48 protein-coding genes and 1 tRNA gene (1 of these 49 cut by a window edge) are annotated in these 57,671 nt (G+C 68.7%); 36 read left to right on the top strand and 13 right to left on the bottom strand.

What is annotated here, in order from left to right:
- On the bottom strand, positions 1–152 hold the start of the coding sequence (gene aspS / locus AC07VM_RS10975; RefSeq protein ID WP_494911181.1) for an aspartate--tRNA ligase. Its footprint begins 1,630 nt before the window's first position; the window shows 152 of its 1,782 coding nt (coding positions 1–152); the start codon lies at positions 150–152; its stop codon lies off the left edge, out of view.
- A gap of 131 nt (positions 153–283) precedes the next feature.
- Between aspS and AC07VM_RS10970 the strand changes: the two genes are divergently transcribed.
- Complete coding sequence (locus tag AC07VM_RS10970; RefSeq protein ID WP_267417413.1) at positions 284–667, top strand: DUF5684 domain-containing protein; 384 nt, start codon at positions 284–286, stop codon at positions 665–667.
- Position 668: 1 nt separating this feature from the next.
- Positions 669–1,298 (top strand): histidine phosphatase family protein, encoded by a 630-nt coding sequence (locus AC07VM_RS10965; protein ID WP_494911180.1) that lies wholly within the window; start codon positions 669–671, stop codon positions 1,296–1,298.
- Between the two features lie 99 nt (positions 1,299–1,397).
- Here AC07VM_RS10965 and AC07VM_RS10960 read toward each other — a convergent pair whose 3' ends face one another.
- The gene (locus AC07VM_RS10960; RefSeq protein ID WP_494911178.1) at positions 1,398–2,291 is read right to left on the bottom strand and encodes an NAD(P)/FAD-dependent oxidoreductase; all 894 of its coding nucleotides are present in this window, start codon (positions 2,289–2,291) and stop codon (positions 1,398–1,400) included.
- 527 nt (positions 2,292–2,818) lie between these two features.
- On the opposite strand from AC07VM_RS10960, the gene AC07VM_RS10955 reads away from it, so the two are divergent.
- Together AC07VM_RS10955 and AC07VM_RS10950 are read left to right on the top strand one after the other, a co-directional pair.
- Positions 2,819–3,208, top strand: coding sequence for a MerR family transcriptional regulator (locus AC07VM_RS10955; RefSeq protein ID WP_267417417.1), 390 nt, complete (start codon positions 2,819–2,821; stop codon positions 3,206–3,208).
- A gap of 238 nt (positions 3,209–3,446) precedes the next feature.
- Complete coding sequence (locus tag AC07VM_RS10950) at positions 3,447–3,812, top strand: hypothetical protein (RefSeq protein ID WP_494911176.1); 366 nt, start codon at positions 3,447–3,449, stop codon at positions 3,810–3,812.
- 272 nt (positions 3,813–4,084) lie between these two features.
- Here the strand turns inward: AC07VM_RS10950 and AC07VM_RS10945 are convergent, their stop codons facing one another.
- A complete protein-coding gene (locus AC07VM_RS10945) occupies positions 4,085–4,498 on the bottom strand; it encodes a hypothetical protein (protein ID WP_267417419.1) in 414 nt (137 codons plus the stop codon).
- A 155-nt stretch (positions 4,499–4,653) separates the two neighbouring features.
- Here AC07VM_RS10945 and AC07VM_RS10940 point away from each other — a divergent pair, with 155 nt between their 5' ends.
- From AC07VM_RS10940 to ccsB, 6 genes are all read left to right on the top strand, one after another.
- Positions 4,654–5,805: a S1 family peptidase gene (locus AC07VM_RS10940; RefSeq protein ID WP_494911175.1), complete on the top strand. Its 1,152-nt coding sequence runs from the start codon at positions 4,654–4,656 to the stop codon at positions 5,803–5,805.
- A 547-nt stretch (positions 5,806–6,352) separates the two neighbouring features.
- A complete protein-coding gene (locus AC07VM_RS10935; protein WP_267418516.1) occupies positions 6,353–6,700 on the top strand; it encodes a MerR family transcriptional regulator in 348 nt (115 codons plus the stop codon).
- A gap of 62 nt (positions 6,701–6,762) precedes the next feature.
- Complete coding sequence (locus AC07VM_RS10930) at positions 6,763–7,413, top strand: TlpA family protein disulfide reductase (protein ID WP_494911174.1); 651 nt, start codon at positions 6,763–6,765, stop codon at positions 7,411–7,413.
- Between the two features lie 16 nt (positions 7,414–7,429).
- A complete protein-coding gene (locus tag AC07VM_RS10925; RefSeq protein WP_267417423.1) occupies positions 7,430–8,209 on the top strand; it encodes a cytochrome c biogenesis CcdA family protein in 780 nt (259 codons plus the stop codon).
- 34 nt (positions 8,210–8,243) lie between these two features.
- Positions 8,244–10,022: a cytochrome c biogenesis protein ResB gene (resB, locus tag AC07VM_RS10920; RefSeq protein WP_494911172.1), complete on the top strand. Its 1,779-nt coding sequence runs from the start codon at positions 8,244–8,246 to the stop codon at positions 10,020–10,022.
- A gap of 9 nt (positions 10,023–10,031) precedes the next feature.
- Complete coding sequence (gene ccsB, locus AC07VM_RS10915) at positions 10,032–11,006, top strand: c-type cytochrome biogenesis protein CcsB (protein WP_267417425.1); 975 nt, start codon at positions 10,032–10,034, stop codon at positions 11,004–11,006.
- Positions 11,007–11,213: 207 nt separating this feature from the next.
- Here the strand turns inward: ccsB and AC07VM_RS10910 are convergent, their stop codons facing one another.
- Positions 11,214–13,187 carry a YhgE/Pip domain-containing protein gene (locus AC07VM_RS10910; RefSeq protein ID WP_494911171.1) on the bottom strand — a complete coding sequence of 658 codons (1,974 nt, stop codon included), beginning with the start codon at positions 13,185–13,187 and terminating at the stop codon, positions 11,214–11,216.
- The gene (locus AC07VM_RS10905) at positions 13,184–15,979 is read right to left on the bottom strand and encodes an MMPL family transporter (RefSeq protein WP_494911170.1); all 2,796 of its coding nucleotides are present in this window, start codon (positions 15,977–15,979) and stop codon (positions 13,184–13,186) included. Before AC07VM_RS10905 ends, AC07VM_RS10910 begins: the two co-directional genes overlap by 4 nt.
- A gap of 131 nt (positions 15,980–16,110) precedes the next feature.
- On the opposite strand from AC07VM_RS10905, the gene AC07VM_RS10900 reads away from it, so the two are divergent.
- The gene (locus AC07VM_RS10900; RefSeq protein ID WP_494911169.1) at positions 16,111–16,734 is read left to right on the top strand and encodes a TetR/AcrR family transcriptional regulator; all 624 of its coding nucleotides are present in this window, start codon (positions 16,111–16,113) and stop codon (positions 16,732–16,734) included.
- A gap of 41 nt (positions 16,735–16,775) precedes the next feature.
- Here the strand turns inward: AC07VM_RS10900 and AC07VM_RS10895 are convergent, their stop codons facing one another.
- The 3 genes from AC07VM_RS10895 to AC07VM_RS10885 all read right to left on the bottom strand — a co-directional run bounded on the left by AC07VM_RS10895 (position 16,776) and on the right by AC07VM_RS10885 (position 20,089).
- Complete coding sequence (locus tag AC07VM_RS10895) at positions 16,776–17,759, bottom strand: o-succinylbenzoate synthase (protein ID WP_494911167.1); 984 nt, start codon at positions 17,757–17,759, stop codon at positions 16,776–16,778.
- Between the two features lies 1 nt (position 17,760).
- On the bottom strand, positions 17,761–18,897 hold the full coding sequence (locus tag AC07VM_RS10890; protein WP_494911166.1) for a Fic family protein: 1,137 nt from the start codon (positions 18,895–18,897) through the stop codon (positions 17,761–17,763).
- A gap of 172 nt (positions 18,898–19,069) precedes the next feature.
- Positions 19,070–20,089, bottom strand: a complete 1,020-nt coding sequence (locus tag AC07VM_RS10885) for a GNAT family N-acetyltransferase (protein ID WP_494911165.1) — start codon at positions 20,087–20,089, stop codon at positions 19,070–19,072.
- A gap of 86 nt (positions 20,090–20,175) precedes the next feature.
- Between AC07VM_RS10885 and AC07VM_RS10880 the strand changes: the two genes are divergently transcribed.
- The 11 genes from AC07VM_RS10880 (at position 20,176) to AC07VM_RS10830 (ending at position 29,882) form a co-directional block, all read left to right on the top strand.
- A complete protein-coding gene (locus tag AC07VM_RS10880) occupies positions 20,176–20,508 on the top strand; it encodes a PadR family transcriptional regulator (protein ID WP_494911164.1) in 333 nt (110 codons plus the stop codon).
- 1 nt (position 20,509) lies between these two features.
- Positions 20,510–21,469: a permease prefix domain 1-containing protein gene (locus tag AC07VM_RS10875; RefSeq protein WP_494911163.1), complete on the top strand. Its 960-nt coding sequence runs from the start codon at positions 20,510–20,512 to the stop codon at positions 21,467–21,469.
- Between the two features lie 51 nt (positions 21,470–21,520).
- Positions 21,521–22,441, top strand: coding sequence for a 1,4-dihydroxy-2-naphthoyl-CoA synthase (locus AC07VM_RS10870; RefSeq protein ID WP_494911162.1), 921 nt, complete (start codon positions 21,521–21,523; stop codon positions 22,439–22,441).
- A gap of 31 nt (positions 22,442–22,472) precedes the next feature.
- Positions 22,473–23,627, top strand: a complete 1,155-nt coding sequence (locus AC07VM_RS10865) for an AMP-binding protein (protein WP_494911160.1) — start codon at positions 22,473–22,475, stop codon at positions 23,625–23,627.
- A 23-nt stretch (positions 23,628–23,650) separates the two neighbouring features.
- The gene (locus tag AC07VM_RS10860) at positions 23,651–24,442 is read left to right on the top strand and encodes a class I SAM-dependent methyltransferase (RefSeq protein WP_494911158.1); all 792 of its coding nucleotides are present in this window, start codon (positions 23,651–23,653) and stop codon (positions 24,440–24,442) included.
- A 61-nt stretch (positions 24,443–24,503) separates the two neighbouring features.
- A complete protein-coding gene (locus AC07VM_RS10855) occupies positions 24,504–25,682 on the top strand; it encodes a sensor histidine kinase (protein ID WP_494911157.1) in 1,179 nt (392 codons plus the stop codon).
- The gene (locus AC07VM_RS10850) at positions 25,679–26,314 is read left to right on the top strand and encodes a response regulator (protein ID WP_494911156.1); all 636 of its coding nucleotides are present in this window, start codon (positions 25,679–25,681) and stop codon (positions 26,312–26,314) included. Before AC07VM_RS10855 ends, AC07VM_RS10850 begins: the two co-directional genes overlap by 4 nt.
- A gap of 87 nt (positions 26,315–26,401) precedes the next feature.
- Complete coding sequence (locus AC07VM_RS10845) at positions 26,402–27,163, top strand: ABC transporter ATP-binding protein (protein WP_267417441.1); 762 nt, start codon at positions 26,402–26,404, stop codon at positions 27,161–27,163.
- Entirely contained in the window at positions 27,160–28,620 is a 1,461-nt protein-coding gene (locus AC07VM_RS10840; RefSeq protein ID WP_494911154.1) for an ABC transporter permease, read from the top strand. Before AC07VM_RS10845 ends, AC07VM_RS10840 begins: the two co-directional genes overlap by 4 nt.
- A gap of 18 nt (positions 28,621–28,638) precedes the next feature.
- The gene (locus AC07VM_RS10835) at positions 28,639–29,298 is read left to right on the top strand and encodes a 2-phosphosulfolactate phosphatase (protein ID WP_494911152.1); all 660 of its coding nucleotides are present in this window, start codon (positions 28,639–28,641) and stop codon (positions 29,296–29,298) included.
- An 86-nt stretch (positions 29,299–29,384) separates the two neighbouring features.
- Positions 29,385–29,882, top strand: coding sequence for a DUF3054 domain-containing protein (locus AC07VM_RS10830; protein WP_494911150.1), 498 nt, complete (start codon positions 29,385–29,387; stop codon positions 29,880–29,882).
- A 7-nt stretch (positions 29,883–29,889) separates the two neighbouring features.
- Here the strand turns inward: AC07VM_RS10830 and AC07VM_RS10825 are convergent, their stop codons facing one another.
- The 4 genes from AC07VM_RS10825 to AC07VM_RS10810 all read right to left on the bottom strand — a co-directional run bounded on the left by AC07VM_RS10825 (position 29,890) and on the right by AC07VM_RS10810 (position 33,239).
- Positions 29,890–30,378 carry a SprT-like domain-containing protein gene (locus AC07VM_RS10825; RefSeq protein ID WP_267417445.1) on the bottom strand — a complete coding sequence of 163 codons (489 nt, stop codon included), beginning with the start codon at positions 30,376–30,378 and terminating at the stop codon, positions 29,890–29,892.
- A gap of 46 nt (positions 30,379–30,424) precedes the next feature.
- Entirely contained in the window at positions 30,425–30,952 is a 528-nt protein-coding gene (locus tag AC07VM_RS10820) for a hypothetical protein (protein ID WP_267417446.1), read from the bottom strand.
- 143 nt (positions 30,953–31,095) lie between these two features.
- A complete protein-coding gene (locus AC07VM_RS10815) occupies positions 31,096–31,956 on the bottom strand; it encodes a spermidine synthase (RefSeq protein ID WP_494911148.1) in 861 nt (286 codons plus the stop codon).
- Between the two features lie 29 nt (positions 31,957–31,985).
- A complete protein-coding gene (locus AC07VM_RS10810; RefSeq protein ID WP_494911146.1) occupies positions 31,986–33,239 on the bottom strand; it encodes an LCP family protein in 1,254 nt (417 codons plus the stop codon).
- A 151-nt stretch (positions 33,240–33,390) separates the two neighbouring features.
- On the opposite strand from AC07VM_RS10810, the gene AC07VM_RS10805 reads away from it, so the two are divergent.
- Genes AC07VM_RS10805 through AC07VM_RS10785 form a run of 5 tightly spaced genes read left to right on the top strand, consistent with a single transcriptional unit; the run spans position 33,391 to position 38,873 of the window.
- Positions 33,391–34,677 carry a sugar ABC transporter substrate-binding protein gene (locus AC07VM_RS10805; RefSeq protein WP_267417450.1) on the top strand — a complete coding sequence of 429 codons (1,287 nt, stop codon included), beginning with the start codon at positions 33,391–33,393 and terminating at the stop codon, positions 34,675–34,677.
- Between the two features lie 15 nt (positions 34,678–34,692).
- Entirely contained in the window at positions 34,693–35,667 is a 975-nt protein-coding gene (locus tag AC07VM_RS10800; RefSeq protein WP_494911144.1) for a carbohydrate ABC transporter permease, read from the top strand.
- Positions 35,664–36,497 carry a carbohydrate ABC transporter permease gene (locus AC07VM_RS10795; RefSeq protein WP_017828171.1) on the top strand — a complete coding sequence of 278 codons (834 nt, stop codon included), beginning with the start codon at positions 35,664–35,666 and terminating at the stop codon, positions 36,495–36,497. The genes AC07VM_RS10800 and AC07VM_RS10795 overlap by 4 nt, the downstream gene beginning before the upstream one ends.
- Positions 36,494–37,978 (top strand): glycoside hydrolase family 3 N-terminal domain-containing protein, encoded by a 1,485-nt coding sequence (locus AC07VM_RS10790; RefSeq protein ID WP_494911143.1) that lies wholly within the window; start codon positions 36,494–36,496, stop codon positions 37,976–37,978. The genes AC07VM_RS10795 and AC07VM_RS10790 overlap by 4 nt, the downstream gene beginning before the upstream one ends.
- 28 nt (positions 37,979–38,006) lie before the next feature.
- Positions 38,007–38,873, top strand: a complete 867-nt coding sequence (locus AC07VM_RS10785; protein WP_267417453.1) for a MurR/RpiR family transcriptional regulator — start codon at positions 38,007–38,009, stop codon at positions 38,871–38,873.
- 134 nt (positions 38,874–39,007) lie between these two features.
- Here the strand turns inward: AC07VM_RS10785 and AC07VM_RS10780 are convergent, their stop codons facing one another.
- A complete protein-coding gene (locus AC07VM_RS10780) occupies positions 39,008–39,928 on the bottom strand; it encodes a sugar kinase (RefSeq protein WP_494911141.1) in 921 nt (306 codons plus the stop codon).
- A 164-nt stretch (positions 39,929–40,092) separates the two neighbouring features.
- On the opposite strand from AC07VM_RS10780, the gene AC07VM_RS10775 reads away from it, so the two are divergent.
- The 9 genes from AC07VM_RS10775 to AC07VM_RS10735 all read left to right on the top strand — a co-directional run.
- The gene (locus tag AC07VM_RS10775) at positions 40,093–41,766 is read left to right on the top strand and encodes an ABC transporter substrate-binding protein (protein WP_267417455.1); all 1,674 of its coding nucleotides are present in this window, start codon (positions 40,093–40,095) and stop codon (positions 41,764–41,766) included.
- 143 nt (positions 41,767–41,909) lie between these two features.
- A complete protein-coding gene (locus AC07VM_RS10770; protein ID WP_267417456.1) occupies positions 41,910–42,914 on the top strand; it encodes an ABC transporter permease in 1,005 nt (334 codons plus the stop codon).
- A gap of 34 nt (positions 42,915–42,948) precedes the next feature.
- Positions 42,949–43,914, top strand: a complete 966-nt coding sequence (locus AC07VM_RS10765; protein ID WP_494911139.1) for an ABC transporter permease — start codon at positions 42,949–42,951, stop codon at positions 43,912–43,914.
- On the top strand, positions 43,911–45,650 hold the full coding sequence (locus AC07VM_RS10760) for an ABC transporter ATP-binding protein (protein ID WP_267417459.1): 1,740 nt from the start codon (positions 43,911–43,913) through the stop codon (positions 45,648–45,650). Before AC07VM_RS10765 ends, AC07VM_RS10760 begins: the two co-directional genes overlap by 4 nt.
- Before the next feature lie 298 nt (positions 45,651–45,948).
- Positions 45,949–49,452: a DNA-directed RNA polymerase subunit beta gene (gene rpoB / locus AC07VM_RS10755; protein WP_267417460.1), complete on the top strand. Its 3,504-nt coding sequence runs from the start codon at positions 45,949–45,951 to the stop codon at positions 49,450–49,452.
- Positions 49,453–49,531: 79 nt separating this feature from the next.
- Positions 49,532–53,407 carry a DNA-directed RNA polymerase subunit beta' gene (gene rpoC, locus AC07VM_RS10750; RefSeq protein WP_494911136.1) on the top strand — a complete coding sequence of 1,292 codons (3,876 nt, stop codon included), beginning with the start codon at positions 49,532–49,534 and terminating at the stop codon, positions 53,405–53,407.
- A 274-nt stretch (positions 53,408–53,681) separates the two neighbouring features.
- Entirely contained in the window at positions 53,682–54,611 is a 930-nt protein-coding gene (locus AC07VM_RS10745) for a PfkB family carbohydrate kinase (RefSeq protein WP_494911134.1), read from the top strand.
- Positions 54,612–54,697: 86 nt separating this feature from the next.
- A tRNA-Tyr gene (locus tag AC07VM_RS10740) sits at positions 54,698–54,782 on the top strand.
- Positions 54,783–55,006: 224 nt separating this feature from the next.
- A partial coding sequence (locus AC07VM_RS10735; protein ID WP_494911133.1) for a DUF7507 domain-containing protein occupies positions 55,007–57,671 on the top strand: 2,665 nt, incomplete at its 3' end.

The following is a 57,671-nucleotide window of genomic DNA, read 5'->3' as shown; positions in this document are numbered from 1 at the left end:
CGGATGACGACCTGGGCGATGCCCGAGGCATCCCGCAGATCGATGAAAGCGACTCCTCCGTGGTCACGACGGCGATCGACCCAACCCGAGAGGGTGACGGTCTGACCGATGTGCTCGGCTCGCAGAGAGCCTGCCGAGTGGGTGCGAAGCACGGAGTATTCCTTCTGATCTGGGAAATGGGGAACTCGCCCATTCTACGGGGGCGGTTGACCGGTCATCGGCCCCGTCGGCGGCGCAGGAGTCGCCGGATCAGTAGGATCGCCACGACGAAAGGCAGACCCCCATGAACATCTCCGACGGCAACGGCCTCCCCGATCTCTTCGGGGCGATCTTCTCCGGTACCACCGGCCTGATCGCCCTCGTCTTCTACATCCTCGTCGCGATCGGCCTGTGGAAGGTGTTCACGAAGGCCGGGTACGCCGGCATCTGGGCCATCATCCCGATCGTGAACGTCGTGCTCCTGGTGCGCATCGCCGGCCTGTCGGCCTGGTTCGCGCTGCTGTACCTCATCCCGCTGGCGAACCTGATCCTCGCGATCATCGTCGCGTTCAAGCTCGGCGAGCGCTTCAACAAGGGCGGGGTCTTCTCGTTCTTCCTGCTGTTCCTCTTCCCGTACATCGGGTACCTGATCCTCGGCTTCGGGGACGCGCGCTACAGCAAGGCGTGACATGACGGCGTCTCGGCTGCACCTGGTCCGACACGGCGAGGTGCACAACCCGGCTCGCGTGCTCTACGGTCGGCTGCCCGACTATCACCTGAGCACGGCGGGCCGGGAGATGGCGGCAGCGGCAGCCGATCATGTGGCTTCCCTCGACCGATCGGTCGCCGCGCTGTACGCCTCCCCGCTCGAGCGCGCACAGGAGTCGGCCGAGCCCTTCGCCGAGCGCTTCGACCTGGTGCCCGAGATCGACATCCGCCTGATCGAGCCGACGAACGTGTTCGAGGGCACCCAGATGCGCCGGTCGCTGATGAACCCCCTCAACTGGTGGCATCTGCGCCAGCCGTCGCTGCCGAGCTGGGGCGAGCCGTACTCCTCCATCGCGGAGCGGATGCTGGGCGTGATGGATGAGGCGTGGGATGCCGCCCCCGAGGGCGACGTCGTGATGGTCTCGCATCAGGCGCCGATCTGGATCACGCACCTGCGAGTAGCGGGTCTGCCGCTGCGGCACGACCCCCGTACGCGGCGTTGCGCCCTGTCGAGCGTGACCTCGTTCGAGCGCGTCGGCGACGTCTGGCGCGAGGTCGCCTACGCGGAGCCCGCCGCCACGGGCGGCGCGGTGGACGTCGGCGCCGTCTGACGCCCGCGCAGGCGTCTCGTCTCGCTGCGCTCGCTCGACGACCGGGGGCGGAGACCGGTCGTTGAGCGAGGAGCGCAGCGACGAGACGAAACGGCCCGCTCAGGCGAGCGACTGGATGATCCCGATCGCGGCCAGCTGACCGGCGGCCGCGGCCAGCAGCACCGAGGCCATCGGACCCGGCAGCGTCGCTCGGTGCGCGAGGTCCCCGGCCGCGAAGACGCCGGGGAGAGAGGTGCGGCCGAACTCGTCGATCTCGATGCACCCGGACTCGAGCACACGCAGTCCGAGGTCTGCGGCGAACGGTGCCCGCTGACGCATCGTCCCCGACGCGACGAAGACCCCGGCGACCGCGGCCTCGCCGTCCGCGGTACGCACCCGCACCCCGTCGTCGTCCTTCTCGACGGATGCGACCGGCGCGCCGCTCACGCAGGCGCCCTTCGCCTCGAGCAGCCGCCGATCCTCGTCCGAGAACGGCTCGCTCGTCGGGAACACGGTGATGTCCCCGACGATCCTGCCGAGCAGACCGATGAGGTGCTCGGCCCGCGGGGCGGCGCCGAGGATGCCGATCGACTTCCCGGCGTGCTCGTGCCCGTCGCAGAACGGGCAGCTGAACGCGACGGTTCCCCAGAGGTCCTGCAGTCCGGGAACGGCGGGGAGGTCGTCGACGACGCCGGTGGCGAGGACGACCCGGCGCCCTTCGACAGCTGAGCCGTCGGCGAGGTCCACCCGGAAGGCGTCGTCGGCACCCGAGATGCTCGTCGCTGCGGCGTCGCGGATCTCCACGTCGCCGTAGGCGGCGAGTTCCTGACGGGCGTCCGCGCGGAACTCCGCGGGCGGAGTGCCGTCCGCACCGATCATGTTGTGCATGTGCAGGACGGTGCCGTTGCGGTACTCACCCGAGTCCAGCAGGAGGGTCGAGCGGTGCATGCGCCCGAGGGTCAGGGCGGCCTGCAGCCCTGCCGGTCCTGCGCCGATCACGATCGCGTCGTACATGGTGGTCCTTCCGGTGGGATGTTGCGTTCTCGGCCAGTCTGTGACTTCATGTCAACATGAAGTCAAGCGAGGAGCATCCCTGGTCCGTCGGCGACGTCGCCACCCGCTTCGAGCTGTCATTCGTCACGCGACCTGGGGTTTTGATACCTCCAATCTGCACCGGTCGAAGTGACATGACCCGACGCAACCTAGTTGACCCGCGGAATTCCGCGGTTTCGGTGGTTACCGAGGGAGAGTCTTGTGCCTAAGCCCCCGCGCCCGTCGCCTGCTGATCTGACCGACTCTTGGCCGAACACGCCTTCGTTGGACCCTGCTGGTGAGACCGCCCGCCTCCTGGCCGTCAATCTACGTCGGTCTATCGGCATGGCGAGCGTACGATCCGTCGCTGACGATGCGGGTCTCGATGGGGGGACGATTCGCAACCTCCTGTCCGGTGCGCGTTGGTCGGACGTGCGAACGATTGCGCGGTTGGAGGATGCGTTGGGCGTCGCGCTTTGGCCTGTGTACGCGGAGCGAGGGGGTTTGTGGTGAAACTTCTGAGCATCGGTGACGTCGCGCGGGAGATGTCCTTGCCGACCAATGTCCTCCGTCACTGGGAGACCGTTGGCTTGTTGTCGCCCGGCCGTGACTCCGGCGGTCGGCGGAAGTACGACGAGGACCAGATCGTCCGAATCGCTGTCATCCAGCGCAGCAAGAGTGCCGGCATGACATTGGAGCAGATCGGGGTGATGCTCGACGATGGGGCGAGAGAGCGTCATCAGGTACTCCAGCAACACCTCGACGATATAGACCGGCGCATGGAAGACATGCGACGCTCACGAGAGATGACTGAGCACGCGATGAACTGTCGGTCGCACGATATCGCTACCTGTCCGCGCTTCCGTACTGGCGTCGCAGACGTGATGTCCCGCTTCTAATCTCGACGGCCGATGAGGCGGAGGAGGGGATCCCGTATGCAGCGATCCTCACGATTGCGGACCCGAAGGGGCAGGCTCCGGTGTTCACTCACATGCGCCAGAACCTCAACGCCGTGAACGAGCAAACCGATGACATCAGGACGAGCATCCGCACCCGCGCGACCACGTAGCGCGAGGCTCGGGTCCAGAGGCAATCGAGCGGCGGTTGTGCTCGCTACGCTTCGCGTCGTCGACGTGGATGGTCGTACTCGAAGCGGAGTCCGCCGCCGGTGGTGTGCACGGCATCCGCGTTCGCACGCTCCTCGAACCAGCAGTGTTTGATGATCTCCTCGACGCCGATGCCCGGCACGAGCTTGTCGATGCCGACGACTTCGAGCCCCGCGAAGGTCGTGGCATTGTCCTGCCGGCTGTCGTAGCAGTAGAGCGGCGCCTCGTCGAGGAGGAAGAGGAGAACGGGGCCATGTTCAATGCGGTCATGGTGTCTCGATGCATGCAGTCGATCAAAGGCTCTTACGGTAGACGAAGCGAGAGCTGCACGTTGGTCGATGGTCGCCTTTCTCGCCAGGCCCGGTCAGTCGAAGCCAACCATCACTGGAACGTCTAATATTTACCACCGCGCCTTTCCGGAAGCGCGATGCGCCTCAGGTTCTGCACAATCGGCTTAGACGATATCCGCACCGGGCGGATGCCAACATGAGGGAGCAACGTGGCCACCTATCGAATCGCAGCCAACATGGAGTTCGTTCGGAGCGCGGATCTTGGGTTCGCACTTGACGAGGCCCCGCACCACGCGAGTAAAGGGGGCCGAGTCCTGCCACAATGCGGGCACGTGACCGTGAAGACGCGGGATTTCGCGGTCTCCAGGTGGAAGGAGCGCTACCCGTTGGTCTCGGCGATCTGGTCAACCGAAACAGTGCCTTCTACGCCATCTACGTCGCAACCCTCGACGTTGGTCCCGTAGCCGCCTCCGCCGCGGATGGTGTCGCCTACCTCGATAGTTCCAAACTGATCGTTCTCTACGGAAACGGCGTCAGCGCCAAGAATGGTGCCGTACGGCCATTCGATGAGCCAATTGCCAGCGGTGGAGGCCAGGACGAAGCAGCCGTCTCGGAGTTCTACGACACCGTCCACTTCCGCTTCTCGTAGGGCCGAAGGAGCAGAATCCGGAACAAGCACGACTGGGTTCTCGTCGTCGGGCGTATTGCCAGCCCTGTCTGCCGCTGTTGCGCAAGAACTCAGACTGAGGGCGACCAGAACAATTGCGACGAGAGTGGGGAGGATCTTCCTCATGTGCTGATGATTGCATACATATGGGTGAGCCCCTAGGCTCTGGGCACCTTGTACATAGGCGTCAGGAGAATCAATGAAAGATTTCAAAGTACAGATCCATAGCCCTGGGTGCATGCGTTGCACTTGTGGCGGCGGCGGTCGGTGTCGCACCGGCGATGGCAGACGAGACGGCCGGTGGTGAAGACGCCACGGTGGTCGTTGGAGGCTCTTCAGCGGCGTCGGCATCGCGGTTGCTGCCGGAGGATGCGAAGGCGCTCGCCGAGGACCTGAAGATCAGCGAAGAGGCTGCTCAACGTCAGTTTGCCGGCCAGCAAGAGTTCCTCGAGGCGCTGACGAAAGCGATAGAGAGTGTCCCCGACAGATATGCCAGCTCCGAGTGGGGAGCTGTCGGTGAAAGCTCCGCATGGGTCTCGTTCACGGGCGCGGAAGACAGCAAGGTTGCCGACTTATTCGCGGACCTTCCCGTCAAAGTAGAAGTCCGGTTCGGGGCAAAGCTCTCCGAGGCCGAAGCAGAGGAGATTCGCCATGAAGCGATGTCCGAGCTCCTGGCTACGGGCACCTTCTCGCAGCTCGTTGGCGAGACGGACCCGACGGCAGGCAGCGTCCGCATTCAATACGAGCTTAAGGATGGAGAGGTAGCCGACTCAGTCATCGCTCGCGCAGTCAGCGCTGTTGTGAAATCCAGCGAGAAGGCCGAAATTGATGTCGTGGAGGCGACCGAAGACATCTCCACCGACCCGGAGCTCATCCGCGGCGGCACGAGCATCTCCGGCTGCACCGCAGGCTTCAACATTCGGATCCTCGGAAGCCCTCAATACAAGGGCTTCGTGACCGCTGCCCACTGTCCCAACGCGGCAGGGACACCGTCTGGCAGCACCTACGGCACGGTCCACCGTGGACAGCACGCGGGCGCTTACGGAGAGGTGCAAAAGCACTCCTCGTCTGATCCTTTGATCGGAAACACGATCATCATCGCCCCCTCCTCCTACCGGTCGATCACGAGCGTGGTCTATCCGTCTGCAGGGCAGTCGATCTGCAACTACGGGAAGACTCGCTCCGCCCATTCATGCACAACGGTCCGGCAGGTCGGGCTTGCGTTCTATGCCAACATTGACGGAACCTCCACCTACATCAGCAGGATGGTGCAGTCCAACGGTGCATTCACCAACCCCGGAGACAGTGGCGGACCCTGGTTCGTTAACAACTCTGCCGTCGGGATTCACTACGGGAAGTTCGGGGGATACTCAACCTTCAGCCAGGCAGGATTCGCTCAGTCCGTCCTAAGTATCGCAATCATCACAGGCTAGGGGCCGCGCCGCTCGTTCCTCCCCAGGGCGCTCCGGGCTGTCGATGATGGAAAGCGACCCCGCAGCGCATCGTCATCATCCGCACGCCGTTCGCGCACGCAGCGCACCAGCGGAGAGCGGAGGTGTCTGCTGAAGATGGGCATAATCCAAAGATTGTGGCGCGCTGTGGGTTGGTCTACTTGTCATCGCTTCCCATGATGTATCGGGTGAGCACAGACGTTCTTCTTGATCCACTCGCTCGTCGCGGCGTGCTTGAGGGACTCGATGCTGAACTGACGAGCTAGGGAAGATACCCACGCGGAGGGCCGGGAGATCCCGGCCCTCCGCCTCTTCGTGCGAGCGAAAATTCACTCGCACCGGACCAGCTGGTCGTACACTGCGGCGCGCAGAAAGCGCTTGCAAGATGCCCTCGCTCATCGCCAATGGTCTGTGCAAGAACGGATCAACTGTTACGACGAAAGAGTCGGTGCGACTCGGCCATGCGCCGCGTGTTTTCGCGGGTCAGGTGTGTCAGGCGCGAGCCAGGGCGGTCGACGATTGACACGAGCTGCCGACCAACGTCCTGCGGCACTGGGAGTCCGTCGGTCTGCTCCGGCCGCCGCGGGACGGTGCGGGGCGGCGGCGCTACGGCGAGGACGAGGTCGTGCGCATCGCCGTCATCCAGCGCAGCAAGGCCGCCGGGATGACGGTCGAGCAGATCGCGGTGCTGCTCGACGACGGGAGTGCGGGGCGGCATCAGGTGCTCCAGCAGCACCTCGACGACCTCGACCGGCGCATGGAGGAGATGCGTCGATCGCGCGAGATGACCGAGCATGCGATGGGCTGCCGTGCGCACGACATCGCGACCTGCCCGCGTTTCCGGGCGGGGGTCGACGACGTCCTGGCGCGCTTCTGAGACCCCGGCGGAGGGTCCCGTTTCCGGCTCGTGCATAGGAAGCTCTGCGTAAACTCGGAGTCGTGCCAAGCGATTCGACGGTCCGTCCGATCCGCAGCGGCCGCTCCTCCCGCACCCGGCGTTCGCGTCGTGCGGTCGGTGCCGCGCTCGCTGCGGTGCTCGCCATCGGTCTGAGCGCCTGCGCTCCCGATCCGGTCAGCGAATCCTTCCTCAACGGGGAGAACACCGGCTATGTCGCGGCCGACGGCGCGATCGTCGAGATCCCCGTCGCCGAGCGCGGCGAGCCCGTTGAGTTCAGCGGCGTGACCGAGGCTGGCGAGAAATTCGACAGCGCCGACATCGCCGGCGACGTCACGGTCGTCAACTTCTGGTACGCCGGATGCGCGCCGTGCCGCCTCGAGGCCGCCGACCTGGAAGCCGTCTGGCAGGACTACAGCGACCAGGACGTCACGTTCATCGGTATCAACACCCGTGACCAGGCCGACACCGCGGTCGCCTTCGCCGACGAGTACGACGTGACCTACCCGAGCCTGATCGACGTGGACACCGCCCAGGCCAAGCTCGCCTTCGCGAAGGTGACCCCGATCGCCGCGACGCCGACCACGCTCGTGCTCGACAAGCAGGGCCGGGTCGCCGCGCGCATCATCGGACCGATCGACGGGAAGTCGATCCTCTCCACGCTCGTCAAGGACGCACTCGCGGAGAAGTCGTGATCACTGAGGGAGCGTCGTGAACCCTGAAGCGATCATCGGCTCGGGGGCCCTCTGGATCGCGATCCCCGTCGCGATGCTGGCGGGACTCATCTCGTTCCTGTCGCCGTGCGTGCTCCCGCTCGTGCCGGGCTATCTCGGCTTCCTCGGCGGAACGGTCGCGCCGCGCACGGCGTCCGTCTCCGGGGCGGGCTCGCAGGGCCCGGCGACCCAGACGGCGACGCGTGGCCGGCTCGTCCTCGGCGTGCTGCTGTTCATCCTCGGCTTCAGCCTGGTGTTCGTCTCGATCACGGCACTGGGCGGAATCGCCAACGTCTTCCTGCTGGAGTGGGGCGAGCTCATCACCCGCATCCTGGGCGTGGTCATCATCGTCATGGGCCTGGTCTTCCTCGGCCTGTTCGGCTTCGCGCAGCGCGAGCTCCGCTTCCACGTCGACTCCAAGGCCGGCATCATCGGCGCTCCGCTGCTCGGCATCGCCCTCGGCATCGGGTGGGCACCGTGCCTCGGCCCCACGCTCACGGCGATCTTCGCCCTCTCCTTCAACGCGGGTGACCCGGTGCGGGCGGGCTCCCTCGGGCTGGCCTACTCCCTCGGGCTCGGCATCCCGTTCCTGCTCGTCGCACTCGGCTTCGGCTGGGCGACGAAGGCGATCGGTTTCCTGCGCCGTCACATCCGCGTCGTCAACGTCATCGGCGGCGTGCTGCTCATCCTGCTCGGGATCCTGATGGTCACCGGGCTCTGGACCGACATCATGTCGCGGCTGACGGCGGTGATGGGCAGTGTCATCCTCCCGCTCTGACCGTTCAGAGAAGTCCGCTCCCTCCGAGAAGACCATGACGAAGAACAAGGGTGCCGTGAACAGCGACTCCAGCGATCCGCTCCGCCCGTCCGACCACGTCGACGGCGACGACTCGATCACCCAGCCGCGGCTCGGCCTCGTCGGCTGGCTGCGCTGGGGATGGCGCCAGCTGACCTCGATGCGCACGGCCCTGGTCCTGCTGCTGGTGCTCGCGATCGCGGCCATCCCCGGCTCGATCTTCCCGCAGCGGATGGCCGACCCGAACGGCGTCACGCAGTGGGAGCGCGACAACCCCGACCTCTTCCCGGTGCTCGACGGACTCAAGATGTTCGACGTGTACCTGTCGCCGTGGTTCTCGGCGATCTACCTGCTGCTCTTCGCCTCGCTGGTCGGCTGCGTGATCCCGCGCATCAAGCACCACGCGAAGGCCCTCCGCGCCCGTCCGCCGCGCACGCCCGCGCGCCTGCAGCGCCTCGAGGACTACCGCGCCGTCACTCGCGACCCGTCGGCCGACACCGGCACGAAGACCGGTGACGCCGAGGCCGAGGCCGCCGCGTCGATCGACGTCGCCACGAAACAGCTCAAGGCGCTCGGCTATCGGGTGGAGCGCTACGACCGCGGGCGCACGTTCTCGGTCTCCGCGGAGCGCGGCTACTGGCGCGAGACCGGCAACCTGCTCTTCCACCTCGCGCTCGTCGGCGTGCTGGTCACGGTCGGCGTGGGCGGCGGGTTCTCGTACACCGGACAGCGCGTGCTGGTCGAGGGGGAGACCTTCGCGAACACCCTGCTCGACTACGACTCCATGAACCGCGGCCGCTTCGTGGGGGATGACGCGTTCTCGCCCTACTCGATGCGTCTCGACTCCTTCGATGTGACCTACCAGCCGTTCGGCGAGCCGGGCTCCGGTCAGGCCGGCAACTTCTCCGCCAACGTCACCGTGCAGGAGGACGGCGAGGAGCGCGAGGGATCCGTCAAGGTCAACGAGCCGCTCGCCGTGGCCGACGACGACGTGTTCCTGCTCGGCAACGGCTACGCGCCGACCGTCACGGTGCGCGATCCCGAGGGCAACGTCGTGTTCACGAACAGCACGCCGTTCCTCCCGCAGGACAACAACATGACCTCGCTCGGCGTGCTCAAGATCCCGGATGGCCTGGCCGAGCAGGTGGGCCTCGTCGGGTTCTTCTACCCGACCACCGGCGTGCTCGACACGGGCGCGTTCTTCTCCGCCTACGGCGATCTCACGAACCCGACGCTCACGCTCGACGTGTACACGGGCGACCTGGGCATCAACGAAGGCGTGCCGCGCTCGGTCTACGTGCTCGACACGACCGGGATGACCAAGCTCACCGGCCGCACCACGAACGTCGAGTCGATCGAGCTCACGCCCGGCCAGACCGCGCAGCTGCCGAACGGCCTCGGCTCCGTGACCTTCGAGGACGAGTCGCCCGCGGGCGCGACCGACGCCTCGAAGTCCGTGAAGCGCTTCGCCTCGCTGCAGATCCACCGCGACGAGTCGGGTGTGTGGGTGCTCGGCTTCGCGCTGCTGGCTCTCGGCGGTCTCATGATCGCCCTGTTCGTGCCGCGCCGACGCGTGTGGGTCAAGGCGACCGCGCACGACGGCGAGGTGGCGCTCGAGTACGCCGCACTCGCTCGAGGCGAGGACCCGACGCTCGCCGCCGCCGTCGACGACCTCGTCGCCGGCCACGCACGACTCCTCGACGCCGCGGGCGGCACGACGGCTCGCCCCACCATCGACGACACCGCGGACGAGTCCGCGCAGCCGGAGGCCCCGGCGACCGACACCCGAAAGTAGACTGACACCATGCTCGAGCTCAACGTGATCTCGCCGGTCCTGCTCTGGACGGCGATCGCGATCTATGCGGCGGCCTTCGTGGCCTATGCCTTCGATCTCGCGCGGCGCTCGCAGGCGACGGCCGACGCGCAGACGGTCCGGGAAGCGGTCCTCGTCGGAGCAGGCGGGGGCACCGCCACGGCGTCCTCCGGCGCGCCTGGCAAGGACGCCGCTCCGCAGCGCTTCGTGATGGCCCGGATCGGCACCTCGCTGACGGTCCTCGGCTTCCTCTTCCACCTCGCGGCGACCGTCACCCGCGGCCTCGCCGCCGGTCGGGTGCCGTGGGCCAACCTCTACGAGTTCGCGATGATGGGCACGCTGCTCATCATCGCGGTGTACCTCGTGGTGCTCACGCGCCTCGACCTGCGCTTCCTCGGCACGTTCATCACCGGCCTGGTCGTGGTGCTGCTGGGCCTCGGAGCGACGAACTTCTACGTCGAGGTCTCCCCGCTGATGGACCCGCTGAAGAGCGTCTGGCTGGTCATCCACGTGTTCGTCGCCTCGCTGGCCACCGCGTTCTTCGCGCTCGCGTTCGCCCTCTCGGTGATCCAGCTCATGCAGTCGCGCCGGGAGCGGCTCGTCGCAGAAGGGGCCGCGAAGACCGGGCCCGGCTTCCTCCGCACCTTCCCGCCGTCCGTGCGCCTGGAGAGCCTGGCGTACATGTTCACGATCATCGGCTTCATCCTGTGGACCTTCACGCTCATCGCGGGGTCGATCTGGGCGTACTACGCCTGGAGCCGCTTCTGGGGCTTCGACGTGAAGGAGACCTGGACGTTCGTGATCTGGGTCCTCTACGCCGGCTACATCCACGCTCGGGCGACGCGCGGTTGGCGCGGCAACCCCTCCGCGTGGCTGGCGATCGTCGGCTTCTCGGCCGTGATCTTCAACTTCACGATCGTCAACGTCTTCTTCAAGGGCCTGCACGCCTACTCCGGCCTGAGCTGACCCTCGTCGGGTGACACCGAGACCCGTCCGCGCTGACCTGCGCGGGCGGGTCTCGTGCGTCCGGGCGCTGCGGCTTGGACGGTGGGGGACCATGGCTGAGGCGGGGCGGTGCCGAAACCCGGAGAGAAAGCCCTCGGCCCGGCGCGTCGTGTGCTGACGCGCCGGGCCGAGGGCGGATGCTCTCCGTTCTGGCCGGAGAGGTGCGGGTCAGGCGGTGGCGAGCACCGCCTGAACCGAGGTCGTGCGACGCATGGTCACGGCGAGCGTGGTGGCCACGAGGGACAGCACGCCCCAGACCACCAGCGCCGCCACTGCGGAGCCGCTCCCGGCGATCAGGCCCGCGAACGCGGGGGCCGTCGGCAGCGCCGCTCCGATGCCGGCCAGCCAGTCGGGCACGGTGGAGATCAGCCCGGTCGCGACGGCCAGCACGCCGATGAGGGCGGAGATCCATCGTCCGACACCACCGAACAGCGCGACCAGCGCCTGGTTCACCGCGGCGAAGACCACGCCGGCCAGCACGGCCGTTCCCGCGAAGGCCCACCAGGTTCCCGCGTCATAGCTCGCCACGATCTGCACGATGAGCGACACCAGCAGACCCTGTCCGGCGCCGATCAGTGCCGCCGGCGCGAACGCCCGCAGCGTGAGCATCGCGGACGAGCGACGGGAGGTCAGGGTGCGCGCCGTGTGGGCGCGCATCACCACGAACGTCGCGAGCCCGCCGAACCACAGCACGACGGCCGCGAGCAGGGGAATGGCGGTCGGCCCGAAGATCGTGTTCATCGACGAGTTCGACGACACCGGGTCGGCGATCACCGTGGCGAGGGACTTCGAGTCGCTGTCGCTGAACGAGGGGAGCGAGTCGGATGCCGTGCGCAGCCCACCCGCGAGGTCACCCGTTCCGGTCGCCAGGGTGTCGAGCCCGGTCGCGAGCTCGGTCGTGCCGTCGGCGAGAGCGGTGGCGCCCTCGGACAGCTGGGTCGCACCGGAGGCGAGGCCGCGAGCGCCGGTCGCGGATGCGCCGATGCCCTGGTCGGCGAGCTGGGTGAGGCCGCCCGCGAGCTGCGTGGCCCCGGCCCCGGCCTGGGTCATGCTCGATGCCAGCGTGGTGAACGTGCCCGGGAGGGCGCCGACGCCACCGGCGACCTTCGGGTCGTTGAGGATTCCGGATGTGGTCCCGGCGTTCGTCGCCACGGCGCCCGCATCGTCTCGGAGGGAGGTGAGCAGATCGCACTGCGCCTGGTCCGTCACCGGAGTGGCGCATGCGGTATCCGCCAGTCCGGCCAGTTTCTGCGCGAGCGCGGCCGAGCCCGATGCCGCCGACTTCGCGGATGCCGAGGCGCCCTGAATTCCGCCCACGAGCTTCTGCACGTCGGCGACGCTTCCCTGCAGCTTCGTTCCGCCGGCGGTCAGCCCGGACCCGATCTGTGCCGCACCATCCGCGGCCTCGCGGGTCTTGCCCGCGATCGTGTCGAGACCGGTCGCGAGCGACGAGGCGCCCGTCCCGATCTGTCCTGCGCCGGAGGCCAGCTTGGTGGCGCCGTCCGGGATCGCGGCCGCGCCGGTCGCGGCATCCCGCGCGCCGTTCGCGAGCTTGAGCGCGCCGTCCGCCGCATCGCCGATCTGGTCGCCGATCGTGGTGAACCCGACGAGGATGTTCTCGGTCGTCGCCTCGGTGAGCATGGTGCCCATGGTCGAGGCGGCGACGTCGGCGATCTGCCCCGTGATGAGGTCGTCCGCGACGAGCCCGTCGTCCGGGGTGGTCACGGTGATGGTCGCCTTCTCGGCCTTGCCGCCACCGTCGGAGATCGCCTGACCGGCCGAGGTCGCCGCCGCGGAGAAGTCCTCCGGAATCGTGATGACGGCCTGGTACGAGCCGTCGGCGAGTCCGTCGGCGGCGTCGTCCTTGTTGGAGATCACCCACGTGAGGTTGGAATCCAGGTCGTCCGAGCCCTCCACGAGTCCGGAGGCGAGCTGACGTCCGAGCGGGGTCATCTGCCCGTCGATGGTCACGGGCTCGTCGAGGTTGACGATGGCCGCGGTCATCGAGTCCAGGCGCTCGGTCGGGTTCTGCAGGGCCGCGACCAGGATGCCGCCGACCGCCGCCGGCAGCAGCAGCACGCCGAGGATGGTCAGCCACGTGATGGGCTTGCGGGAGCGCGCGCGCTCGATGGGGAGGGTCATGCGGTCACCTCGGTGGATTCTGCGGTGCTCCGGCGAGGAGCGCGCGTGTCGAGAGTCTGTGCGTCGGGCCAGCCGGCCTCGGCGAGAGTGGTCCGTGCCGAGTCGGCGTCGGAGGCGGTGGCGAACACCGCGAGCGATCGGGAGGCTGCGGCATCTCGCAGCATCGCCGTCGCCTGGTCGCGTTGGCCACCCGAGAAGCGGTCGAGGCCGTCGATCACGACGATCTGCGACTTCCCGCGCAGGGCCTCGGCCAGGTCGGCGAGTGCGGCATCCGCGTCGTCGACCAGGACGCAGCCGACGTGCGATCGCACCCAGGCGGCGCGTCCGGGGAGCAGGTGGCCCGCGACGCGGAGCCGTCCGTCCGTCGGCGTCAGGCGTCCCGCGATCGTGAGGGCCAGAGCCCGACGCGTCCGTAGGTCGCCGCCGGTCGCGATGACCGCGCCGCCGTTCGGGATGCGCATCGTCAGATCCTCGACGAGGGGCGCATCCGCGCTGATCTCGAGGCTGTCGGCGGCGACCACGGACCCGTCGCCCGGCCACTCGGCCAGATGGCGTTCGCGCTCCACGGCCTCGCCTTCGACGTCGACGCGGGGAAGGATCTTCTCCAGCCAGCGCGGGAGCTCCCAGGCGCGCTCGCCGAGGATCGCCATGAGGGCGGGGATGAGCGTCATCCGCACGAGGAAGGCGTCGATCGCGATACCGGCGGCGAGTCCGAGCGCGATGGGTTTCAGGGACGAGTCACCCTCAGGGACGAAGGCCACGAACACCGCGAACATGATGAGACCCGCCGCGGTGACGACCTTGGCTGAGCCGGTGAACCCGCTGCGCACGGTGCGCAGGGCTGCGGCGCGGCGCTTCGCGCGATCCGGGCTCTTCGAATCCGGGTCGTGCACGAAATCCTCACGCATGCGGGAGACGAGGAACACCTGGTAGTCCATCGCGAGCCCGAACAGCACGCCCATCAGGATGATCGGCATGAAGCTGATGATCGGTCCGACCTTGGCGACGTGCAGCAGGTCGGCGAACCAGCCCCACTCGAACACGGCACCGACCACACCGAAGGCGGCGACGATCGAGAGCAGGTATCCGGCGGCCGCGGTGATCGGCACCCAGAGCGAGCGGAACACGATGGTCAGCAGGATCAGCGAGAGGCCGATGACGAAGATGCCGAACGGCAGCAGTGCGTGGCCGAGCTGATCGGAGATGTCGATGCCGACGGCCGTGAATCCGGTGACCTTGAGGTCGATGCCGAACTCTTCGAGCCACTCGTCGTGGTGGCTCCTCAGCTCGCGCACGAGGTCGGCGGTCGCCGGGTCGTCCGGGGCGGTCTCCGGGATGATCTGCACGATGCCGGTGTCCGCGGTCTCGTTCGGGGTCGCGAGTGCGACCTCCTTCACGCCGGGGATCTTCTCGACGGCATCCCCGAGGTCTTCCATCAGGGTGAGCGGGTCGGTGGAGGTGACGATCGTTCCGGTGAGGATCAGTGGTCCGTTGAACCCGGGGCCGAACTGCTCGCCCACGAGGTCGTAGGTCTGCCGTGCCTCGGAGTCCTTCGGGAGCACGCCGGCGTTGGGGAGCGCGAGGTTCAGGCTCAGCGCGGGGACGGCCACGATGCCGAGGCCGATCACGACCGCGAGCGACACCAGGATCGGGCGCTTGGTGACGCCGTTCACCCAGCGGGTGCTGCCCGCGACGCGGACCGGAGCGGCGGGCGCGTCCCCGGAGCTGTCCTTCGCGCTCTTCTTCTTCGCCTTCGGGGCGCGCTTCGGTCGGCCCACGACCCGGCCCTTCACGAAGCCGAGGAGCGCCGGGGTGAGCGTGACGGCGATCGCGACGGCGACGGCCACGGCGACGGAGGCCGCGATGCCCATCGTGGTGAGGAACGGGATGCCCGCGAACCCGAGGCCGATGAGCGCGATGAGCACGGTGACGCCGGCGAAGACCACGGCGGACCCTGCGGTGCCGACTGCGCGAGCGGCGGACTCCTCCGGATCGACCCCCTCGCGGACCTGGTCCTGATGTCGGGCCATGATGAACAGCGCGTAGTCGATGCCGACGGCGAGGCCGAGCATGAGCGCCAGCAGCGGGGTGGTCGAGGAGACCGTGGCGAACGCGGTCGCGGTGAAGATGCCGGCCATCGAGATGCCGACGCCGAGGATGGCGGTGAGCAGCGGGAGTCCTGCCACGACGAAGGAGCGGAACGTGACGATCAGGACGAGGAGCGCGATCAGCAGTCCGACGGCCTCGGTGAGCGTGACACCGGGGATCGAGATCGCGAACAGGTCGCCGCCGAGCGAGGTCTGCGAACCCGCGGGGAGCTCGGAGTCGAGGTCGCTGACGACGGTGCGCAGTGCGTCTTTCGTGTCGTCGGAGACGTCGGTGGACTCGCCGTCGAACTGCACGCGGACGATCGCCGCGGTGTCGTCCTCGTTGATCATGCCGCTGACCATCTCGTCGTACGGCGAGGTGGCCGCGAGCACGCCGTCGAGGTCGCCCAGCTCGTCGACGGCATCCTCGATGTGATCGCGGTAGTCGTCATCCGTGATCTTGTCGCCGTCGGCGGCCACCACGATGAACTGGGCGTTCGTCCCGCTCACCTGCGGGAAGGAGCGGGAGAGCTGCTCGAGTCCGGCCTGCGATTCGGTGCCGGGGATGGAGAAGGTGTTGTCGGTGCCCGCCCCCAGCACGAGTGCTCCGGCGCCGGCGATGCCGAGCGCGAGCAGCCAGGACACGAGGACTCGCCAGGGGTGCCGGAAGGACCAGCGTCCGAGCGAGGACAGGAGTGTGGACACGCGTTCCTCCGAAGGGTACGGGGTGGATACACAGGTGTATCCAATACATAGATGTATCGTAAGGTGACCCGCCCGGCTCAGCCTGTGTGCGGGGTGTGAATCATGCGAGAGTGAGGGGTCAGGAGGTTTCGATGTCGATACCCGCAACCCGCAGCCGAGAGAACACGCGGGCCCGCCTGCTCGAAGCGGCGGCCCAGGTCTTCGCCGAGGTCGGCCTCGACGGCGCGTCCGTCGAGGCGGTGTGCGAGCGCGCCGGCTTCACCCGTGGCGCGTTCTACTCCAATTTCGAATCCAAGGACGAGCTGTTCCTCATGCTCGCCGCGAGCGTCTCCGATGTCCGCGTGAGCGCGGTGCGCACCCGCGTCGAGGAGCTGACGGCCGCCGGTGCCCTGGTCGAGGGGTGCGATCCGATCGACCTCGTGCAGCAGATCATGGAGCTCGGCGGAGACGACCGTCTCGGTGTCATGCTGCTCAGCGAGATCCGCATCCGAGCGCTGCGCGACGCGAAGTTCGGCGAGGCCTACCTCATGCAGGAGCGCGAGATGGTCTCGAGCATTGCGCAGATCGTCGACGACATCGTCACTGCCGGCCTGCTGCGCCTTCGCCTTCCGGCCGAGACGGCAGCTCGCATGCTCATGATCATCTGGGAGGGCATGACGGTGCGCGGCGCCATGGCCGGCCAGGATGACGCGCAGCTGCGGCACTCCGGTGGCGAAGAGCTCGGCCGTCTGGTGCAACTGCTCATCGAGCAGTAGTCCGCAAGACCACCGGGTGGAGGGCGGAGAGGCCCACCGACTCAGTTCGCGGCGGCCGCCAGTTCGTAGTGGCAGCGTGCGAGTCGGGCGATCCACCATTCACGGCGCTCGTCGGATGCGGCCAGGCGGGTGAGGGCATCCGCGTCCGGCGTCACCCGGCCGACCGGGATCGAGCCGTCGACCGGGCGCCGGTCGGCCACGTCGTCGAGGAAGAGTGACGCCGTCCCGAGCCCGCAGTCGTAGTCGAGCGTCGGGAGCGCGGCAGCGAGAGCGGCGCCCTGGGACAGTCCGATCGCGGTGTCCAGTGCGCTCGACACGACGACCGGGAGTCCCGCGGCCGTGACGATCTGCAGTGCGTGCGTGACACCGCCGAGCGGCTGGGCCTTGACGACGAGGAGGTCGGCTGCGCCCGCGCGGGCCACGGCGAGCGGATCGGACGACTTGCGCACGCTCTCGTCGGCGGCCACCGGGATGCCCATGTGCTTCACGCGCCGACGCAGATCGGCGAGCTCCGGCACCGTCGCGCACGGCTGCTCCACGTACTCCAGGTCGTATTCGCCCAGGGCGTGCACCGCGTGCTCGGCCTCGTCGACGTTCCAGGCGCCGTTCGCATCGACGCGGATGCGCCCCTCCGGGCCCATCGCCTCGCGCACCGCACGGACGCGGGCGACGTCGTCGGCGAGCGTCTGCCCCGGCTCGGCGACCTTGACCTTGGCCGTGCGGCACCCCGCGAACCGCGCCAGCAGCTCGGGGACCCGTGCGGCATCGATCGCCGGGACCGTCGCATTCACGCCGATCCGGTCACGCAGCGGCGCCGGCTGCGGACGCCACGCGTAGTCGATCGCCGCGGCGAGCCAGGTGGCGGCCTCGGCGTCTTCGTATTCCGTGAACGGGGAGAACTCCGCCCACCCCTCCGGCCCCTCGAAGAGAAGCGCCTCCCGCACGTCGACGCCGCGGAAGCGACTGTGCATCGGGAGGGCGACGACCCTGGCCGAGTCGAGCAGGTCTGCGAGCGGCGGGATCATGTCAATCGTTCTCCAGGATCTTGGGGAGGTGCCCCAGTTCGTTGAGGCGTCGGATGAGACGTGTTGCCAGGGGGCCTCGACTCAGTGAGAGGAGGTAGAAGCGGGGGCCGTCCGCCGCCTGTCGGAGCAGGTCGCGATCGAGGAGACTGCGGATGCGCCGGGAGCGCTGCGAGGCGGTGCCGGGGATCGCCGATTCGAGGTCGCCGGCCTTCACCACACCGGTGGCCAGGACCGCGCGCAGAGCCGCTTCGTCCCCACGATCGATGGCTCCGTCTCGGGTCATCTGCGCCAGGGCGGGACCGACGAGCTCGGACTCGACGAATGCCTGGTCATGCAGGCGGACGAGGCGGGCAAGGTCGTCCCGGATCCCGCGGGCGAAGAAGGTGATCCAGGCGACCGTGCCCTCCTCCTCCAGCGAGTCGGCGGATTCGAGGGCGGCGATGTAGGCGGATCGATCGTTGCCGAAGACCGCGGCGGGATTCAGGGCGCTGTAGCCGCCGGTCGCGAACACCGTCTTCCGCAGCATGGCATACGTGAAGAGGCGCGAGACGCGACCGTTGCCGTTGCGGAACGGATGGATCCAGACGAAGCGGTGATGGGCGAGCGCGATCTGCATCATCTGCTCGTGCATCGGTCGCTCGGCGTTCGCGAAGTCGAGCAGGTCCGACATCTCCGCGTGCACGGTGACCCAGGAGGGAGGGACGTGGGCGGAGCCGGCGATCGCGACCTCCTGATCGCGATAGGCCCCGGGCGTCGGATCCCCTTCGCGGGCGAGGCCGTCGACGGTCCTCGTGTGCAGGTCTCGGAGGAGACGGTGGGTGAGTGGGTGGCGAGGATCGAGAGAGTCGAGGTGACGCACGGCCTCGACGATGTTGGAGATCTCGCTGAGATGGTCGGCGAGGTTTCGCGTTCCCGCTTCGCCCATGGCCTCGACGGCCTCGTAAACGGTCGTGTGGTTGCCTTCGATGCGGGCGGAGATCACGCTCATCACGGTGTCGAAGAGCAGATGCAGCTCCGAGACGATCTCGCGGTGCGCCGTACCGACGCCGACGTCGGCGCGAAGACGCTCGATCTCGAAGAGCAACGGGACGAGTTCGGAATCGAACGCGGGCTGCGGCAGCCGGTACAGGTCGGTCATCGAGACTTCTCCGATCCGCCGCAGGAACTTTCTCTGATTCTGTCAGACTTCTTGCCGGAAGTGCAGGTGGATCCCTTGTTTCATGCGGAACTTGCGCTTTTGCGCGCCTTGAAGAATTTGCTCGGGCGGTGAGCGTTTCTTGCGCCCGCCGGGCGGGTGAGTCGTCGGACGCTCAGCCCAGGCGCTTCTGCAGTTCGCCCATCCGCTCGGTCGGCACGAATCCGAGCAGCGTGTTCACGGCGAGCATGTGCGCATTGGATTCGGCGTTGTAGGTGTACACCGCCGGGACCTGCGGGGCCTCGTGCTGCAGCAGTCGGAGGTTCGCGAGCTTGACGGCGGTGCCGAGCCGGTGGCCGCGGTCGGACGTGCGCACGAGCGTGCCCCATTGGTACGCGTTGCCGTCGTCACCGGAGATCACCAGCTGCGTGTAGGCGGCGGCCTCGCCCTTCGGCGTGACGGCGACCGTGCCGATCGACGTCCGATGCTGCCGGCCCAGGAGCTCCTCCTGTTCCCGGATGGCGGCGACGTCGGGCTTCGCGGGTTCGATGTCGAGGTCGCCGCTGGGGGCTTCCGTCTCGACCGCGGCGTCGAGGATCGCCCAGCCTTCCACCACGTCGTCCGGCACCGGGCCGATCCAGCTGCGGAGCTCGTACCCGCCGGTCGCGGCGGCGATGTCCGCCTCGACGCGGTCGAGCAGTGCCAGGTCGACGGGGAGGGTGAGACGGTTCTGCACGTCCCCGAGTGCGAGCGCGTATCCGTGTCGGCGGGCGAACTCGCGGCCGGGGGCCCCGGCGCCGTCCGTGCCGAGTTCGTAGCGCCAGGAGGTGCTCCCCTGCAGGGTGGTGCGCCCGTCGGCCGTCGCCTCCTGCTCGAGGAAGGCGAGGGCTGCGGATCCGATGCCGCGCCGACGATGCTCGGGCGGCACGTCGATCGCGAGGTGCGCGATGTGGGTGTTGTCCTTCTGGGGGAGTGCGAGCGACGCCGATCCCACGACGACCTCGCCGTCGCGCACCAGGAACGCGCGGCGCTCGACGACCTGCGACTCCTGTTGCAACTCGCTGCGGCTCTCCTCCCGCGTCCAGACGGGAGTGTCCTGCCCGCGGTCCGCGCGCTCGGCGGCGGCATAGGCGTCCCACCAGGCGTCCACGGCGTCGGCGTCGAAGGGATCGATGCGCGCGATCTCGATCGTCATGTCTCCACGCTACGCCGTCGGGTTTCTGGAGTCACCCATCGACGTGTGATTGACAATGGTGTGTGAAACACAGTAATGTGACGAACATGAACGAAGTCCTCGACACGCACCTGCAGGAACTGCGGCGCGGCACCGTGGTGCTCGCGTGTCTGCAGCTGCTGCGCACGCCGGGCTACGGCTACGGGCTGCTCGAGCAGTTGGAGCAGCGCGGCTTCGCGACCGACGCGAACACGCTGTATCCGCTGCTTCGCCGGCTGGAGAAGCAGGAGTACCTCACGAGCGAGTGGAACACCGACGAGGCTCGACCCCGCAAGTTCTACCGCACCTCGGATGCCGGCATCCGCCTCGCCGACACCCTCACCGACGAATGGCGATCCCTCACCACGGCGATCGCGACCCTCACCTCCGAGGAGATCTGACATGACGACGACGACTTCGCTCACCGAGCGATACATCAGTGCGACGATCCGCAGCCTCCGCCCCACCGCTCAGGCCGACGTCCGCGCCGAACTCGAAGCCTCCATCGCCGACGCGATCGAGGCACGGGTCGAGCAGGGCGAGGCGCCCGAGACCGCCGAGCGTGCGGTCCTGAGGGAGCTCGGCGACCCCGGCATCCTCGCTGCGGGCTACGCCGATCGCCCGCTGCACCTGCTCGGACCCCGCTACTACCTGATCTGGTGGCGGCTGCTGAAGCTGCTGCTGATCATCGTTCCGGCCTGTGCCGCGTTCGGCGTCGCGATCGCGAAGCTCATCGAGGGCGCGACCGTCGGAGAGGTGATCGGGACGATCGTCGCCGTCACCATCTCGGTCGTGGTGCACGTGTGCTTCTGGGTGACCCTGGTCTTCGTCGTGCTGGAGCGCACCGGCGCCGACACGGGGGAGAAGTGGGACGTCGACCAGCTGCCCACGCCGACCGAGAACGGAGCCGCGCGCAGCGACATGATCGCCTCGCTCGTGTTCGTGGGCATCCTCATCGGCGCGGTGCTATGGGACGCGACGCGCGGCTTCTTCCCGACCGGCGGCGACCCGATCCCGGTTCTGAACCCCGGGCTCTGGCCGTGGGGGATGATCGTGCTCCTCGGGATCATGGTCGCCGATGCTCTCCTGGCCGTCGCCGTGTACGTCCGCCGGAGGTGGACGGTCGGACTCGCCGTCGTCAACACCGCGCTCTCGATCGCCTTCGCCGTCTGGGCGGTGACGCTGTTGGTGCAGGGCGAGCTGCTGAACCCGGAGTTCGTGCAGTTCGCGTTCTCCGACAACGGTGTGGAGGCCGACACGCTGCGCGTCCTCGCGGTGATCACCGGCGTCGGCATCGTCGCCGTCCAGGTGTGGACCATCGTCGACGGGTGGATGAAGACCTGGCGCGCCCGTCGCATCTGACTGCGGCGCGTGCCGTGTGCCGGGGAGACCGCGAGGAATAGGCTGGATGCCGTGACCGATGCCTTCGTCTCCGACCTGTTCGACCCGGCCGAGTGGGTGCTCGCGCCCGGTGCCGAGGACTACACCGACATCACGGCGCACGTCTCGCGCGACGGCGGGGTCGCGCGCATCGCGTTCCACCGTCCGGAGGTGCGCAACGCGTTCCGGCCGCACACGGTGGACGAGCTCTATCGCGCTCTCGACATCGCCCGCCAGGACGCCCGCGTCGGCGCCGTGCTGCTCACCGGCAACGGCCCGAGCCAGAAGGACGGCGGCTGGGCATTCTGCTCCGGCGGCGACCAGCGCATCCGGGGTCGCGACGGGTACAAGTACTCCGATGCCGAGACGGCGATCGTCGACGGAGCGAGCCGCGCGGCGGTCGGACGCCTCCACATCCTCGAGGTGCAGCGCCTGATCCGCTTCATGCCCAAGGTCGTCATCGCCGTCGTGCCGGGGTGGGCGGCCGGTGGCGGGCACTCCCTGCACGTGGTGTGCGACCTCACGATCGCGTCGGCGGAGGAGGCCCGCTTCAAGCAGACGGATGCCGACGTGGGCAGCTTCGACGCCGGATACGGCTCTGCGTACATGGCCCGCCAGACCGGACAGAAGTTCGCGCGCGAGGTGTTCTTCCTCGCCGAGGAGTACTCCGCCCAGCGCGCCTACGAGATGGGCGCCGTCAACCGCGTGGTGCCGCACGCCGAGCTCGAGCGCGAGGCCCTGAAGATGGCCCGCACCGTGCTGACCAAGTCGCCCACCGCGATCCGCATGCTGAAGTTCGCCTTCAACGCGGTCGACGACGGGCTGGTCGGCCAGCAGGTCTTCGCGGGGGAGGCCACCCGCCTCGCCTACGGCACCGACGAGGCCGTCGAGGGCCGCGACTCGTTCCTCGAGAAGCGCGACCCCGACTGGTCCTCCTTCCCCTGGCACTACTGAACCCCTCGGGCACACGGAGTCGGAGACGCGCATGACCGCCCTGATCCCCACGGATGCCGAAGATCCGGCGCAGCTCCGCGACGTGCTGCAGCGCGCCCTCGACGGCGGCCCGGCCCTCGGCCTCGGCATGCTGGCCGGGGCTCCGGCGAACGTGGCGGACGGCATCGCGGCCGTGATCGCGACCTCGGGGTCGAGCGGCATCCCGAAGCGGGTGGCCCTGAGTGGCGAGGCGCTGCGCGCGAGCGCCGAGGCCACGGCGGCACGGATCGGCAGCGGACGCTGGCTGCTCGCCCTCCCCGCGGGCTACGTCGCGGGGCTGCAGGTCGTGGTGCGCTCGATCCTGGCAGGCACGGAGCCCGCGCAGCTGGACGGCCGGTTCTCCCCGATGTCCTTCGCCGAGGCGACGCTCGCGATGCTGCGGCCGGCGGCGGGCGCGGGCGTACCGGAGCTCTTCACCTCGCTCGTCCCCGCTCAGGTGGCGACCCTGCTCGACGCGGCGGACGACACCGCGGTGCGGGCCGCGCTACGGGCGTATCGGGCGATCCTCGTGGGTGGGCAGTCGCTCCCCGAACCGCTGCGGGAGCGGGCGGCCGACCTCGGTGCGCGGCTGGTCCGCACCTACGGCTCGACCGAGACCAGCGGCGGCTGCGTCTACGACGGGGTGCCGCTCGACACGGTCGGAGTGCGCACCGTCGACGGTGAGCTGCGCATCGCCGGCCCGATGCTCGCCGAGGGGTACCTCGGTGACGGGTCGCTGACCGCGCGCACCTTCGTCCGTGACGAGCACGGCATCCGCTGGTACCGCACCGGCGACCTCGGGATCGTCGAGGAGGGGGTGGTGCGGGTGCACGGCCGGGCCGACAACGTGATCGTCTCCGGGGGGATCAACATCTCGCTGGACCGGGTGGAGCGCATCGTCCGGCGGATCGCAGGGCTGCACGAGGCGGTCGTGGTCGGGGTGGACGACGAGCGCTGGGGCGAGGCCTCCGTGATCGTCGCCGCGCGGGGCGAGGTGCTCCGCCGCAGCGAATCCGAGCAGCTCGCCCACGCGCGCGAGGCCGTGGAGGACGAGCTCGGCAGGCATGCGCGCCCGTCGCGCCTGATCATGGTGGACGAGATCGAGGTGCTGTCCTCCGGCAAGCCCGATCGCGATGCGATCCGTCGCATGGTCGCCGAGCTGCACTGAGCGCTCCTGCCAGAATGAAGCGCATGGCCTCGTACACGCATGGACACCACGAATCCGTCCTCCGGTCGCACAACGTGCGCGACATCGCGAACTCCGCGGAGTACCTCCGCCCGCACCTCACGGCCACGACGCGACTTCTCGACGTCGGTGCGGGCCCCGGCAGCATCACGGTCGACTTCGCCGGCATCGTGGGGCATGTGACGGCCACCGAGATCGACGAGAATGCCCTGTCGCTGTCCCGGTCCCTTGCGGCGGACCGCGGCCTCACGAACCTCGCCTTCTCGGTCGAGGACGTGCATGCGCTGAGCTTCCCCGACGACTCCTTCGACGTCGTCCACGCACATCAGGTGCTCCAGCACGTCGGTGACCCGGTGCAGGCGCTCCGCGAGATGCGTCGCGTCACCGCTCCCGGAGGCATCGTCGCCGCGCGCGACGCGGACTACGCGGGCTTCCTCTGGTTCCCGGTGCTCCCCGAGCTCGACCGCTGGCTCGCCCTCTACCGCGCGGCCGCACGGGCCAACGGCGGGGAGCCGGATGCCGGACGACGGCTGCTGTCGTGGGCACGTGCTGCGGGCTTCGAGGACGTCACGGCGACGGCTTCCACCTGGTGCTACGCCTCCCCGGAGGAGCGCGCGTGGTGGGGCGGGATGTGGGCGGACCGCATCCTGGAGTCGGCGCTCGCGCGGCAGCTCGTCGACAGCGACATGGCGACCCGTGCCGATCTGGAGGAGATCAGCGAGGCGTGGAAGCGCTGGGCCGACGACGGAGACGGGTGGTACCTGGTGCCGCACGGCGAGATCATCGCCCGCGCCTGACGCCGATGGGATACATCCCGCGACGGATGCCCGCGGCGGAGCGCTCGCGTAGCGTGGGGGAGTGATCCGCCCGCTCTCCCGCACGGCGCTGATCCTCGACATCGTCGGGGCGGCGCTGCTCTTCCTCGTCCTCACGCCGATGTCGCTCGTGTTCTACGGGCCGGGGACCGGGAACACCGCGATCGGCGGCGTCGCGGTCGGCGGTGTCGTGGTCGCGAGTGTCCTGATGTTCGGCGGCGTCGCGATCGGGCGCCTCGCGCCGGGCCTGTCGCTCGCCGCCGCCTGGGCGGGCGCCGTGCTGCAGATGCTGGCCGGTTTCGGGCCGCTCCCGATCGACGTCGCGATCCTGCTCGTGCTCTACGCCACCGCGGCCTGGGGCACGCGGCGGGTGCTCTGGTGGGGATTCGGGTCCGCGCTCTTCGGCGGACTCATCGCGGCCGTGTACATGGTCATCGTGAACGGTGTCGCGTTCGGCACGGGCACCGGGTGGGAGAAGGTCACCACCGGCACGCTCCTGCTCGCGATCTCCGTCATGGCGCTCGGATTCGCGTGGGTGTGCGGGTTGCTGTGGCGCGTCGTGCTGCGCGCCCGGAGTACCCGCACGGCTCAGCTGCAGGCCGAGTCGCTCGCCGCCGAGGAGCAGGAGCGGGTGCGCATCGCCCGGGACATGCACGACATCGTCGCCCATTCCCTCGCCGTCGTGATCGCCCAGGCCGACGGCGCCCGATACGCGGCCGCCGCGAAGCCCGAGGTCGCGACCGAGGCCCTCGGCACCATCGCGCAGACCGCGCGCGGGGCGCTGAGCGATGTGCGGATGCTGCTCACCCAGCTCCGGCACCGGCAGGGCGACGGCCCGCAGCCGACGCTCGCCGATCTCGAGGCCCTGTTCGCGCAGGTGCGTCAGGCGGGGATCGAGCCGCGCGTCACGGTCGACCCCATGCCACCAGGCGAGCCGCCCGGGGCCATCCAGCTCGCGGTGTACCGCATCCTCCAGGAGGCGCTCACGAACGCCATCCGGCACGGCGACGGGACCGTCGACGTGCACCTCGCCTGGCTCCCGGACCGGGTCGACATCGACGTGCGGAACACGCTCGCGCACGATGCGGAGACCGCCCCCGGCGGCCACGGCCTGATCGGCATGCGCGAGCGGGCGCAGCTGGTCGGCGGTAGTCTGCAAGCCGAGCGCCGAGGGGCGCAGTTCGTGGTCCACGCCTCTCTCCCGATCGGAGCCTCCGCATGATCAGAGTCGTGCTCGTCGACGACCAGGCGCTGTTCCGTGCCGGCATCCGGATGCTCGTCGCCTCGCAGCCCGACCTCGACGTGGTGGGGGAGGCCGGCGACGGCAGGGAGGCGCTGGACGTGATCGGTGCGACCCGCCCCGATGTGGTGCTGATGGACATCCGGATGCCGGTCATGGACGGGCTCACGGCGACCGCCGAGATCCTCGCCCGGCCGGAGCCGCCGCGCATCGTGATGCTCACGACCTTCGACCTCGACGAGGCCGCGGCCCGCGCGATCCGGCAGGGTGCGAGCGGCTTCCTCCTGAAGGACGCCGACCCCGAGTTCCTGCTCGCCGCGATCCGCACCGTGCACTCCGGGTCGAGCGTGATCGCCGCATCCGCCACCCGCGACCTGTTCGCGCACTTCGCCGAGGCGCCCAAGCCGGTGCCGCCGCAGTACGTCACGCTCACGGACCGCGAGAAGGAGATCTTCGCGCTGGCCGCCCGCGGCCTCTCGAACGCCGAGATCGCCGGCCGCGAGTACCTGAGCGAGGCGACCGTGAAGACGCACATCAGTCGCATCCTCACCAAGCTCGCGCTGCGCGATCGGGTGCAGCTGGTCGTCTTCGCGTTCGAGCACGGTCTCGCCTGACCCGCAGCCGGGATCATCCTTGCGATGTACGCGGATGATCCGGATGGGCGATGACGCCGACATGCCCCGGAAAATAGCGTCGAAGGCATGGAGATCACGACCACCGACCTCGGGCTCGCCGCCCGCGTCCAGCACCTGAAGAAGACCTACGGCTCGGGCGAGGGCACCGTCCACGCGCTCGACGACGTCAGCGTGGGCATCCGCCGCGGCCAGTTCACCGCGATCATGGGCCCCTCCGGCTCGGGCAAGTCCACGCTCATGCACATCATGGCGGGGCTCGACAGCCCGACCGAGGGGCGCGCGTGGATCGGCGACACCGAGATCACCGGCCTCGGTGACATCGACATGACGATCCTGCGCCGCCGTCGCGTGGGGTTCATCTTCCAGGCCTTCAACCTCGTGCCGACGCTCGACGCGCTGGGCAACATCATGCTGCCGTTCGAGCTCGACGGCCGTCGCCCGAGTGCGCTCGAGCGGGCCCGCATCGACGGCCTCATCGAGACCCTCGGGCTCGGCTCGCGCCTGAGCCATCGGCCGCACCAGCTGTCCGGCGGTCAGCAGCAGCGCGTCGCGATCGCCCGCGCCCTCGCCACCGCTCCCGACCTCGTGTTCGCCGACGAGCCCACCGGCAACCTCGACTCGAAGACCGGGCGCGAGGTGCTGGGCCTGCTCGCGGCCGCGAGCCGCGAGCACGGCCAGTCCATCGCGATGGTCACGCACGACGCGATCGCGGCGAGCCACGCCGACCGGGTGCTCTACCTGGGCGATGGCCGGATCGTCGCGGACCACCCGCGTCAGACCGCCGAGCAGATCTCCGCGTACATGCTCGCCGCGGAGGTGGCCGCATGACCGCGCTCGCCACGGTGGTCCCCGAGACGAGGGCGACCGGACCCCGGCTGGGCTGGCTGCGCGATCGCGGCATGGGCGCCAGCATCCTGGTCGCGGCGCTGTCGGCCGCGTTCGGTGTGCTCCTCGTCGAGATCACCGCGTACATCGGCGCCGTGCTGCAGGCCGATCCCTTCATCGGAGACAGCGAGACGCTCGCCTTCGTCGTCGCGCTGCTCTCGGTCCTGCTGACCGTCGTCGCGATGTACGTCGCCGCGATCGTCACCGCGAACACGTTCTCGACCATCATCGCCGGCCGCACCCGCCAGATCGCACTCCTGCGACTGATCGGGGCGACGGCGCGCTCGCAGCGGGCGCAGGTCGGGAAGCAGGGACTCGTGGTCGGCCTCCTCGGGGCGGCGATCGGTCTGCTCGCCGGCCTCGTGCTCTCGGTGGTGGGGGTGCAGATCGGCGCGCAGCTGATCGCCAACGCCCCCTCCGACTTCTCGCTCGCCCAGCCGTTCATCGCGCTGCCGGCGATCGGTGTCGCCCTCACCACGTGGGCGGCGGCCTGGGCAGGATCCCGGCGCGTGCTCTCGGTCACCCCGCTGCAGGCGCTGGGCGGATCGGTCGAGCGCACGCACGACGAGGTCTCCGGCAAGCCCGGCCGTCATGTGGGCGCCTGGGTGCTGCTGATCGCGGGGGCCGTGCTCCTCGCGGGCGGTGTGCTCATCGGTCTCGTGACCCCGCTCGGCGTCGTGGTCGCATTCTTCGGCGGTGTGCTCTCGTTCACGGGTCTCGCCCTCGGGTCGGTGCTGTTCATGCCCCCGGTGCTGCGCCTGGTGGGTCGCATGTTCGGGTCTAGTGCGACCTCGCGTCTGGCAGCCGAGAACGCGCTGCGCTACCCGGAGCGCTCGTCCCGGATGGCGATCGGCGTGGTGATGGGGGTGACCCTGGTGACGATGTTCGCCGTGGCGCTCGAGTCGGCCAAGCGTCTGATGATGAGCCAGGTCACGGGGGAGGTCCCCGCGGAGTTCTTCGCGCCGATGGACGCCTTCGCAGGCGTCATGATGGTGCTGGTCGCCGTCTCCGCCGTGATCGCCGCGGTCGGGCTGGTGAACCTGCTCACGATCGGTGTGGTGCAGCGTCGCCGCGAGCTGGGACTGCTGCGGTCGATCGGCCTGTCCAACCGCCAGGTGCGTCGGATGGTCCTGCTCGAGGCCACGCACATCACGGTGGCGGCGACACTCACGGGACTCGTGCTGGGGGTCGTGTACGGCTGGATCGCGGCGCAGTCGCTGCTCGGCTCGGTGCCGACTCTGCCGGACTTCATCCCGGCGGGGCTCGTGGCTCCGCAGATCCCGTGGATCCCGGTGGCGATCATCGTCGTCGCCACGGCCGTGCTCACGCTGGTGGCGGCCGCGACGCCCACCCGCCTGGCGACGAGGGTCGCCCCGGTCGAGGCGCTCGCCGCGGACTGACGCCTCTAGGCTGGTCGGATGCCGTCGCCGTTCGATCAGTCCACGTATCAGGTCCGTCTCGACTGGGGCACCGCGGGGCTCGCCCGCCTCGCACCCGCCGACATCGTCGTGGTCGTGGACGTGCTGCGGTTTTCGTCCACGGTCATCGACGCGGTCGGCTCCGGCGCCGATGTGAGCCTGGAGGCAGCCGCGTCATGGTCGCGGAACGGCGCGGCCGTGGCCCTGGCCGCCGCTCCGGACGCCACCGTGCTGGTCGGGGGCATCCGCAACGCGGCCGCGGTGGCCCGAGCCGTTCAGATGATCCAGGAGCGTCGACAGGAGCGGACCTCGGTCGCGGTCATCGCCGCCGGTGAGCTCGACGCCGACGGGACGCTGCGGTTCGCGGTCGAGGATCAGCTCGGCGCGGGAGCGATCGTGCTGGCACTGTCGGATCGGGGCATCGACCACACGGCTCCCGATGCGGCCGTCGCCGCCGAGGGGTTCCGCGCCCTGCGCGGTGCGCTGCGACACATGATCGGTGCGAGCGGATCCGGGCGCGAGCTCGCCGTCGGCGTCGCGTCGACCGCTCGCATCGAGGAGTCCGGGCTGGTGCCGACGTCGACCGCGGATGCCGCCGTGCTCGACGCCACCGACGTCGTGCCGGTTCGGGACGAGGGCTCGTTCATCCGCTTTGAGTGAGTGGTGCCGTCCGTTCCGGCACGGAGATCTCGGCCGGATGCCGCGGGGCAGGGGCTCGTGCGGCTCGGGACACGTAGGGTCGTGGCATGAGGTACCTCCCCGCAGTCATCGTCGACGTCGTGCTCGTGCTGATCTTCGCCGCGATCGGACGTGCGTCGCACGACGAGAACCCCGCCGGCTTCCTGCTCACCGCCTGGCCCTTCCTGATCGCACTGCTCCTCGGGCATCTCCTCGCCGCCGTGCTCCCCGGTCGCCCGCGCCGGCCGTGGTCGCTGCTGTGGGGCACGGTCGTGTGGGTCGTGACGGTCGCGGGCGGCATGCTCATCCGCGTGCTCAGCGGTGACACCGCCGAGGTGCCGTTCATCATCGTGGCGACGATCGTGCTCGGGGTGTTCCTGGTCGGCTGGCGCGCGATCACGGCCCTGCTGCGCCGCCGCCGCGCTGCGGGCACGTCGGACGCCGGCATCGCCGAAGACGTGTCGGACGCCGCGGACGCGTCAGACGCCGATGACGTGTCGGACGACACCGTGTCGGACGCCGACGTCACCACGACGCACGACGACCCGGAGGATCGGGCGCGCTGACGGGCTGTCAGCGCGGCATCTGGGCGGCGAGGCGCGCGTCGGTCGAGATCTCGCGGCGCGTCCAGGCGAACAGGTGCCTGGCATCGAATGTGCGTGAACAGCGTGCGCACGACGTGGCCCTCGACGGGCGACGGTGCCGATACGTCACGTGCCCTGCGGGGCAGCGGCCGACCCACGGCGCGAGCTCCACGGCGGTCTCCCCGCGATGCGTCGTCCCGCCCACGTAGCCGAGCTCATGCGCGACCCGCTTCCACGCCGGACCGTGCGCGGCGGCGTGCCCGGCGAGCGCGTGCGCGACCTCGTGCAGCAGCACCTGATGGATCTCGTCGTCGTCGAAGCGCGCGGCGAGGTAGCGCGACACCGTGATGCGCTTCTTCGTGTAGTCGCACTGCCCGGCCCGACGCTTCGCATGATCGAATCCGAAGGACCAGCTGTCATCGAGATGCAGCGTGATCAGTGCCTCGCCCCAGACGCGCACACGGTCAAGTTCCGCCATGCGCTCAGGCTAAGCCATGCGACCGACATCGCGGTCGACGACAGGCTCAGCCCGCGACGAGCTGCGAGGGACGACGCCGCTCGGCGGCCTCGATCGCGAGCAGCGCTGTCTCGAGCTCACTGTCTTCCGCACCGCCCTCGCGGCGCAGGAACAGCGACTGCTTGAAGCTCTCCCGAGCCGTCTCGAAGTCGCCGGCGTCATACGCGTTCTTGCCATGGTGCTGATAGGCGAAGGCCGCGATCGACAGCCATCGCTGCCCCTCGGCCTCGGTCGCACAGGTGTCCAGCTCCTGCTCGGCGGCGGCGTGCGCTCCCCGGTACTGCAGGATCGTCGCGTGCAGCACTCGTGCGCGCAGCACGTCCTTGCGGGTGCCGGCCATGCGCGCCTGGCGCACCGTCTCGTCGGCCAGCGTGAGCGCCTCGTCCAGGCGGTCGAGCACCTTCAGCAGCCAGACCCGTTCCAGCAGAGCGGGCAGGCTGCGCTGCGACTCGATCTCTGCGAGACGCGTCGCGCACTCGTGCAGATCGACCACTTCGCGGAGGGTCTCCTGGTCGTATCCCCGGATGAAACTCATTGCTCTCCTTCCGCAGCGTCCCCGTCCAGTGTGCCTTCCGGTCGCACCGTCTGCGGGGCGGCGCGCCCTGGTCTGCGCATCCCGTCTCCGACACGCCGAGGGCGTTCGGAAGCTCGACTCCGAAGCGGACGGATCGGGTGGGATCAGCGCAGGAAAAGGGAGGCGTCGGGCCGCGGCGAGGCCACGGCGTCGGTGTCGGTGACGACCCGTGCGCCCTGGATGAAGGCCACCACCTCGGCGCCCTGTGCGATCTTGGCGGGATGCGGACCGGCAGCCAGAATCCGCGGCAGCCACTCGGTCGGCAGGGGAGCGGCGGATGCGGCGATCACGAGGTTCCCGAACCGACGCCCTTTGAGCACCTGGGTGTCGGCGAGGACGGCGATCTCGGGGAGCACCTCGGCGATCGTCGCGGCCTGACGGCGGGCGAAGGCGAGCCCCGGGCCGTCGGCGACGTTGACGAGCAGCACTCCACCCGGCGCGAGCAGTTCGGCGAGTTCGCGGTAGAACTCGACGCTGGTGAGGTGCGCGGGCGTCTGGGCGCCGGAGTACACGTCCGACACGACGAGGTCGCAGCTCGCCTGCAGGGCGCTGGGCAGCTTGCGGACGCCGTCGCGCGCATCGCCGATCCGGATGCGGATCGCGGCGCCCTTCGGGAGCGGCAGGTGCTCGCGCACGAGCTGGGCGAGCGGCGCTTCGAGCTCGATGACCTGTTGGCGGGAACCGGGGCGGGTGGCGTCGACGTACCGGGGGATCGTGAGCGCACCGGCACCGAGGTGCACGGCCGTCAGCGGTCCCGGCGAGAGCTGGTCGATGACCGCGCCCATGCGCACGATGTACTCGAAGTGCAGGTGGGTGGGATCGTCGAGGTCGACGTGCGATTGCGGAGTGCCGTCGACGATCAGCTCGAAGCCGCTCGTGAACTCCGACGGGACGATGCGGGCGACTCCGCCGTGATCCAGGCGGACCTCGGGGTGCTCGGTGTCTCGCGCTCTCGTCCGGCCCATGGCACGAGCCTACGCGTCGGGAGTGGAGGTCAGCGCTGGTTGCCGACCGAGCAGGTCTCCTGCTCCAGCGTCTGCCCGGTGATGTCGGGAGGCAGCGTCGTCCTGACCTCCGGCGCCGCGGTCGCCTCGGTCGTCGGCGCGGGAGTCGCCCCCGGCGTCGGGGTCACGAGTTCGACGCCGCGGTGCGACGTGACGTCACCCGTCAGCTGGAGCGGCCGCCCCGACTTGATCGCGGCCCACAGCGCCTCGGCATCCGCCTCGTTCGGCACCACCTTGTCGTCGTCGTCAGGGTCGGCCACGTTCGGGTACTGCACGAACACGAAGTCGCTGAAGCGCACGTCCTTGAGCGCGAGGGCGAACTGGGCGAGACGCAGCGGGTCGTTCAGCGATTCGCTCGGGTCGATGTTGTCGGCGATGGCTCCGGCGATGCCGAGGACCTTCGTCACGTCGGTCAGCGTGTCCTCGCTGAGCACCTTCTTCGCGAGGCGCGACATGTACTGCTGCTGATTGGAGATGCGCGCGAGGTCGCTCTCGTCGCCGACGCCGTGCCGCGTGCGGATGAACTGCAGGGCCTCGACTCCGGAGACGGTGCGCGTTCCGGCGGGCCAGTCGATGCCGGTGTGCCGATCCTTGATGCCGTCGCCGGCGATGCAGACCTCGACGCCGCCGATCGCATCGGTGACGGCCATCACACCGTCGAAGCTGATCTTGGCGGCGTACTCGATCGGGATGTCCCCGAGCTCGCTCACCGTCTTCACGACGCAGGAGAGCCCGGCGTGCTCGAAGACGGAGTTGATCGAGGCCTTCCACATCGACGAGGCGACCGAGCCGTCCGGGCGCGTGCATTCCGGGACCGCGACGCCGAGGTCGCGCGGGAGGGAGACGACCGTGACGTTGCGCGGCTCCGCCGACACGTGCACGAGGAGGTTGACGTCGTTGCGGCTCAGGCCGTCGGCCTCGGAGCAGCGCTCGGCGAACAGCGCCGTGGCCTTCGCCCCGCACTCGTCCGTTCCGATGATGAGGATGCTGAACGACTTGTCGGCCGGGTAGGCGCCGAGTGCCGGCGGGTCGACCTCGGGTGCGCCCTCCAGCGCCACGGCCCCGTCTCCCACGCGGTTGAACACATCGACGACCACGAAGGCCGCGACGGCGACGGCCGACACCGCTACCACGCCGAGCGCGATGCCGAGGAACTTCAGCAGCGTCGAGACGGCGCTGGGTGTGGGCAGGGTCGCATGGCGCGCGACCGTCGAACGGTCGGCATCGTCTCCGCGGCGAAGCATGCTGGCGAGCCTACCGGCGGCGGGTGATGTTACGGCCGCATGACGATTGTGGGAGGAACTTGCAGGTAATTAGTTAGTCGTGGATACTTTTTCCTAACCCCCGGTGAGTACCCGATGCTCGCCTGGACTTTTTCAAAGAGGAGATCCCTTCATGCACAAGCGCATTCTTCCGGCCGTGGCGCTCGGCGCCGTGGCCACGCTCGCCCTCGCCGGCTGCGCCGGCGGCAGCGACAACAGCTCCACCGACGGAGAGGGCAAGGAGCTCACCGTCTGGATCATGAAGGGAACCAACCCTGACGCCAGCGCCTTCTATGACAAGGTGTCCGACGCCTTCGAGAAGGAGACCGGCGCGACGGTCAAGATCGAGGAGATCCAGTGGGCCGACGCCCACGACCGCTTCGTGACGTCCATCGCCGGTGGCACGACCCCCGACATCGCCGAGACCGGCACCACCTGGACCGCCGAGTTCGCCGACGCCGGCGCGCTCCTCCCGATCGACGAGTACGTCGACGGTGAGAAGGGTCTGCGCGACGACCTGGTCGAGGGCCTCGAGGTCGCCGGCACCTACGACGACGAGCTCTACGGCATGCCGTGGTACGCCGGCGTCCGTTCGCTGGTCTACCGCGCCGACGTGTTCAAGGAGCTCGGTCTCGACGCTCCGAAGACGTGGGACGACATCGTCGCCGCGGGCGACGCCATCAAGGCCGCCAAGCCCGACATGCTCCCCTTCCCGGTCCCCGGTGACGCCGAGTTCCAGGTCTACCCCTGGGTCTGGGGCGCCGGTGGAGAGATCGCCACGAAGGACGGCGACACCTGGACCAGCGAGCTCGACAGCGCCGAGTCGCAGGCGGGCATCGAGTTCTACACGGGCCTGGCCACCGAGCACGGCTTCTCCTCCGCAGGTGCCACCACCTGGAAGGAGACCGACCTTCGTGACGCGTTCACGCAGGGCAACGTCGCGATGATGCTCTCGGGCTCCTGGACGCCGAACTCGCTCATCGAGGCGAACCCCGACCTCGAGGGCAAGATCGGTGCCGCGGTCATCCCCGGCAAGGACGGCGGCATCGCCCCGTCGGTGCTCGGCGGATCGCACCTCTCGATCTTCAACACGACGAAGAACGCCGACCTGGCGTGGGAGTTCGTGAAGCTCGTCACGACCGGCGAGTTCGCCGAGCAGTGGTCGGACGAGACCGGCTACTTCCCGGGCGTCCAGTCCGCGATGGAAGAGGCCCTCGCCTCGACCGACCCGCTCGTCGCACCGTTCGCCGAGCAGATGGTCGACGGCGGAGCATCCGTCCCGGTCACCCCGAACTTCGGCGCCGTGCAGGCGAAGAAGACGACCAACTCCATGATCCAGGCCATCCTCAGCGGGCAGAAGGACGTCGCGACCGCGACGAAGGACGCCGCTGCCGAGATGACCGATCTGCTCAACCAGTAAGGAAGCATCCCTTCCATGTCGATGGTGCAAGCGCCACTGCCGGCCACGAAGGCGGAGTCCACCTCCGCCTCCGTGGCCGGCGGCCGGAAGCGACGCGGTCTCTCGGTCGTCGCGACCCGCCCCTGGCTCCTTCTCGCGCCCGGGCTGGCCATCCTCGCGGTGCTCATGCTCTGGCCCCTCATCCAGGTGTTCATCTACTCGCTGCAGGACTACGGCCTGCGCGAGATCAACACCGGTGAGAACAACTGGATCGGTCTCGACAACTACGTCGAGGCGCTCACCAACCCGACTCTCTGGACGGTGGTGCTGCCCAACACGGTCGGGTTCGCCGCCGTGGCGGTCTTCGTGACCGTGGCGGTCGGCACGCTCGTCGCCCTGCTGCTCGCGCGGCTCGGCACCACGTGGCGTGTCATCGTCTCCAGCTGCATCATGGTCGCGTGGGCGATGCCCGCCGTGACCGGCACGTACGTCTGGACCTTCATCTTCGATGCCGATCGCGGCATCTTCAACGCGGTCCTCAAGGACCTGGGTCTGATGGACGCGTCCGTCAACTGGTTCACGAACCAGTGGTCGTTCTACGCCATCGTGCTCCTCAACGTCGTCCACCATGGCTTCCCGTTCGTGGCGATCACGGTGCTCGCCGGTCTGCTCGGCGTCTCCAAGGAGATGCTCGAGGCCGCGGCTCTCGACGGCGCCGGCGCCTGGCGTCGTTTCTGGAAGATCATCTTCCCGACGCTCAAGCCCGTCTTCTCGGTCGTGATCATCCTCTCGACGATCTGGGACTTCAAGGTCTTCGCCCAGGTGTACCTGATGCCGGGCGGTGGCGGCGGCAACCGCCAGGTGCTGAACCTCGGTGTCTGGTCCTACGTCGAGTCCTTCGGTCAGAACCGGTACGGCTTCGGTGCGGCCCTCGCCGTGCTGCTCACGCTCGTGCTGATCGGCATCACGATCGTCTACATCCGCTCCCTCATGAAGGAGGACGAGCTGTGAACCCGCGCCCGAGGCTCCGCTCCCGCATCGGAATCGGAATCGCGGTCGCCGCGGTCCTGATCTTCACGCTGTTCCCCGTCTACTGGATGGTCTCCAGCGCGTTCGACGGCAAGGCCTCCAGCGGTGGGCAGTCGCTGCTCCCGCAGGAGTTCACCTGGGACAACTTCGCCTTCGTCCTCACCGACGGCGGCTTCGGCACCTACCTGCGCAACTCGGCGATCGTGGCACTCGTCACGGTCCTCGTGAGCGCACTCGTGTGCCTCCTCGCCGCGGTCGCCGTGGCGCGGTTCAAGTTCAAGTTCCGCACCACGATCCTGATGATGATCCTGATCGTGCAGATGGTGCCGCTCGAGGCGCTGGTCATCCCGCTGTTCCTCCAGGTCAAGAGCCTGGGCCTGCTGAACAGCATCCTCGGCCTGATGGTCGTCTACGTCGCCCTGTCGCTCGCCTTCGGCATCTGGATGCTGCGCGGTTTCGTCGCGGCCGTCCCGGTCGAGCTCGAGGAGGCCGCGTACATCGACGGTGCGAGCTGGTGGCGCATGTTCCGCTCGGTCCTGCTGCCGCTCGTCATGCCGGGCCTCGTCGCGACCAGCATCTTCAGCTTCATCACGGCGTGGAACGAGTTCATCTTCGCGATGACGATCCTCGGCGCCCAGACCGACCAGTACACGGTCTCCATCGGCCTGAAGTCGTTCTTCGGTCTGCACTCCAACGACTGGGGCAGCATCATGGCCGCGTCGACCATCATCACCGTCCCGGTCATGATCTTCTTCGTGCTGGTGCAGCGCAAGCTCGCCTCCGGCATGGTCGCGGGAGCGGTGAAGGGATGACCGACGACCTCGAGCGCCTCGCGAACGGCGTGCTGTGGCCGGGCTTCTTCGGCACCGAAGCGCCCGAGTGGCTGCGCGATGAACTGCGTGACGGGCTGGCCGGAGTCGTGTACTTCGGGCAGAACGTCGGCGAGGGGCTTCCCGCCCTCAGCGCCGCGATCCTGGACGCGAACCCCGACGCCCTGATCGGGATCGACGAGGAGGGCGGCAGCGTCACCCGCCTCGAGTCCGCCACCGGGTCGACCGTGCCGGGCGCGGCCCAGCTCGGTCTGCTCGACGACCTCGTCGCGTCCGAGAAGACCGGCGCGGAGCTCGCCCGACGGGTGCGCGCGGTCGGCGCCAACGTGGTGCTCGGTCCGGTCGCCGACGTCAACACCGACCCCCGCAACCCGGTCATCGGCGTGCGGGCCTTCGGTGACGACGAGGCGCTCGTCTCGCGGCACGTCGTCGCGACGATCGACGGCATCCAGGATGCTGCGGTGGCCGCCTGCGTGAAGCACTTCCCGGGCCACGGCGACACGCACATGGACTCGCATCACTCGCTCCCGGAGATCACCCTCGATCTCGAGGAGGTCGAGCGGGTGCACCTCGAGCCGTTCCGGGCCGCAGTGGATGCCGGTGTGGATGCCGTCATGACGGCGCACATCGTCGTCCCGGCGTGGGGCGAGCAGCCCGCCACGCTCAACCCGCGCGTGCTCGGCATGCTGCGTGACTGGGGCTACGACGGGGTCATCATCACGGATGCGCTCGACATGGCCGCCATCCGCGAGACAGTCGGACTCGGCGGGGGAGCAGCGCTGGCACTCGCGGCCGGCGCCGACCTCCTCTGCATCGGGAACCCGACCAACCCGGGTGATGCCGCGCTGCCCGACCAGGACGAGCGGGACTTCCGCGCCGCACGGGACGGGATCGTCGCCGCGCTGCGTGACGGCTCGCTGTCTCGGGAGCGGGTCGAGGAGGCGGCCGCTCGCGTCGCCGCACTCGCGACGAAGCTGCGCGTGGCGGCCGAGAGCGAGCACGAGCCCGTGGCCGAGCTCGACGCCGCTGAGATCGTGCGCCGCGTGGTGACGGTCTCCGGCGAAGCCCCGGAAGTCGCCTCCGAGCTCGCCGTGATCGATGCGCGGCGCCGCTCGACGCTCGCCGTCGACAGCGCAGGTTCCTATGTCGCGAACGCCCTCGCAGGCGACGGTCTGCGCGTGCGCCTCGACGTCGCCTCCACCCCGGAGTCGGAGCAGGATCGTGTGCTCGACGAGGTCGTCGCGGCCCCGGGCACCACGGTGCTCCTGATCGACCGGCCCGATACGGATGCCGCACAGCGGGCCCTCGTGGAGCGGGCCGCCGCGCGTGATTCGGCTGCGGTCGTGGTCAACGTCGGGCTTCCCGCCCGGGGTGCGCTGCCCCTGCCGACGGTCGAGGTCGCGGCAGCCAGTAGGCTCGGTGCGCAGATGGCGCGCGAGGTCCTCCTCCGCAGCAGAGGATGAACAGCGCCGGCTGAGACAGGATCCTTCCATGGACGATGACGTTCTGGCTCGGGTGCGCAGGTCGCTCCCGAAGCTCAGCGCTGCCGAGGCGCGGGTCGCGGAGACGATGCTCGGCGACCCGACGCTCGTCGTCGACCTGGCGATCAACGATCTCGCGCAGCTGTGCCGGACCTCGCTGTCGACCGTGGCGCGCTTCTCGCAGTCGCTGGGGTACAGCGGCTACCGGGAGCTGCGGGTGTCGGTGGCACGGGCGATCACGCTCGCGCAGGCGCAGCAGGCCCGGTTCGGGCTGGACACCACCGCGATCGATCCGGACGACGGACCCACGGCGATCGCCGCCAAGCTCGCGGCGCAGGAGATCGATGCGATCGAGAAGACCGCTCTCGCGCTGGATGCGGACGCTCTCGACCGGGTCGCCCTGGCCCTGGTCGACGCGCGCCACATCGACCTCTTTGGCCAGGCCGCGTCGTCGCTGACCGCGCAGGACCTGCTGCTGAAGCTCTCGCGCATCGGCTGCTCGGTGTCGCACTCGCCGGATCCCCACCTCGCGATGACGACGGCTTCGCTGCGGACGACGGGCGATGTCGCGATCGCCTTCTCCCATGGTGGGGAGACCACGGAGACGCTGCGGGCGCTCGAGGTCGCACGGGACGCCGGGGCGCTGGCGGTCGCCGTGACGAGCGTCGCCGAGTCGTCCCTGGCCCTCGCGGCGGACATCGTGCTGCTGACCCAGGCGCGCGAGTCACCGTTCCGGATGGCGGCGATGTCGAGTCGGATCGCCCAGCTCGCCCTCGTCGACGTGCTCTTCGTGCGGGTCGTGCAGCACCGCGGCGAGCTGGTCACCGTCTCGCTGCAGCTGACCCACGACGCCGTTCCCCCGCGCCGCCACTCCTGACCGCCCCGGTCGCCGGCGAGGTCCACCGCGACGAGCCCTCTCGCACCCACCGGCTCGCACGAGGGCGGAGGCGCGGGCGCGGGAGGCATGAAGGGACGTTTCGTCTCGCTTCGCTCGCTCGACGACCGGGGCGATCAGTCGACGTGGTCGCGGGTGCTGAGGAGCGCCCGGGTCGCGATGCGGTGACCGCGGGCGAGGCTGCCCGTCAAGGACAGCCCGGTGAGGACGCCCGCGAGGAACCCCGCCGCGAACGCGTCTCCGGCGCCGATGGTCTCCACGACGGGCGCATCCAGCGCGTCGCTCTCGGCCTTCTCCGCTCCGTCGAAGGCGACGGCGCCGGCCGGGTCGGTGACGAGCAGGTACCTCGGCTGGGGGAACAGCGCGCGCAGTTCCTGCGGATCGCTCGTCCCGAACACCGCCTCGGCGTCGGGACGGGTGCAGAACACGATGTCGGCGCGGCGCGCGAAGTCGGTGACGACGGCTCGACCCTCGTCCTCGCGACCGCGCCAGAGCGCGGGACGCCAGTTGAGGTCCAAGCTCAGCAGCCGGTCGGGCCGGGCCGCCGAGAACAGTGCATCCTGCGCGGCGAGCGCCGACGGAGACAGCGCCGGGGTGATCCCGGACGTGTGCACCAGCGCGGCCTCGGCGAGGAGGGCGGATGCCGGCGCCGCGGACAGCGTCTGCGGCGAAAGGCGAGCGGCTGCGGAGCCTGCGCGGTAGTAGTGCATCGTCCCGTCGACCGCGCCGTCCGGGCGCGCGGAGAGCTCTTTCACGTAGAGCCCGGTCGGGGCGTCATCGTCGACCTCGACCGCGGAATCGTCGACGCCGTGTGCGCGCAGCTCCGCCGTCAGGAAGCGGCCGAATCCGTCGTCGCCCACCCGCGACACGACGGCGGTGCGGATGCCGGCGGACGCCAGGGCGATGGCCGTGTTCCACTCTGCTCCGGCCAGTGATCTGTCGAACGTCCGGGACTGCTCGAGCGGTCCTGTGGAGGCGGCGACGAGGGCGACCATGCCCTCACCGAAGCAGACGGCGAGCGGGGTGGAGTCGGGCACGATCTGGACACTACCGGATCGTCGACCGTCGCATTTGTATACCGGATCGCAACGTGAATCGTTTGGCATCTGAGGATTCGCTGGGTACCGTCGAAGCATCACCGTCCCCGAGGCGAAGAGGCCTCGGGACGCGCAACGAAGCGCCCGACAGGGAAGGTCACACAATGCACCAATCAGTCACGCGTCGGCGAGGACTCATCGCCGTCACCGGAGCCACGATCGCCGCTCTCGCCCTGGCGGGATGCGTCGCGAGCGAGCGAGGCGACGAAGGCTCGGAAGGCTCGGGCGATGTCGACGGCACGTTCGTGTTCGCCGCGTCCTCCGACCCGGCGAGCCTCGACCCCGCCTTCGCGCAGGACGGCGAGAGCTTCCGTGTCTCGCGCCAGATCTTCGAGGGTCTGGTCGGCACGAAGCCCGGCACGGCCGACCCCGCCCCGCTCCTCGCCGAGTCGTGGGAGCCGTCGGAGGACGGCATGTCGTACACCTTCGCGCTCAAGGAGGGCGTGACGTTCCAGGACGGGACGCCGTTCAACGCCGAGGCCGTCTGCGTCAACTTCGACCGCTGGTTCAACTGGACGGGCCTCGCCGCTTCCGAGGCGTTCGGCTACTACTACAACAAGCTCTTCAAGGGGTACGCGTCCAACCCGGCCGACGCCGTGTACAAGTCCTGCACCCCCGACGGCGACAACTCGGTCACGATCGCGCTGAACAAGCCGTTCGCCGGCTTCGTCGCCTCGCTCTCGCTCCCGTCGTTCTCGATGCAGAGCCCGTCCGCCCTGAAGGAATTCGGCGCGGATGACGTCAGCGGCTCCGCAGAGGCGCCGGTGCTCTCCGAGTACGCGATGGGGCACCCGGTCGGCACCGGCCCGTACCAGTTCGACGAGTGGGCTCCGGGCGAGCAGGTCACGCTCAAGTCGTACGACGGCTACTGGGGTGACAAGGGCCAGATCGACGAGATCATCTTCCGGACCATCGACGACCCGACCGCCCGTCGCCAGGCGCTCGAGTCGGGCTCCATCGACGGCTACGACCTCGTCGGCCCCGCCGACACCAAGGCTCTTGACGACGACGGCTTCACGATGGTGTCGCGTCCGCCGTTCACGATCCTCTACCTGGCGTTCAACCAGGCGGTGCCGGAGCTGCAGGACCCGAAGGTCCGCGAGGCTCTGTCCTACGCGGTCGACAAGGACGCCCTGATCAGCCAGGTGCTCCCGGAGGGCACCGAGAAGGCGACCCAGTTCGTCCCGGACAGCGTCAACGGCTACAACCCCGACGTCACGACCTACGACTACGACCCCGAGAAGGCGAAGTCGCTGCTGGCCGAGGCCGGTTACGACGAGGCGAACCCGCTGAAGCTCACCTTCAACTACCCGGTCAACGTCTCGCGTCCGTACATGCCGGACCCCGAGCAGATCTTCACGGTGCTGTCGTCGCAGCTCGCCGAGGTCGGCGTCGAGACCACCCCGGTCTCGGAGGAGTGGGTCGAGTACCTCGACCGCACCACCGGCACCTCGGACCACGGCATCCACCTGCTCGGATGGACCGGTGACTACAACGACACCGACAACTTCGTCGGCGTCTTCTTCGGGCAGAAGAGCTCGGAGTGGGGCTTCGACAACCCCGAGCTGTTCAAGAAGCTGACGGAGGCGCGTGGCGTCTCCAACCTCGAGGAGCAGACGCCGCTGTACGAGGACATCAACGAGATGGTCGCCGAGTTCATCCCCGGCGTCCCGCTCGCGCACCCGGCGCCGACCCTGGCGTTCGACCCGCGCGTGAAGAGCTACCCGGCCAGCCCGGTGAACGACGAGGTCTTCACGGACATCGTCCTCACCAAGTAACGGCCACCAGCCATCCTCGCTCGGTCGTCGAGCGAGCAGAGCGAGACGAGACGCGGTCTCCGGAAGGATTCCGCGTCTCGTCCCCTCGCTCCGCTCGTGCTCGGCGACCGTGCGGGGTGACCGGAATCAGGTAGGAGATCTTCGTGCTGCGCACCATCGGCAGGCGACTGCTGTTCCTCATCCCCACCCTGTTCGGGCTCAGCATCCTGCTGTTCGCCTGGGTCAGGGCCCTCCCCGGCGGCCCCGCGGTCGCCCTTCTCGGCGAGAAGGCCACACCAGAGGCCGTCGCCAGGGTCAACGAGCTCTACGGGTTCGACAAGCCCCTCATCGAGCAGTACTTCATCTGGATCGGACGTCTCCTCCAGGGCGACTTCGGCACCTCGATCCAGACGAACCGGCCCGTGGTCGAGGAGTTCATGCGCCGCTTCCCGGCGACGCTCGAGCTCAGCGTCATGGCGCTCATCTTCGCGATCGGCGTCGGCATCCCGCTCGGGTACTGGGCTGCCCGTCGACACGGGAAGTTCACGGACCACGCCTCGGTCGTGCTGAGCCTGGTCGGCATCACCATCCCGGTGTTCTTCCTCGCGTTCATCCTGAAGTACGTCTTCGCGGTGCAGCTGGGCTGGCTGCCGTCGGACGGACGGCAGAACCCGCGGATAGACGCGACCCATCCCACCGGGTTCTACGTGTGGGACGGCATCATCACGGGTGAGTTCGATGCGGCCTGGGATGCGATCCTGCATCTCATCCTGCCCGCGCTCGCGCTCGGCACCATCCCGCTCGCGATCATCGTCCGCATCACCAGGGCCAGCGTCCTGGAGGTGCAGAACGCGGACTACGTGCGCACGGGACGAGCCAAGGGCGTCGGCGCACCGACGCTCCGCAACCGGTTCATCCTGCGCAACGCGATGCTTCCGGTGATCACCACGATCGGCCTGCAGACCGGGCTCCTGATCTCGGGGGCGGTGCTCACCGAGACGGTGTTCGCCTTCCCCGGCATCGGCTCGTTCCTGGCGAGGGCGATCTTCACCAGGGACTTCCCGGTCCTCCAGGGATTCATCATCTTCATCGCGATCGCGTACGCGCTGATCAACCTGGCGGTGGATGTCTCCTACAGCTTCATCGACCCGAGAGTGAGGGTGCAGTGATGTCCCTCTCCATCGTCCGAAAGGAGGCGGTCGCATGAGCATCGCACTCCCGCCCGCCCAGGGCCCGTCCTCGGAGAGCGGCGGCAACATCGACACCGTCGCGATCGCCCAGGCCGACCTGAAGAACGGCTCCGGCGGCTTCTGGGCGGATGTGTTCCGCCGCCTCCGCCGCAATCCGACGGCATGGATCGGCGCGGCCATCGTGCTGGCGTTCCTCCTGGTCGCCGCGCTCGCGCCCCTCATCGCCCCCTATCCGGAGACGGCGCTTCCGGGAGCGAAGTACATCACCCCGACGCACATCCCCGGGCCCGGCGAGCTGCCCGAGTTCCCGCTCGGACTCGACCGCTTCGGCGGTGACGTGCTGTCCAAGCTCATCTGGGGTGCCCAGGCATCGCTCCTGATCGGTGTGATCTCGACCGCGATGGGCCTGGTCGGAGGAATGATCCTCGGGCTGCTCGCCGGAACCTTCGGCGGGTGGGTCGACACGCTCATCATGCGCATCGTCGACATCATCCTCTCGGTGCCGAACCTGCTGCTCGCGGTGTCGATCGCCGCGATCCTCGGGCAGACGCCGTTCGCGGTGATGATCGCGATCGGGGCGTCCCAGGTGCCGATCTTCGCGCGCCTGCTCCGGGCGTCGATGCTGCAGCAGCGATCGAGCGACTACGTGCTGTCGGCGCAGACGCTCGGCCTCGGCCGCGGCAAGATCACGATGTCGCACGTGCTGCCGAACGCCATCGGTCCCGTGATCGTCCAGGGGACCCTGACGCTCGCGACCGCCGTCATCGATGCCGCGGCGCTGTCGTTCCTCGGTCTCGGCGGCGGACGCCCGGAGACAGCGGAGTGGGGGCGCATGCTCACCTATGCGCAGGCGGAACTCGCGATCGCCCCGTGGCTCGCGTTCCTCCCCGGCATCTGCATCGCCGTCACCGCGCTCGGCTTCACCCTGCTGGGTGAGGCGCTGCGCGAAGCCATGGACCCACGGACGAGGGCGCGATGAGCGCTGCGAAGGAGAATCAGATGGAGCCGCTGCTGTCGGTCCAGGGGCTGGCCGTGGATTTCGCCACCATGGACGGGGTGGTGCACGCCGTCGAGGGCGTCGACCTCGAGATCCGTCCCGGCGAGACCGTGGCGATCGTGGGCGAGTCGGGGTCCGGCAAGTCCACGACGGCGATGGCCATCATCGGGCTGCTCGCCGGGGGTGGCAGGATCGCCGCCGGCAGCATCCTGCTCGACGGGAAGGACATCGCCCACGCGCCCGAGCACGAGCTGCGGTCGATCCGCGGTCGCGACATCGGCCTCGTGCCGCAGGACCCGATGTCGAACCTGAACCCGGTCGCGAAGATCGGCACGCAGGTCGCGGAGACGTTGCTCGCGCACGGTCTGGCCACTCGGCAGAACGTGCAGTCGAAGGTGGTCGAGGCGCTGACCGCGGCCGGGCTGCCCGATCCGGAGCGTCGGGCCAAGCAGTATCCGCACGAGTTCTCCGGCGGCATGCGTCAGCGCGCGCTCATCGCGATCGGTCTGGCGTGCAATCCGCGGCTGCTGATCGCCGATGAGCCCACGAGTGCGCTCGACGTCACGGTGCAGCAGACCATCCTCGACCAGATCGGGCAGATGACGCGCGAGCTCGGTACCGCGGTGCTGCTCATCACACACGACCTCGGTCTCGCCGCCGAGCGCGCGGAGCGGGTGATCGTGATGCATCGCGGCAAGGTGGTGGAGCAGGGCGATGCGCGACAGATCCTGGAAGATCCGCAGCATCCGTATACGCAGTCGCTCGTGAAGGCGGCGCCCTCGGTCGCCGCGGCTCGCCTGCGGCCCGAGGCGTTCCGCACGGCGGAGGCCGTCTCGTCTCCCTCCGCCGACGCGACGACCGAGGAGCGTCCGTCGACCGAGGAGCGCCCCTCGACCGTCGGGCGCGGTGCGGAGGCGGAAGACGCGAAGCCCGACTACATCGTCGAGATCGAGAACCTCACCAAGGTCTATCCGGTGCGGGGACGGGGTGAAGACTTCGTCGCCGTCGACGACGTGTCGCTGGTGATCCCGCGGGGAGAGACCGTCGCGATCGTGGGGGAGTCCGGCTCCGGCAAGACCACGACCGCGCGGATGCTGCTCAAGGTGATCGAGCCGACGAGCGGGCTGATCCGCTACGGGGGGAAGGACATCGCGACACTCTCCCGGGCGGAGACGCGCGACTTCCGGCAGCAGGTGCAGCCCATCTTCCAGGACCCGTACTCGAGCCTGAACCCGATGTTCACGATCGAGCGGCTGATCGGCGAGCCCCTGGACTTCTACAAGCGGGGGAGCGGTGCCGACCGGCGCCGGCGGGTGCGGCAGCTGCTCGACGACGTGGCCCTGCCGCAGTCGATGCTGCGGCGGTACCCCTCCGAGCTGTCGGGTGGACAGCGGCAGCGCGTCGCCATCGCCCGTGCCCTCGCGCTCTCGCCGGACCTGATCGTGTGCGACGAGCCGGTGTCGGCGCTGGACGTGCTGGTGCAGGACCAGATCCTCAGGCTGCTCGGCGACCTGCAGCGGGAGTACGGCCTGAGCTACCTGTTCATCTCGCACGACCTCGCGGTGGTGCGGCTGATCAGCGACTACGTGTGCGTCATGAAGGACGGCCGGCTCGTGGAGGCGGCGACCTCGGAGGAGATCTTCACCAACCCGCGCGACCCGTACACACGGCGACTGCTGGCCTCGATCCCGGGCAACGAGCTCAACATCGCCTCCTGAGAGCACCGCTCGTCGAGACCCCTCCCGCCGTCGAGACCCACCCGCGCAGACAGCTGCGGGGTGGGTCTCGACGCGGGAGGTGAGCCTCGGCGCGCCCGGATGGGCGCTCATACCGCAGCTTCCCAGATTGGTCAAGGACTGCGCTTGCCATGTCGCACAATCGTGCGTATAGTTAGTAGTTGCGCTCGTTTCTCCCTGCCCTCATATGGTGGTCGGCATCTGTTGAGTTCCCGGGCGCACACTCCACCTGACGACAAAGGAATCGAGAAGCCCTGCGGGGCTCACGGAGGTTATTCCCTTGGCTGCTGCTCGCAACGCATCCACATCCACCACCACCAAGAACGGACGCGGAGCTTCCCGTCTTTCGTTCGCCAAGATCTCCGACACGCTGACGGTCCCTGACCTTCTCGCCCTGCAGACCGAGTCCTTCGGTTGGCTGGTCGGCAACGACGCCTGGAAGGCGCGCGTGGCCGAGGCCAAGAAGCAGGGTCGCACCGACGTCAACGAGAACAGCGGTCTGGGCGAGATCTTCGAGGAGATCTCTCCGATCGAGGACCTCGGCGAGACGATGCAGCTGTCGTTCACGAACCCCTACCTCGAGCCGGAGAAGTACTCGATCGAGGAGTGCAAGGAGCGTGGCAAGACCTACGCCGCTCCGCTGTACGTCGAGGCCGAGTTCATGAACCACCTCACGGGTGAGATCAAGACCCAGACGGTCTTCATGGGCGACTTCCCGCTCCAGACCGACAAGGGCACGTTCATCATCAACGGCTCCGAGCGCGTCGTCGTCTCGCAGCTCGTGCGCTCGCCGGGTGTCTACTTCGACAAGACCCCCGACAAGACGTCCGACAAGGACATCGTGTCGGCTCGCGTCATCCCGAGCCGTGGTGCATGGCTCGAGTTCGAGATCGACAAGCGCGACCAGGTCGGCGTGCGCGTCGACCGCAAGCGCAAGCAGTCGGTCACGGTCTTCCTCAAGGCGCTGGGCATGACCAGCGAGGAGATCCTCGCCGAGTTCGCCGGCTACACCTCGATCGAGGAGACGCTCGCGAAGGACACGATCGTCACGAAGGAAGATGCGCTCCGCGACATCTACCGCAAGCTCCGTCCGGGCGAGCAGGTCGCCGCCGAGGCCGCCCGCGCGCTCCTGGACAACTTCTACTTCAACCCGAAGCGCTACGACCTGGCCAAGGTCGGTCGTTACAAGATCAACCACAAGCTGGGCCTGGACCAGCCGCTGAACTCGTCGGTCCTGACCGTCGAGGACATCGTGGCCACGATCAAGTACCTGGTGCGTCTGCACGCCGGCACCGAGGAGACCTTCACGGGCATCCGCGGTGGCAAGAAGGCCGAGATCCGTCTCGCGACCGACGACATCGACAACTTCGGCAACCGTCGCATCCGCGCGGTCGGCGAGCTCATCCAGAACCAGGTCCGCACCGGTCTCTCCCGCATGGAGCGCGTCGTCCGCGAGCGCATGACCACGCAGGACATCGAGGCGATCACGCCGCAGACCCTGATCAACGTGCGCCCCGTCGTCGCCGCGATCAAGGAGTTCTTCGGAACGTCGCAGCTGTCGCAGTTCATGGACCAGAACAACCCGCTCGCGGGTCTGACGAACAAGCGTCGTCTGTCCGCGCTCGGCCCCGGCGGTCTCTCGCGTGACCGCGCCGGCGTCGAGGTCCGTGACGTCCACCCCTCGCACTACGGCCGCATGTGCCCGATCGAGACCCCGGAAGGCCCGAACATCGGTCTGATCGGTGCTCTCGCGACCTTCGCGCGCATCAACTCGTTCGGATTCATCGAGACCCCGTACCGCAAGGTCGTCGACGGTGTCGTGACCGAGCAGATCGACTACCTCACGGCTTCCGAAGAGGTCGACTTCAACATCGCGCAGGCCAACGCCCCGCTCGATGCCAAGGGTCGCTTCATCGAGAGCCACGTCCTGGCCCGCCCCAAGGGCGGCAGCGGCGAGGTCGACATGTTCCTCCCGGAGGACATCGGCTACATCGACGTCTCGCCGCGCCAGATGGTGTCGGTCGCGACCTCGCTCGTGCCCTTCCTCGAGCACGACGACGCACAGCGCGCCCTCATGGGTGCCAACATGCAGCGTCAGGCTGTGCCGCTGCTGCGTAGCGACTCGCCGCTCGTCGGAACCGGTATGGAGGGCTACACGGCCATCGACGCCGGTGACGTGCTCACCGCCGACAAGGCCGGTGTCGTCTCCGAGGTCTCCGCGGACCGCGTCGTCGTCATGCTCGACGAGGGTGGGACGCAGGAGTACCACCTGCGCAAGTTCGACCGCTCCAACCAGGGCACGTCGTACAACCAGAAGGTCGTCGTCAACGCCGGTGAGCGCGTCGAGGTCGGAGAGGTCATCGCTGATGGCCCCGCCACCGAGAACGGCGAGCTGGCCCTCGGAAAGAACCTCCTCGTCGCGTTCATGACGTGGGAGGGCTACAACTTCGAGGACGCGATCATCCTGAGCCAGGACCTGGTGAAGGACGACACCCTCTCCTCGATCCACATCGAGGAGTACGAGGTCGATGCCCGCGACACCAAGCTCGGCAAGGAGGAGATCACCCGTGACCTCCCCAACGTCAGCCCGGAGCTGCTGAAGGACCTCGACGAGCGCGGCATCATCCGCATCGGTGCCGAGGTCCGCCCCGGCGACATCCTCGTCGGCAAGGTCACGCCGAAGGGCGAGACCGAGCTGTCGGCCGAGGAGCGTCTGCTCCGCGCGATCTTCAACGAGAAGAGCCGCGAAGTCCGTGACACCTCGCTGAAGGTGCCCCACGGTGAGCAGGGCACGATCATCGCCGTCAAGGAGTTCAACGCCGAGGACGGCGACGACGAGCTCGGCTCGGGCGTCAACCGCCGCGTCGTGGTCTACATCGCCCAGAAGCGCAAGATCACCGAGGGTGACAAGCTCGCCGGCCGTCACGGCAACAAGGGTGTCATCGCGAAGATCCTCCCGATCGAGGACATGCCGTTCATGGCGGACGGCACCCCGGTCGACATCGTGCTGAACCCGCTCGGCATCCCCGGTCGAATGAACTTCGGTCAGGTCCTCGAGACCCACCTCGGGTGGATCGCGAAGCAGGGCTGGAAGGTCGAGGGCACCCCGGAGTGGGCGTCCCGTCTGCCGGAGCAGGCCTTCGAGGCGGCTCCCGGTACGAAGGTCGCCACCCCGGTGTTCGACGGTGCGAGCGAGGAGGAGATCGCCGGTCTCCTCGACGTGACCACCCCGACCCGCGACGGCGTGCGTCTGATCGACTCCAGCGGAAAGGCCCAGATGTTCGACGGCCGCTCCGGCGAGCCGTTCCCGGCGCCGATCTCGGTCGGCTACATGTACATCCTGAAGCTGCACCACCTGGTCGACGACAAGATCCACGCACGTTCCACGGGTCCGTACTCGATGATCACCCAGCAGCCGCTCGGTGGTAAGGCGCAGTTCGGTGGACAGCGCTTCGGTGAGATGGAGGTGTGGGCCCTCGAGGCCTACGGCGCCGCATACGCGCTCCAGGAGCTCCTCACGATCAAGTCCGACGACATCCTCGGCCGCGTCAAGGTGTACGAGGCGATCGTCAAGGGCGAGAACATCCAGGAGCCCGGCATCCCCGAGTCGTTCAAGGTGCTCATGAAGGAGATGCAGTCGCTCTGCCTGAACGTCGAGGTCCTCTCGGCCGACGGCACGCTGGTCAACCTCCGCGACACCGACGACGAGGCGTTCCGCGCCGCGGAAGAGCTCGGTATCAACATCTCCAGCCGCTTCGAGGCCGCCTCGATCGACGAGATCTAACCCTTCGGGGGCCCGGGACACGCGTCCCGGGCCCACCGAAGCAGACTTCTCAAAAAGAATTTCCGACACAGGAGAACTAGTGCTCGAGTCCACAACTTTCGATGAGCTTCGCATCGGCCTGGCGACCGCAGACCACATCCGCGCGTGGTCCTACGGCGAGGTCAAGAAGCCCGAAACCATCAACTACCGCACCCTGAAGCCGGAGAAGGATGGTCTCTTCGGAGAGCAGATCTTCGGCCCGTCCCGCGACTGGGAGTGCGCCTGCGGCAAGTACAAGCGTGTCCGCTTCAAGGGCATCGTCTGCGAGCGCTGCGGCGTGGAGGTCACCAAGAGCTCCGTCCGTCGTGAGCGCATGGGTCACATCGAGCTCGCCGCTCCCGTCACCCACATCTGGTACTTCAAGGGTGTTCCCTCGCGTCTCGGCTACCTGCTCGACATGGCGCCGAAGGACCTCGAGAAGGTCATCTACTTCGCCGCCTACATGGTCATCTCGGTCGACGAGGATGCTCGTCACCGCGACCTGGGCACGCAGGAGAACAACATCCGTCTCGAGCTGAAGACGCTCGGCGACCGCCGCGATGCCAAGATCGCGGAGCGCCTGGCCAAGCTGGAGGAGGAGCTCGCCGCTCTCGAGGCCGAGGGTGCCAAGGCCGACGCCAAGAAGAAGGTCAAGGACGCCGCCGAGAAGGAGATGTCGCTCATCCGCAAGGGTGCCGACGAGGCGATCCTGAAGCTGGAGCGCGTGTGGGAGGACTTCCGCACGCTCGAGGTCGGTGCACTGCGCCCGGAGGACGACGTCTTCCACGAGCTGCAGGACCGCTTCGGCCAGTACTTCGAGGCCTACATGGGCGCCGAGTCGATCCAGCGTCGCCTCGCGGCGTTCGACCTCGTCGCCGAGGCGGAGAACCTGCGTCTGCAGATCTCCGAGGGCAAGGGCCAGCGCAAGATCCGTGCGATCAAGCGCCTCAAGGTCGTCAGCTCGTTCCTCGAGACCGGCATGAGCCCGGCCGCGATGGTCCTCGACGTCGTCCCGGTGATCCCGCCGGAGCTCCGCCCGATGGTGCAGCTCGACGGTGGCCGCTTCGCGACCTCCGACCTGAACGACCTGTACCGCCGCGTGATCAACCGCAACAACCGTCTTCGTCGTCTGATCGACCTCGGTGCCCCCGAGATCATCGTCAACAACGAGAAGCGCATGCTGCAGGAGGCCGTCGACGCACTGTTCGACAACGGTCGCCGTGGTCGCCCGGTCACCGGTACCGGCAACCGCGCCCTGAAGTCCCTCAGCGACATGCTGAAGGGTAAGCAGGGTCGTTTCCGCCAGAACCTGCTCGGCAAGCGCGTCGACTACTCCGGCCGTTCGGTCATCATCGTCGGCCCGCAGCTGAAGCTGCACCAGTGCGGTCTGCCCAAGCAGATGGCTCTGGAGCTCTTCAAGCCGTTCGTCATCAAGCGCCTGATCGACCTCGGTCACTCGCAGAACATCAAGGCCGCCAAGCGTGCCGTCGAGCGCACCCGTCCCGAGGTCTGGGACGTGCTCGAGGAGATCATCCGTGAGCGTCCGGTTCTGCTGAACCGCGCGCCCACGCTGCACCGCCTCGGCATCCAGGCGTTCGAGCCGCAGCTCGTCGAGGGCAAGGCCATCCAGCTGCACCCGCTCGTCTGCGCGGCGTTCAACGCCGACTTCGACGGTGACCAGATGGCTGTGCACCTGCCGCTGTCGGTCGAGGCTCAGGCCGAGGCCCGCGTGCTGATGCTCGCGTCGAACAACATCCTGAAGCCGTCTGACGGTCGTCCGGTCACCCTGCCTTCGCAGGACATGATCATCGGTCTCCACCACCTGACCACGGTCAAGGCGGGGGCTGCCGGTGAGGGCCGTGCGTTTGGTTCGGTGGGCGAGGCGATCCTGGCCAAGGACGAGGGCACCCTCGACCTGCAGGCGAAGATCCGCATCCGCATCCCCGGTCTGACGTTCCTCGAGGGCGAAGCTCCCGAGGGCTACGAGGGCCACGGTCTCGTGGACGCCTCGCTGGGTCAGGCGATCTTCAACGACACGCTGCCGAAGGGCTACCCGTTCGTCCGCGAGCAGGCTGACAAGAACAAGCTGTCGCAGATCGTCAACAAGCTGGCCGAGGAGTACCCCAAGGTCGAGACGGCCGCTTCGCTGGACCGCATCAAGGATGCCGGTTTCTACTGGGCCACGCGCTCCGGTGTGACGGTCGCCCTGAGCGACATCCTGACGCCGCCGAACAAGGCGGAGATCGTCGCCGGCTACGAGAAGCAGGCCGCGAAGGTCCAGTCGCAGTACGAGAAGGGTCTGACGACCGACTCCGAGCGTCGCCAGGAGCTCATCAAGATCTGGACCGAGGCCACCGACGAGGTGCAGGCCGCCATGAAGGCGCACTTCCCGGAGGACAACACCATCAACCGCATGGTGTCCTCGGGTGCTCGTGGTAACTGGCTGCAGATCCGGAACATCGCCGGTATGCGTGGTCTGGTGAACAACCCCAAGGGTGAGATCATCCCGCGTCCGATCATCTCCTCGTACCGCGAGGGTCTGTCGGTTGCGGAGTACTTCATCGCGACGCACGGTACCCGTAAGGGTCTCGCCGACACCGCTCTGCGTACCGCCGACTCGGGCTACCTGACCCGTCGTCTGGTGGATGTCTCGCAGGACGTCATCATCCGCGAAGAGGACTGCGGCACGTCGAAGGGCCTCGAGCTCCCGATCGCCGCTCCGAACTCGCAGGGCGAGCTGGTGCGCGACGCGAACGTCGAGAACTCGGTGTTCGCTCGTACGCTGGCCTCCGAGGTCGTCGACAGCAAGGGCGAGGTCCTCGCCGCTGCCGGTGACGACGTGGGCGATGTGCTGATCGACAAGCTGGTCGCCGCGGGCGTCGAGAGCATCAAGGTGCGCTCGGTCCTCACCTGCGACTCCGCCGTCGGTGTCTGCGCGCAGTGCTACGGCCGTTCGCTCGCGACCGGCAAGACCGTCGACATCGGCGAGGCCGTCGGCATCATCGCGGCCCAGTCGATCGGTGAGCCCGGTACCCAGCTGACGATGCGTACCTTCCACACGGGTGGTTCGGCATCGGCGGATGACATCACGCAGGGTCTGCCCCGCGTGCAGGAGCTCTTCGAGGCGCGTACCCCCAAGGGCGCGTCGCCGATCGCCGAGGCCGATGGCCGCATCGCGATCGACGAGACCGACAAGGGCAAGAAGGTCATCCTCACGCCTGACAGCGGTGAGGAGCCGGTCATCTACCCGGTGCTGAAGCGTGCGACGCTTCTCGTCGAGGACGGCCAGCACGTCACGGTCGGTCAGCCGATCCTGGTGGGCACGCTGGACCCCAAGGAGATCATGCGTGTCATGGGTGCTCGCGAGGTGCAGCGTTACCTCGTCGGCGGCGTCCAGGGCGTGTACCGCTCGCAGGGTGTGCCGATCCACGACAAGCACATCGAGGTCATCGTCCGTCAGATGCTCCGCAAGGTCACCGTCGTCGATCACGCCGACACGACCCTGCTCCCGGGTGAGATGGTCGACCTCAAGCGCTACCAGTCGATCAACCGCGAGGCTGTGGCCGAGGGCAAGCGCCCCGCGTCCGGCCGTCCGGAGCTGATGGGTATCACGAAGGCGTCGCTCGCGACCGAGTCGTGGCTGTCGGCCGCCTCCTTCCAGGAGACGACCCGCGTGCTCACCGAGGCTGCGATGCAGGGCAAGCGCGACCCGCTGGTCGGTCTCAAGGAGAACGTCATCATCGGTAAGCTCATCCCCGCCGGAACCGGTCTCTCGAAGTACCGCGACGTCACGGTCGAGGCCACCGAGGAAGCCAAGAGCGAGCGCTACCCGAACCGGATCTTCGCATCCGACGGCGCGTACGCGGACGGCGACTTCGGCTACGTCGACTTCGACGCGTTCTCGACGGACGACATCACCCCCGGTACCTACAACTGATACCGAGTGAGTGAGTGAGAAGGCCCCGGGGTTCGCCCCGGGGCCTTCTTCGTGCTCTGCTCCCGCCGCGCCGCGTGCGCGGGATGCTGCCGAGTGCACGGGATGCTGCCGAGTGCACGGGATGCTGCCGAGTGCACGGGATGCTGCCCAGTGCACGGGATGCTGCCGGGTGCACCGCCTGTTCGCGTGGCGAAGCCGTGCGCTCGGCGCGAAGCCGTGCACTCGGCGGAATGGGGGAGGGAGAGGGAGGGGAGGGGCGCGATAAGGTCGGCGGGTGAGCAACGAGACCTCTCCCGCAGCATCCGTCGTCGTGATCGGTGACGCCCTGATCGACGAGATCCGCGATGGGTCGGGCGTGCGGGAGCTGGTCGGAGGCGCCGCCCTCAACGTGGCGGTCGGCCTCACCCGGCTCGGCGTCACGACGACCCTCCTCGCGATGGTGGGCGACGACGAGGCGGGCGACCACATCCGCGAGTACCTCGCCGACCACGGAGTCGCGCTCATCGCCAGCGACGCGCCCCACGGGTCATCGCGGGCGGTCGTGCGGCGCGCGGCGAACGGTGAGCCCGAGTACGTCTTCAACGAGGCTGCCCAGCGGCGCAGCATCCGTTACACGGCGGACGCGCGAGCGGCCATCGAGCGCGCGGATCTCACCGTGATCAGCTGCTTCCCCTTCGATGTGCCGGCCGAGGTCGAGGCGCTCGTGGACGCGCTGGCCGGAGCCGCGGTGGCGATCGACCCGAACCCGCGGACGGGGATGCTCCACGATCGTGCCGAGTTCGTGCGGGGGTTCGAGCGTCTCGTGGAAGGCGCCCAGCTCGTGAAGGTGGGCGCGGACGACGCAGCCGTGCTGTACGACGGTGACCTCGACGGGCTGCGTGCGCGTCTGCGGGCGCGTGGTGCTCTGGCCGTCGTGGCGACGGCGGGAGCGGACGGCGCGGTCCTCGAGACGGATGCCGGGGTCGTGGCGGCGCCGATCGCGGAGCTTCCCGGCCGGATCGTCGACACGGTCGGAGCAGGAGACGCGACTCTCGCAGCGGTCGCCGCCGGTCTCGTGGCGGGCGCACCCACGAGCCGCGGAGAGTGGACGGCGCTCCTGCGGCGGGCCATGGACATCGCGGCCGCGACGTGCCGCGCAGAGGGTGGCCTGCTGCGCACACCGGAGTCGCTCGCCGATGCTGCGCGAGGAATCCACGGGAGCTGAGCACTCGATTTCACCCGCCCGGCTCTGGCGGGTATGATGATTTCTCGTGCCCCCGGTTGGCTGTTCAAGTCGGACGGGTGCGCTCTGGCGAGTTACCCAAGCGGCCAAAGGGATCTGACTGTAAATCAGACTGCTCTGCATTCGGGGGTTCGAATCCCTCACTCGCCACCAGTGAAACGCCCCCGTTGTCGGGGGCGTTTTCGTCTCCGCGATGCGACCGGATCCGTACGGCGCGAGTGGGACTGTTGAACAGGCGATTCATCGTATACTGTGAGCGAAGTCTCAGGTTGATGGCGGGTTAGCCCGGGGCATTACCGAAGGGTATGCTCATGCAGCTCCCGTCCCGCGCGCCTTTTTCCGGTCGCCCGACCCGCCACGTTCGCACACGTCGCACGTTGCTGTCTCGCCTGAGGCGCAGCTCCGGTCAGCGCAAGCCCTGGGCGATCACGGCCCTGCTGACGCTGGTCCTCGCGACCATCGTCGTCCCCGCCGGCCCCGCGGTCGCCGCGCCGGGCGACGCGGCTGCGGTCTACCTGGCACCCTCGACGGCGGGCGCGACCATCGGATCGAACAAGGATCTCGTCGGGCCGACGGAGTGCCCCTCGAACTCGGTGCTCACCGGGGTGCAGACCGAGAACCGTCAGAACGTCGCGCCGACCAGTGCGAACTCGATCCTCGTGCGCGTCAGCATCCAGTGCGCCACCCTCGCGGTGAGCAACGCCGGGGTGATCAGCGGGACGGTCAACCCGACGTGGATCACCGGTCCGGTCTGGGATGAGAGTCGAGGAAACGTGCAGACCGGAGTCTGCCCCGCGAACACCTTCGTGCATCGGATCACCGGCACGACGTTCGTGGGCGACGGCGGGTTCCGGTGGCCGTCCTCGGTGCAGATCACGTGCCGGCCGATGACGTTCGACGCGACCGGGGCGTTGCGGGTCAACCTCGCCGCGACGCCGACCGTGCTGACGATCGGCCAGAACTTCAACACCACCGGCGGACTGCAGACCCCGACCGCGCAGTGCGGCCCCGGGGGCACGACCGGCACCAGCGACATCCTCGTCCGCGGCTACCGCGCGCAGGGCGGCGGCGAGGGCTTCGACGGGTTCACTCCGTCCTGTGCGACGATCCCGGACGACTTCGGCGATGCACCGGCCACCTACGGTTCGGCCTCTCACGAGCTCAACGGCGCCACGTATCTGGGGTGGTCGGCCGATCCCGAGACGGCCATGCAGTACAGCGCCGCCGCGACCGGCGACGACCAGGTCGGCGGCACAGCGCCGAACCAGTTCATCGACGACGAGAACGGCGTGGCATCCTTCGGGCCGATCATGGCCGGTGTCACCGGCACCTACTCGGTGTCCGTGCTCACCTCGAACAAGGTCGCGGGTGTTCCGGCGACCCTCGTGGGCTGGATCGACTTCAACCGCAACGGGGTCTTCGACGCGAATGAGGGAGCATCCGTCGCGGTGCCGGCCGGAACCGCGGACGGCGCGTCGGTGACGCTGAACTGGACAGGGCTGACCGCGCGCACCGTCGCCGGCCAGACATTCGCCCGGTTCCGCATCGCCAGCGGGACGGGACTGACGACGTCGACGCCGACCGGCGTGATCGCGCCGGGAGAGGTGGAGGACTACGCCCTCACCATCACCGCCGCACAAACGGCACTGTCCCTGGTGAAGACCGTCACACCGACCACGGTGACCGCGGCGGGGCAGGACGTCACCTACACGTTCGCGATCGCCAACACCGGCAACGTCGCCGTCTCGAACATCGGGATCACCGAGACCGCGTTCACCGGCACCGGCGCCGTGGGTCCCATCACGTGTCTGGCGACGGCTCTCGACGTCGGACAGAGTACGACCTGTTCGGCGACCTACACGACGTCTCAAGCCGACTTCGACGCCGGATCGATCACGAACACCGCGATCGCGACGGGGACCTCGGCGGCGAACACGCCGGTGCAGAGCTCGCCCGGGACGGCGGTCGTCACCACCACGCGGGCGACGTCCCTCACCGTGGTCAAGTCCGCGACCCCCTCCGGTCCGGATGACTTCACCGTCGGCCAGGTCATCGACTACTCCTTCGTCGTCACGAACACCGGAAACGTGACCGTGACGGGCCTCGCCATCGCGGAGACCGCGTTCGACGGCTCGGGCACGATCAGCGCCGCGGTATGCCCGACGACGCCCCTGGCACCGGGCGGCCAGGCGACCTGTACGGCCACATACACGCTCACGCAGGCGGATATCGACAGCGGGTCGGTGACGAACACGGCCACGGCGACCGGCGTACCCCCGGGTTCGCTCACCCCTCCGGTCTCGCCGCCGTCGACGGTGACCGTCCCCGCCGAGTCCGCTCCGGCCATCACGATCGAGAAGACGGCCGGCACGACGGAGATCACCGCTGCCGGTCAGGCGATCGCGTACTCGTTCCTGGTCACCAACACCGGCAACGTCACCCTCACCGACGTCACCGTCGACGACGCCGACTTCAGCGGCTCCGGCCCTCTCGTCGTCGACTGCCCGACCGGAGCGGCGTCGCTCGCACCCGGCGAGCAGGTGACGTGCACGGCGGACTACACCGTCACCGCCGCCGATTACACGACGGCCGCTCTCACGAACACGGCGACCGCGACCGGCACACCGCCCACCGGCGAGCCGCCCGTCGCCCCGCCGTCCACCGTCGAGATCCCGGTGATCCCGGCCCCGGCGATCACCGTCGCGAAGACCGCCGACGTGACCGAGCTCACGGCTGCCGGACAGACGGTCACCTACTCGTTCCTGGCGACCAACACCGGCAACGTGACCCTCACCGACGTGGAGGTCGCGGAGTCCGACTTCACGGGCACGGGCACGGCTCCGGTCATCGACTGTCCGGACGGTGCGGCCTCGCTCGCTCCGGGTGCGTCGGTGACGTGCGAGGCGACGTATGTCGTGACGCAGGCGGATCTGGATGCCGGTGGTGTGACGAACACCGCCACGGCGACCGGCACGCCTCCGGGCGACCTCGAGCCGCCGGTGTCCCCGCCGTCGACCGTCGAACTCCCTGCTGACTCCACAC

This window comes from Microbacterium sp. GW821-FHT01D02 (assembly GCF_059422585.1).
Note: the sequence above shows the minus strand (reverse complement) of the source record. Positions and strands in the feature narration are given on the sequence as shown.

Excerpts from the sequence above, each read along its gene's own strand:
- AC07VM_RS10785 (WP_267417453.1), top strand. The coding sequence starts at position 38,007 with ATGGACGATGACGTTCTGGCTCGGGTGCGCAGGTCGCTCCCGAAGCTC.
- AC07VM_RS10950 (WP_494911176.1), top strand. The coding sequence starts at position 3,447 with ATGGTCGTACTCGAAGCGGAGTCCGCCGCCGGTGGTGTGCACGGCATC.
- AC07VM_RS10765 (WP_494911139.1), top strand. The coding sequence starts at position 42,949 with ATGAGCATCGCACTCCCGCCCGCCCAGGGCCCGTCCTCGGAGAGCGGC.
- AC07VM_RS10970 (WP_267417413.1), top strand. The coding sequence starts at position 284 with ATGAACATCTCCGACGGCAACGGCCTCCCCGATCTCTTCGGGGCGATC.
- AC07VM_RS10960 (WP_494911178.1), bottom strand. The coding sequence starts at position 2,291 with ATGTACGACGCGATCGTGATCGGCGCAGGACCGGCAGGGCTGCAGGCC.
- AC07VM_RS10815 (WP_494911148.1), bottom strand. The coding sequence starts at position 31,956 with ATGGGCCGGACGAGAGCGCGAGACACCGAGCACCCCGAGGTCCGCCTG.
- AC07VM_RS10820 (WP_267417446.1), bottom strand. The coding sequence starts at position 30,952 with ATGAGTTTCATCCGGGGATACGACCAGGAGACCCTCCGCGAAGTGGTC.
- AC07VM_RS10845 (WP_267417441.1), top strand. The coding sequence starts at position 26,402 with ATGGAGATCACGACCACCGACCTCGGGCTCGCCGCCCGCGTCCAGCAC.
- AC07VM_RS10860 (WP_494911158.1), top strand. The coding sequence starts at position 23,651 with ATGGCCTCGTACACGCATGGACACCACGAATCCGTCCTCCGGTCGCAC.
- AC07VM_RS10895 (WP_494911167.1), bottom strand. The coding sequence starts at position 17,759 with ATGATCCCGCCGCTCGCAGACCTGCTCGACTCGGCCAGGGTCGTCGCC.
- resB (WP_494911172.1), top strand. The coding sequence starts at position 8,244 with ATGACGAAGAACAAGGGTGCCGTGAACAGCGACTCCAGCGATCCGCTC.
- AC07VM_RS10910 (WP_494911171.1), bottom strand. The coding sequence starts at position 13,187 with ATGACCCTCCCCATCGAGCGCGCGCGCTCCCGCAAGCCCATCACGTGG.
- AC07VM_RS10810 (WP_494911146.1), bottom strand. The coding sequence starts at position 33,239 with ATGCTTCGCCGCGGAGACGATGCCGACCGTTCGACGGTCGCGCGCCAT.
- AC07VM_RS10945 (WP_267417419.1), bottom strand. The coding sequence starts at position 4,498 with ATGAGGAAGATCCTCCCCACTCTCGTCGCAATTGTTCTGGTCGCCCTC.
- AC07VM_RS10805 (WP_267417450.1), top strand. The coding sequence starts at position 33,391 with ATGCACAAGCGCATTCTTCCGGCCGTGGCGCTCGGCGCCGTGGCCACG.
- AC07VM_RS10865 (WP_494911160.1), top strand. The coding sequence starts at position 22,473 with ATGACCGCCCTGATCCCCACGGATGCCGAAGATCCGGCGCAGCTCCGC.
- ccsB (WP_267417425.1), top strand. The coding sequence starts at position 10,032 with ATGCTCGAGCTCAACGTGATCTCGCCGGTCCTGCTCTGGACGGCGATC.
- AC07VM_RS10880 (WP_494911164.1), top strand. The coding sequence starts at position 20,176 with ATGAACGAAGTCCTCGACACGCACCTGCAGGAACTGCGGCGCGGCACC.
- AC07VM_RS10840 (WP_494911154.1), top strand. The coding sequence starts at position 27,160 with ATGACCGCGCTCGCCACGGTGGTCCCCGAGACGAGGGCGACCGGACCC.
- AC07VM_RS10940 (WP_494911175.1), top strand. The coding sequence starts at position 4,654 with ATGGCAGACGAGACGGCCGGTGGTGAAGACGCCACGGTGGTCGTTGGA.
- AC07VM_RS10850 (WP_494911156.1), top strand. The coding sequence starts at position 25,679 with ATGATCAGAGTCGTGCTCGTCGACGACCAGGCGCTGTTCCGTGCCGGC.
- AC07VM_RS10875 (WP_494911163.1), top strand. The coding sequence starts at position 20,510 with ATGACGACGACGACTTCGCTCACCGAGCGATACATCAGTGCGACGATC.
- AC07VM_RS10775 (WP_267417455.1), top strand. The coding sequence starts at position 40,093 with ATGCACCAATCAGTCACGCGTCGGCGAGGACTCATCGCCGTCACCGGA.
- AC07VM_RS10825 (WP_267417445.1), bottom strand. The coding sequence starts at position 30,378 with ATGGCGGAACTTGACCGTGTGCGCGTCTGGGGCGAGGCACTGATCACG.
- AC07VM_RS10900 (WP_494911169.1), top strand. The coding sequence starts at position 16,111 with ATGTCGATACCCGCAACCCGCAGCCGAGAGAACACGCGGGCCCGCCTG.
- AC07VM_RS10760 (WP_267417459.1), top strand. The coding sequence starts at position 43,911 with ATGAGCGCTGCGAAGGAGAATCAGATGGAGCCGCTGCTGTCGGTCCAG.
- AC07VM_RS10835 (WP_494911152.1), top strand. The coding sequence starts at position 28,639 with ATGCCGTCGCCGTTCGATCAGTCCACGTATCAGGTCCGTCTCGACTGG.
- AC07VM_RS10885 (WP_494911165.1), bottom strand. The coding sequence starts at position 20,089 with ATGACGATCGAGATCGCGCGCATCGATCCCTTCGACGCCGACGCCGTG.
- AC07VM_RS10830 (WP_494911150.1), top strand. The coding sequence starts at position 29,385 with ATGAGGTACCTCCCCGCAGTCATCGTCGACGTCGTGCTCGTGCTGATC.
- AC07VM_RS10800 (WP_494911144.1), top strand. The coding sequence starts at position 34,693 with ATGTCGATGGTGCAAGCGCCACTGCCGGCCACGAAGGCGGAGTCCACC.
- AC07VM_RS10890 (WP_494911166.1), bottom strand. The coding sequence starts at position 18,897 with ATGACCGACCTGTACCGGCTGCCGCAGCCCGCGTTCGATTCCGAACTC.
- AC07VM_RS10965 (WP_494911180.1), top strand. The coding sequence starts at position 669 with ATGACGGCGTCTCGGCTGCACCTGGTCCGACACGGCGAGGTGCACAAC.
- AC07VM_RS10790 (WP_494911143.1), top strand. The coding sequence starts at position 36,494 with ATGACCGACGACCTCGAGCGCCTCGCGAACGGCGTGCTGTGGCCGGGC.